This is a genomic window from Streptococcus sp. 517s, assembly GCF_054445985.1.
In genome coordinates, this window is the sequence record NZ_CM136847.1 from 383,605 (window position 1) to 438,381 (window position 54,777).

Sequence of the window (54,777 nt, forward strand, 5' to 3'; positions counted from 1 at the left end):
CAAAGGTTCCCTCAGAATGGTTGGAAATCATTCGCAGAGTGTAAAGGTATAAGGGAGCTTGACTGCGAGAGCAACAACTCGAGCAGGGACGAAAGTCGGGCTTAGTGATCCGGTGGTTCCGTATGGAAGGGCCATCGCTCAACGGATAAAAGCTACCCTGGGGATAACAGGCTTATCTCCCCCAAGAGTTCACATCGACGGGGAGGTTTGGCACCTCGATGTCGGCTCGTCGCATCCTGGGGCTGTAGTCGGTCCCAAGGGTTGGGCTGTTCGCCCATTAAAGCGGCACGCGAGCTGGGTTCAGAACGTCGTGAGACAGTTCGGTCCCTATCCGTCGCGGGCGTAGGAAATTTGAGAGGATCTGCTCCTAGTACGAGAGGACCAGAGTGGACTTACCGCTGGTGTACCAGTTGTCTTGCCAAAGGCATCGCTGGGTAGCTATGTAGGGAAGGGATAAACGCTGAAAGCATCTAAGTGTGAAACCCACCTCAAGATGAGATTTCCCATGATTATATATCAGTAAGAGCCCTGAGAGATGATCAGGTAGATAGGTTAGAAGTGGAAGTGTGGCGACACATGTAGCGGACTAATACTAATAGCTCGAGGACTTATCCAAAGTAACTGAGGATACGAAGTGTGAGGTTTACTTGATATTTGATAGATATTCAATTTTGAGTAGGTATTACTCAGAGTTAAGTGACGATAGCCTAGGAGATACACCTGTACCCATGCCGAACACAGTAGTTAAGCCCTAGAACGCCGGAAGTAGTTGGGGGTTGCCCCCTGTGAGATATGGAAGTCGCTTAGCTCGAGGGAGTTTAGCTCAGCTGGGAGAGCATCTGCCTTACAAGCAGAGGGTCAGCGGTTCGATCCCGTTAACTCCCATATAGGTCCCGTAGTGTAGCGGTTATCACGTCGCCCTGTCACGGCGAAGATCGCGGGTTCGATTCCCGTCGGGACCGTTTAAGATAACGGAAGTTATTTTAGACTCGTTAGCTCAGTTGGTAGAGCAATTGACTTTTAATCAATGGGTCACTGGTTCGAGCCCAGTACGGGTCATACTTGCGGGTTTGGCGGAATTGGCAGACGCACCAGATTTAGGATCTGGCGCTTAACGGCGTGGGGGTTCAAGTCCCTTAACCCGCATAATAGAAAGTAGCCGGCTTAGCTCAGTTGGTAGAGCATCTGATTTGTAATCAGAGGGTCGCGTGTTCAAGTCATGTAGCCGGCATTTTTTTATATAGAATAAGAGGTCGATGCGAACGTAGTTCAGTGGTAGAACACCACCTTGCCAAGGTGGGGGTCGCGGGTTCGAATCCCGTCGTTCGCTTAGAGAGGCCGGGGTGGCGGAACTGGCAGACGCACAGGACTTAAAATCCTGCGATTGGTAACGATCGTACCGGTTCGATTCCGGTCCTCGGCATATAATGATGAGCACCCTTAGCTCAACTGGATAGAGTACCTGACTACGAATCAGGCGGTTAGAGGTTCGACTCCTCTAGGGTGCATTTTTTCTATTTAACGCGGGAAGTAGCTCAGCTTGGTAGAGTACTTGGTTTGGGACCAAGGTGTCGCAGGTTCGAATCCTGTCTTCCCGATTCATGGCGGTGTAGCTCAGCTGGCTAGAGCGTCCGGTTCATACCCGGGAGGTCGGGGGTTCGATCCCCTTCGCCGCTATAATGATCTTGTTGGACCTTTAGCTCAGCTGGTTAGAGCTCTCGGCTCATAACCGAGTGGTCGTAGGTTCAAGTCCTACAAGGTCCATTGTAAATAATGGAGGATTACCCAAGTCCGGCTGAAGGGAACGGTCTTGAAAACCGTCAGGCGTGTAAAAGCGTGCGTGGGTTCGAATCCCACATCCTCCTTTTATATTAACGCGGGATGGAGCAGCTCGGTAGCTCGTCGGGCTCATAACCCGAAGGTCGTAGGTTCAAATCCTGCTCCCGCAATATTGGCTCGGTAGCTCAGTTGGTAGAGCAATGGATTGAAGCTCCATGTGTCGGCGGTTCGATTCCGTCTCGCGCCATATCTTATTTTATTAAGCGGGTGTAGTTTAGTGGTAAAACTACAGCCTTCCAAGCTGTTGTCGCGAGTTCGATTCTCGTCACCCGCTTTGAACGAAAGTTCATACCAAGTTTTTAAACTTGGGCGCGTAGCTCAGGTGGTTAGAGCGCACGCCTGATAAGCGTGAGGTCGGTGGTTCGAGTCCACTCGTGCCCATTAATAGGAGAATTACTCAAGAGGCTGAAGAGGACGGTTTGCTAAATCGTTAGGTCGGGTAACCGGCGCGGGGGTTCGAATCCCCCATTCTCCGTACTTAGAGAGCTAGTAAGCTCTTTTTTTTTGTGTGTGTATTTCTTTTAAAATAATAGTGAGTAAAAATTTTTAATATAGCAACAGCTTTGCTAGGTTTAGTGCTATAATAGGAATAAAGATTTTGAGATATTAGGTGATTCTATATGGAAAATGGAGTAAAATTTCATAGTATTTTTTATAGATTTATACTATTTATATTTGTAGTGATTCTAACTGGGATTTCGATGATCTTAGATACAACAGAAGCTCAAATTCGCTTTTTAAATCTATCCTTGATTGTTGGGCAAGAGGAGTTGAGGATTGTTACAGTTGTAGTTTTGCTCCTCACTTTTCTTCTATCTTTCTTGTTTAAATGGAAATGTTCAATTCATAAAAAAGGGATTTATCTAAGAAAAATTGATTTATTTGTAGCTTGGGATGAGATTAGAGGTCTTAGCCATGTCTGGATCAATGAATATCATCGTGGACCTCATGGTTTCCTGTTCTATAATCGTAAGACGCTGGTTATTTATAGAGAAAATTATCAACCGATTTGCCTTTATAATATTTCATTATTGGCCTTATATGTGGCTAAATATTATCATCCAAAATTGAAAACCAATATAGTCTTAGCAACGTTGGCAAGTCTCTTCAATATGGCTTTAAATGCATGCTTCTTGTACGAGATGTTTAGTAAAAATTTGGTGAATATAAAAGCTGAAGTCTTTATGTTTTGGCTGCTTTTATATGCTGTTAAAGTTTTTGCGCTGCCATTGATTATGCTTGAATATGAGAATCACTGCTATGGAGCTTCTTTGGTACATAGCACGGCATATAAAAAGAATGCCTCAAAAGCTATCCACCTGTAAATTGTTGATAGGAAGCTAGCTATTTATATATCTGTTACTTTCTACATTCAAACAGCACTATATGCTTGCTAGATGAGATTCTAGACATCATATAGTGCTGTTTGTTAAGTCCAGCTAGTGAGTGAGATTTCACCACTATTGAGCCAGATTTCTGTCTGGTCATCAAGCTGGATAAGGAGTTGTCCTTTGTCGGAGATGTCCTTGGCGACTCCTTTTTTTTCAGTCTGATCTTGGATAAAACTGACCTCTCTTCCTAGAACAAGAGAGTGTTCTTTATAAAGATAGAGTAGTTCTTCGGGTGCTGTTTGGTAGAAACAACGCCAAATTTCTGAGATTAGTTCGTTTCGTGTGATAGGAGCTGGTGGTGTAAAGAGACTTCCAGCTTTTTCTTTTATCTCTTTGGGAAAATCGCTGATGGCAAAGTTGATTCCAACGCCGATAATGACGTCTGTTACTAGGCCTGTTTCCACGGACGTCATGGCTTCGGTGAGGATACCTGCTATTTTTTTATTTTTAAAGTAGATGTCATTTACCCATTTGATACCCACGTCAATCAAGGTGAGGTTTTTAATAGCTTTGTAAATGGCACCTGCTGTAAGTAATGTGTAGGCAGGAAGCTGGTCATAGGTGAGATTTGGCTGAATATGTAATGACATATAAATACCTCCCTGAGCAGGAGAGTAGTAAGGACGTTGAAAGCGACCACGACCTGCTGTTTGACAGGTTGAAAGATAGAGACTATTTCCCTGGCTTCCACCTTCAATACCTTCTTTTGCATCTGTTTGAGTAGATTTTGTTTCAGGTTTGTAGCGAATGGTTAAGTTGGTGTTCTCTTGAATCAATTCAGGCAATATCAAATCGCCTTGAATAAGCTTGTAGCCTCTATTTTTAATACTGTCAATCACGAGTCCTTCTTGTTGGAGGCGTTGAATAGCCTTCCAAACAGAGGTGCGGGAGAGTTCGAGTTTTTCGGCTATTTTTTCTCCGCTAACATAGTCGTTTTCTCTAGCTAATATTTGGTAGACTAGTTGGTGTGATTTCATTGATTTTCCTTTCTAGCTAAGAGGGAGTGAGAGAGTTCTTTTCGAGCTTGACTCGGTGTTTTATGAAAGAACTGCTTGTAAGCTTTCGAGAAATGGAGAGGATCTGAGAAACCCACGGAGTATGCAATGACTTTAATAGATTCTTCAGTATGTTCCAGAAGTTGTTGTGCACGATGCATTCGAACGTAGAGTAGATATTCTTTTGGAGAGAGTTGGTGAAATTCTTTAAATACACTAGTTAAGTAACTTCTATGAACCGATAGCTCTTTTGCTAAATCTTGAATGGTGAGCGATTGTGGATAGTGACTATCTATCAATCGTTTGCAGTCAAGATAGAGTTGGTGGGTTGATGAAATATTCTCTTTTTTTTGATTGGGGGCAATCGTTCCTAGATGAAACATTAGTTCATGGAGTTGTCCCATGATATGGAGTTGAGCCAATTCATTTGATTTTGTAATCTGAGCGAAACGGACAATATTTTCAATGAGTTTTGCAGTTGTCTGGGTATGACATTTTTCTGATTGGATTAGGTAGGATTGGTCAGAAATTTGAGATAGAGCAAAGTAGTCGGGTGCTCTCCCACCAGAGATTCCCAACCAGTAGTAAGCCCAAGGATCCTGGCTATCTGCTTGATAGAATGTTAATTCATCTGGTTTTAGTAAAAAGAAATCTCCTGCCTTTAAATCAACAATTTTACCCTTATAATGGAATTGCCCTTTTCCTTTAGTAATGTAATGGAGTACATAGGTATCTCGAATAGCTGGGCCAAAAGAGTAGTTGGGCGTGCATTCTTCATAGCCGTAAAAGCTAAGAGAAAGATCAATTGTTCCAGTCTGGTATTCTGAAAAAACGAGCATGTGCCACCTCCTACCTAACATTTTACCATACTTTGTAGACATTTCTCTATTTTGGAAAGCGCTTTTATGTGATAAAATTTTATCAAGAAATCGAAGAGGTACAATTTATGGGAATTCGGATAGAGAATAATCTATTTTACGTTGAGAGTAAAGGTTTAAGTTTAATTATTGAAAATAGGGATGGGTTCTTATTATTAAAACATTTAGGAAAGACTATTAAGGACTATAGAGGTTCTAATAGTGTTTATGAACGCGATCATGCTTTTTCTGGTAATCCAACAGCTACCAATCGAACCTTTAGTTTGGATACGCAACGTCAAATTTTTGGACAACATGGTTTGGGTGACTTTAGAAAACCAACTTTACTGGTTCAACATGATGCAACTGAAGTAACAGACTTTCGATTTGTAGAAGCAAAGATTTTAAAAGGTCAGAATGGTCCACAGGGCTTACCTTCTCCTCACAGCATGGATGCTACAGAGACGCTTGCCTTGATTTTAAAAGATTCTAAGGCTCAACTTAGTCTGACTTTGTATTATACAGCTTTTGATAATGATGCGACAATTGCTAGCTACAGCAAATTGGAGAATAATAGTAATCAGGAAGTTGTCATCCACAAAGACTTTTCTTTTATGGCTGATTTTCCTGCTGCAGCTTACGAAATAGTGACTTTACAGGGAGCTTATGCTCGTGAAAAGACTGTTCGACGTCAACAGGTAGAACAAGGGATCTTTTCGATTAGTTCGAACCGTGGAGCTTCTGGGCATGCTCAAACACCAGCTCTTCTATTATGTGATCAAGGAGTTACAGAGGATGCTGGGAATGTGTTTGCTCTGCAACTACTGTATAGTGGAAACTTCGAAGCTTTTGTCCAAAAGAATCAGTTGAATGAAGTTCGGGTGGCTATTGGGATTAATCCAGAAAATTTTTCTTGGAAGTTAGATCCTGAGGAAAACTTTGAAACACCGGTAGCTTTAGTGACCTATTCAGACAAGGGATTAACTGGTATTAGTCATGAAAGTCAGAATTTTGTACTTAAGCACATTATGCCAAGTAAATTTTCTAAAAAAGAGCGTCCAATTCTAATCAATAACTGGGAAGCTACCTACTTTGACTTTCAGAGAGAAAAACTGTTAGAGTTGGCAGATGAGGCTAAGAAAGTTGGAATTGAACTTTTTGTATTAGATGATGGGTGGTTTGGCGATCGCTTTGATGATAATCGTGCTTTAGGTGATTGGGTTGTGAATGAGAAAAAACTGGGTGGAAGTCTAGAAAGTCTGATTTCAGCTATCCATGAAAGAGGTTTGCAGTTTGGGCTTTGGTTAGAACCGGAGATGATTTCTGTTGATAGCGACTTGTATCGTAAACATCCTGACTGGGCTATTCAGGTTTCAGGATATGATCATACTTACTCTCGAAATCAATTAGTACTTAATCTTGCAAATTCTCAGGTAATAGAATATTTGAAAAATGTTTTAGATGAACTCCTCTCTCATCATGATATTGACTACATCAAATGGGATATGAACCGCAATATCACTAATCTGGGGAATGGCTCAGCATACTTGGATACTCAGATGCAGTCTCATCAGTATATGTTGGGGCTTTACGAACTCGTTTCTTATCTGACAGAGAAACACAGTCATATTCTCTTTGAGTCCTGCTCTGGTGGCGGTGGCAGAAATGATCTTGGTATGATGCGTTATTTCCCACAAGTCTGGGCTAGTGATAATACTGATGCTATTGCACGCTTACCAATCCAATACGGTTCATCCTATCTCTATCCAACCATTTCTATGGGGGCTCATGTGTCAGCAGTACCAAATCATCAGATGGGACGAATGACACCATTGGAAACTCGCGGTCATGTAGCAATGATGGGGAATCTGGGTTATGAGCTTGATTTGACAAGTTTATCAGATGAAGAGAAGGCTGAGATCGCTAATCAGGTGAACTTGTATAAAGAATTGCGGCCAGTAGTCCAGTTGGGAAACCAGTATAGGTTAATCAATCCCGATGCTGAATCCAATGAAGCAGCTGTACAATTTAACTATGGAAATCAAACAATTGTAACCTACGCCCGAATCTTATCAGTTGTAGAGACCATGGAAACAACTTTAAAGTTAAAAGATTTGGATGAAGAGGGACGGTATGAATTACAGGAAAATGGTGTAGTTTACTCAGGTGCAGAACTCATGTATGCGGGTATTACTATGGAGCTTCCGCAGGGAGATTATCTCAGCAGGCAGTTACATTTCATTAGAAGATAAGGAGATAAAATCATGAGATGGTATAAAAAGATGAGCTTAATTGCTACTACAGGACTCTGCCTTTTGGGACTGTCAGCTTGTAGTAGTCAAGAGGGGTCAACTGATGGCAAGGTAACGATTGAGTTTTTTAACCAGAAGACCGAGATGGCAGATACCTTGCAAAGGATAGTGGATGATTTTGAGAAGGAACATCCTAATATTGATGTGAAGTTGACTACAGTACCTTCAGCTGGAATTGTTCTAAAGACTCGGATTTTATCAGGAGATGTTCCAGATATTATTAATATCTATCCTCAAAATATGGATTTTCAGGAGTGGGCAAAGGCAGGCTATTTTGCAGATATGACAGGAAAACCCTATCTTGAGAACATCAAGAATGACTATGCCGAAAAGTATGCAATCAATAACAAGATTTATAGTGTGCCTTTAACGGCCAACCTTTATGGAATCTATTACAATAAAACGAAGTTTAAAGAATTAGGACTTGAGGAACCGACGACTTTTAAAGAGTTTCAAGAGATTGTTAAAAAGATAAAAGATAGTGGGAATTCTCCGTTTGCGGTTGCAGGCAATGAAGGCTGGACATTAAATGGTTACCACCAACTTTCTCTCATTACTCTTACGGGTAGTGGAGACGCGGCTAATAATTACCTTCGCTTTTCAAAACCAAACGCCATCTCTGCAGATGATGCTATTTTAAAAGCAGATGCAGAACGACTCGATTTATTAGCAGATAATGCTCAAGATGGTTGGCGTGGTGCCTCTTATAATGATGCGGTGGTAGCATTTTCGAGTGGAAAAGCCTTGATGATGCCACAAGGATCATGGGCATTAGCCGCAATTAATCAACAGGATCCAAAATTTGAGGTGGGGATGTTTGCTTTTCCTGGAGAAGAAGTAGGAAAAGAAGTCACTGTTGGTGCAGGGGATATGGCATTATCAACTTCAGCTACTACCAAACACCCTAAGGAAACCGAAGAATTTATCAGCTATATGACTAGTCCAAAAGCTATGCAGTCATACTATGATGTAGATGGATCACCTGTTGCGGTAAAAGGCATACAGGAAAAAGAAGATTCAGCGCTTGCAGCTATTTCTAAACTGGCATTTACGGACAAACATTATGTTTGGTTGGGCCAACGCTGGAACTCTGAAGAAGACTTTTTTAATCTAAGTACAGGTTACCTGATGGATAAAAATCTGAAAAATATGGCAAACAATCTCAATGCTTTCTTTAATCCAATGAAGGCAGATTTGGACTAGAATAGGAGTTAAGATGATATGGCTATTCGAAAATTTTTAAATAAATACTGGGGTTGGACATTTTTGCTTATCCCGCTTGCTTTACAAGCGATCTTCTTTTACTTTCCAATGGTACAAGGTGCTTTCTATAGTTTGACTAACTGGACTGGATTGACCTATAATTACAAATTTGTTGGTTTGAATAACTACAAATTGCTTATGATTGATGGGAAATTCTTCACAGCGATTGCTTTTACTTTGATTTTAACTCTGGCATTGATTGTTGGGGAAATTGTGATTGGGATGATTGTGGCGCGTGCCTTGAATGCTAAAATGAAGGGGCAAACCTTCTTCCGTGCCTGGTTCTTCTTTCCAGCTGTTTTGTCAGGTTTGACAGTTTCCTTGATTTTCAAACAATTCTTCAACTATGGTCTTCCAACGATTGGAAAAATTTTAGGAATTAGCTTTTTACAAGAGAGTCTATTAGGAACACCTGTCGGAGCGGTAGTAGCAACTATTTTTGTTCTTCTATGGCAAGGAGTAGCAATGCCAATTATTCTCTTTCTTGCGGGTCTTCAGAGTATTCCAAATGATATTTTAGAGGCAGCGTCAATTGATGGTGCAACCAGTAAACAAACCTTTTGGAAGATTGAATTACCCTATTTGCTGCCAACGATTTCTATGGTTTTTATTCTGGCTCTTAAGTCCGGTTTGACAGCCTTTGACCAGATTTTTGCATTGACGAGTGGTGGCCCAAATAATGCTACAACGTCTCTTGGACTTTTAGTCTACAATTATGCCTTCAAGAGTAACCAATATGGATATGCGAATGCAATTGCCTTGATTTTATTCTTAATTATTGGAATTGTTTCTATTATCCAAATCAAACTATCAAAGAAATTTGAAATCTAATAGAGGAGTCCTACACATGAAAAAAGAAGAAAAATTGAATCAGTTTTGGAAATATATCCTCTTGATAGTCGGTGGTATTCTTATACTTGTTCCTTTGTTGGTAACGGTATTTAGTTCTTTCAAGACAACCAAGGATATCATGAATCATTTCTTTAGTTTGCCTAATCCTTTTACCTTAAGTAATTATGAACGCTTGATTTCGGATGGGATTGGAGGCTATTTCTGGAATTCAGCAGTTATTACGGTGTTATCATTGATTGTAGTAGCTTTCTTTATACCAGCTGCAGCTTATTCCATTGCCCGAAATATGTCCAAGAAAAAAGCCTTTGCAATTATGTATTCGCTCTTGATTTTAGGGATATTTGTTCCATTTCAGGTGATTATGATTCCCATCACAGTTATGATGAGTAAACTCGGTCTAGCAAATATGTGGGGGCTAGTAATACTCTACCTAACTTATGCTATTCCACAGACTCTTTTCTTGTATGTTGGTTATATAAAAATCAGTGTACCAGATAGTTTGGATGAAGCTGCGGAAATTGATGGGGCTGATCGTTTTACAACTTATCGTCGAATCATTTTTCCAATGCTGAAGCCCATGCATGCGACAACTTTGATTATCAATGCTCTCTGGTTCTGGAATGACTTTATGTTGCCACTGTTGATTCTGAATAAGGATTCCAAGATGTGGACTTTACCTCTCTTCCAATACAACTACCAAGGTCAGTACTTCAATGACTATGGCCCAAGTTTTGCATCTTATATTGTGGGAATTGTAACGATAACCATTGTCTACCTCATCTTCCAAAAACATATCATTTCAGGAATGAGTAACGGGGCAGTGAAGTAAGAAAGTGCTTAGGAAATCTATAATTTCAGATACAGAGGAACAGTTCAGTTTGTTGCCAATTCTATGTAGAAAAAAGTAGTACTTTGTAGCTTGCAGTCTATATTAGTACGAGTTCGATGTGAACAAAAATCTAAAAATATCTTTCATTTACGAAGCCAGGTCATATGAGACTTGGCTTTCATTAGAAAAAGGAGACCATCTATGTCCATTCAAAATAAAACTATGTTGATTACTTACTCAGATAGTCTTGGAAATAACCTTAAAGACTTATATGCGAATTTGGAAGAACATTTTGGCGATGCTATTGGGGGAGTTCACCTTCTACCATTTTTCCCATCAACAGGTGATCGTGGATTTGCACCGGTTGACTATGATGAAGTGGATTCAGCGTTTGGTGATTGGGAGGATGTTAAGCGTTTAGGTGAGAAATATTATCTTATGTTTGACTTTATGATTAACCATATTTCTCGTCAATCGAAATATTATAAGGACTATCAAGAAAAACATGAAGCTAGTGAATTCAAAGATCTCTTTCTAAACTGGGATAAGTTTTGGCCGGAAAATCGTCCGACACAGGCTGATGTGGATTTAATTTACAAGCGTAAGGATCGTGCACCAAAGCAAGAGATTCTTTTTGCAGATGGTTCAGTAGAACATTTGTGGAATACCTTTGGTGAGGAGCAGATTGATCTTGATGTGACCAAAGAAGTAACGATGGCATTTATCCGTAAGACGATTCAACATCTAGCAAGTAACGGGTGTGACTTGATTCGTCTAGATGCCTTTGCTTATGCAGTGAAGAAATTGGATACCAATGATTTCTTTGTGGAACCAGATATTTGGAATTTATTGGACAAAGTTCGAGATATCGCTGCTGAGTATGGGACAGAGCTCTTACCTGAGATTCATGAACACTATTCGATTCAGTTTAAAATAGCGGACCATGATTACTATGTTTACGATTTTGCCCTTCCAATGGTGACTCTTTATACTCTTTACAGTTCCAGAACAGAGCGCTTGGCTAAGTGGTTAAAGATGAGCCCGATGAAGCAATTTACGACACTAGATACCCATGATGGGATTGGAGTGGTGGATGTCAAGGATATCCTGACCGATGAGGAAATTGACTATGCTTCAAATGAGCTCTATAAGGTTGGAGCGAATGTCAAACGTAAGTACTCTAGTGCAGAGTATAACAATCTAGATATCTACCAAATCAATTCAACCTACTATTCTGCGCTTGGAGATGATGATGTCAAGTACTTCCTCGCTCGTCTGATTCAAGCTTTTGCTCCAGGCATTCCTCAGGTTTACTATGTGGGTCTATTAGCAGGAAAAAATGACTTGAAATTATTAGAAGAAACCAAAGAAGGTCGAAATATTAATCGTCATTACTATAGCAATGAGGAAATAGCAGAAGAAGTTCAACGTCCTGTGGTGAAGTCTCTTCTCAATCTATTTTCTTTCCGTAATCAATCAGAGGCCTTTGACCTAGAAGGGACTATTGACGTTGAAACACCAACAGCTCACAGCATTGTAATCAAACGTCAAAATAAAGACAAGTCCGTAACAGCAGTAGCAGAAATTGATTTGCAAAGTCAGACTTATCAAGTATTAGAAAACGGCAGAAAAATTCAGTTCTAGTGCTATATTAATGAAACAGTTTTTTTGTGGCGAAAACGTGTTCATTGTTCCCAAATGACGGAAAAAATGGTAGAATATAAAGATAGTTTAGCATTTATCTTCTGGAGAAATCCAGAACAGAAAGGATCCGTTTTGAAATCAATTGGATTACTGGATAAGATAAGAGGGCTTTCGAAAAAAGATTTCTTTTTGTATTTGATGATCATAAGTATCTTTTTACCTTTTTATTTGTTCTTAGCGCTCTTTGCTTTATATTTGATAGGTTTACTTGTTACTGGGGAGATGAAGGGAATTATCAAAGGATTAATCAAACATCCTGTACTTCTCTTTTTTATTGCCTACAGTAGTATCATCTCTATCGTTGCCAAGAACTGGCTTGGATTGGTTGCATCTTTACTGATGTTTCTCTTCCTCATTTTCTTTAGTTATTACCAGAAACGTCTGACACATGCTTTCTTTCGACTGATACTGCAGACAATCTTGTTTGGTAGTGTGTTCTCTGCGGCTTTTGCCACTTTGGAGCATTTCCAAATTGTAAAGAAATTTAACTACGCCTTTCTTTCGCCCAATATGCAAGTATGGCACCAGAACCGTGCAGAGGTGACCTTCTTTAATCCTAACTACTATGGGATTATCTGTTGCTTCTGTATCATGATTGCCTTTTACCTCTTTACAACGACGAAGTTAAGATGGTTGAAAGTCTTTTGTGTGCTAGCAGGTTTTGTGAATCTATTTGGTTTGAATTTTACGCAAAATAGAACGGCCTTCCCTGCCATCATTGCTGGTGCCATCATTTATCTCTTTACAACCATTAAAAACTGGCGTGCCTTCTGGCTCAGTATTGGTGTTTTCGGGATTGGCCTTTGTTTCCTCTTCTCAAGCGATTTGGGTGTCCGTATGGGAACCCTAGATTCTTCAATGGAAGAGCGTGTTTCAATCTGGAATGCGGGTATGACTTTGTTCAAGCAAAATCCGATCTGGGGTGAGGGTCCACTGACCTATATGAATTCCTATCCGAGAATTCATGCACCTTACCACGAACACGCGCATAGTCTTTACATCGATACTATTTTAAGTTATGGTTTGATTGGAACCATTCTCCTATCCATTTCTTCGGTTATCCCGGTTCACATGATGATGGATATGAGTCAGGAGTCTGGTAAACGACCAATTATCGGTCTTTATCTCTCCTTCCTTACAGTAGTCGCTGTACATGGAATTTTTGACTTGGCTCTCTTCTGGATACAGTCAGGATTCATCTTCTTGCTAGTTATGTGCAGTCTACCACTGGAACATCGAACACTGGTGTCTGAAATGACAGATTAAGTTACTCAAGAACGAAGATCTCCTACTTTAGGTAGGAGGTCTTTTTTGTTGGTGAAAATTATTTCTAAATCGAAATAGTTGACAGATGGAACGAGAGGTGTTACAATAAAAACAATTCGATATAGAAACAAATTGGAGAGGTCATGAAAGATAGTCATTTGGTAGCCCATCATATTCGTTTGTTAAATGGGCGGATTTTTCAAAAGTTACTGAGTCAGGATCCTGAGGCTCTTTATCGGAGTGAGCAGGGAAAGATTTTAGCGGTTTTATGGAATAGTGAGACAGGTTGTGCAACTGCGACAGATATTGCGCTGGCGACGGGACTTGCCAATAATACGCTGACAACCATGATTAAGAAGCTTGAGGAGCAAAACCTGGTCATCATTAGCCCATGTGGAATAGATAAGAGAAAGAAATATGTCAAGTTGACGGATCAAGGTTGGTCTCAGAAAGAAGTTGGCCGTCGTGTTAGTCAAAAATTGGATGCAATTTTTTATAAAGGATTCACTGAGGAAGAAGTTCGTCAATTTGAAGTTTTTCAAGAAAGAATTTTGGCTAATCTGAAAGAGAAAGTAAATGAGGCATAAATCATGTCAAAACAAGTTGAAAATGCACAAAATCTATACATTCATGCCATTCAAGATGGGCGCGTTGCCGAGGCTCAAGCTCAGTCTGTAGGGGATACTTATATCCAACACTCGACAGGTGTGCCAGATGGGAAAGAAGGGTTTGCGGCTTTCTTTGCAAATTTCTTTGAACGCCATCCCGAGCGTGAGATGAAGATTGTCCGTACCATTGAGGATGGCAATCTGGTCTTCGTCCATGTCCATCAATATCTTAATGGTGGGGAAGCTCAATGGGTGACGACGGATACTTTCCGTGCGGATGAGAATGGTCGTATCGTAGAGCATTGGGATGTCATTGACTACTATCGTGCTCCAGAAAATGGACAGTTAGACCAGATCTTTGGAGATTTTGAAATCACGGATTTGGACAAGACGGTAGCAAATAAAAAAAACGTTCGTCGTTTCTTGACAGAAATCTTTCAAAACGGCGAACTAGAGCAGTGGAGTGATTATGTAGCAGAAGATTTGATTCAGCATAATCATGAGATTGGTCAAGGAAGTCAAGCTTATAAAGACTATGTGGCTGAGCATGGGCTTACTTTTGACTTTGTTTTCCAGCTTTTGGGACAAGGAAATTATGTGGTCAGCTATGGACAGACTCAGATAGATGGAGTGACTTATGCCCAGTATGACATTTTCCGTTTGGAGAATGGCTTGATTGTTGAGCATTGGGACAATAAAGAAGTCATGCCTAAGGTAGAAGACCTGACCAACCGAGGAAAATTTTAAATTGAGGACAAAGAATGATTGAATATAAAAATGTAGCGCTACGCTACACAGAAAAAGATGTTTTGAGAGATGTCAATTTACGGATTGAGAATGGGGAATTCATGGTTTTAGTGGGTCCTTCTGGATCTGGTAAGACGACCATGATCAAGATGATTAACCGTCTTTTGGAACCGACTGATGGAAATATTTATATGGATGGCAAGCGCATCAAAGACTATGATGAGCGTGAACTTCGTCTTTCTACTGGTTATGTTTTACAGGCCATTGCTCTGTTTCCCAATCTAACGGTTGCGGAAAATATTGCTCTCATTCCGGAGATGAAGGGCTGGACTAAGGAAGAAATTGCTCAGAAAACAGAAGAGCTTTTAGCTAAGGTTGGTTTACCGGTAGCTGAGTATGGGCATCGTTTACCTAATGAATTATCTGGTGGAGAACAGCAACGGGTCGGCATTGTCCGTGCCATGATTGGTCAGCCTAAGATTCTCCTCATGGATGAGCCCTTTTCAGCCTTGGATGCTATTTCGAGAAAACAGTTGCAGGTTCTGACGAAAGAATTGCATAAAGAGTTTGGTATGACAACGATTTTTGTGACCCATGATACGGATGAAGCTTTGAAATTGGCGGACCGTATTGCTGTCTTGCAGGACGGAGAGATTCGTCAAGTGGCGAATCCCGAGACCATTTTAAAAGCGCCTGAAACAGACTTTGTAGCAGACTTGTTTGGAGGTAGTGTTCATGACTAATTTGATATCAACTTTTCAGGAGCGTTTTGGTGATTGGGTAACAGCTCTATCTCAACATTTGCAGTTGTCGCTTTTGACCTTGTTACTAGCTATTTTTATCGCGATTCCCTTGGCTGTTTATCTTCGTTATCATGAAAAGATAGCGGACTGGGTCTTGCAGATTGCAGGGATTTTCCAGACCATCCCGTCTCTGGCCTTGTTAGGACTCTTTATTCCCTTGATGGGAATTGGGACCTTGCCTGCTTTGACTGCTCTGGTGATTTATGCGATTTTCCCGATTTTGCAAAATACCATTACTGGGCTGAAGGGAATTGATCCAAGTCTGCAAGAGGCTGGGATTGCCTTTGGGATGACTAGATGGGAGCGTCTCAAGAAGTTTGAAATTCCACTTGCCATGCCTGTCATTATGTCTGGGATTCGGACGGCAGCGGTCTTGATCATCGGTACGGCGACCTTGGCTGCCTTGATTGGTGCAGGGGGACTGGGTTCCTTTATCCTTTTGGGAATTGACCGCAATAATACTAGTCTGATTTTGATTGGGGCCCTTTCTTCTGCAGTGCTGGCCATTGCCTTTAACTTCCTACTAAAAGTGATGGAAAAAGCAAAATTGCGGACGATTTTCTCTGGTTTTGCCTTGGTGACAATATTACTCGGTCTGTCTTATAGTCCAGCCCTCTTAGCTCAAAAAGAGAAAGAAAACTTGGTTATTGCTGGGAAATTGGGACCGGAACCAGAAATTTTGGCCAATATGTATAAGTTGCTGATTGAAGAAAGTACTAGTATGACTGCGACTGTTAAGCCGAATTTTGGGAAAACAAGCTTCCTCTATGAAGCTCTGAAAAAAGGGGATATTGATATCTATCCTGAATTTACCGGTACGGTGACTGAAAGTTTGCTTCAGCCATCACCTAAAGTGAGTCATGAGCCAGATCAGGTTTATCAGGTGGCGCGTGATGGCATTGCTAAACAGGATCATCTAGCCTATCTCAAACCTATGTCTTATCAAAATACCTACGCTGTAGCTGTTCCGAAAAAGATTGCTCAAGAATATGGCTTGAAGACCATTTCGGACTTGAAAAAAGTGGAAGGACAGTTGAAGGCAGGTTTTACACTCGAGTTTAATGATCGTGAGGATGGAAATAAGGGCTTGCAATCAATGTATGGTCTCAATCTCAACGTAGCGACCATGGAGCCAGCTCTTCGCTATCAAGCAATTCAGTCAGGCGATATTCAAATCACAGATGCCTATTCGACAGATGCAGAGTTGGCACGTTATGATTTACAGGTCTTGGAAGATGACAAGCAACTCTTCCCACCTTATCAAGGAGCGCCACTCATGAAAGAAGCTCTTCTCAAGAAACATCATGAGTTGGAGACAGTTCTCAATAAACTAGCTGGTAAAATTACTGAAAGCCAGATGAGCCAGCTCAACTACCAAGTCGGTGTTGAAGGCAAATCCGCAGAACAAGTAGCCAAAGAATTTCTACAAGAACAAGGATTGTTGAAGAAATAGCTTGAAAATGCTAAACTCAACTTCTTTAAACGACCATATAAAAAAATGCTCAGACAATCTTGTCTGGGCATTTTTGGTGTCAGAAATAAAGATTTTCATTTTTAAATGGAAAATAAGAGGAAATTTTCAGGATTTTCTAAATTTTTACTGTAAATACACTTGACTATTCAGATAATAGGTGTATAATGTGTTGTGAACTACTTAACAAATAAGGATTTCCAACTCATGTCGACTAAGGATGGAATTCTTGTGTATAGACAGTTCAGTAGATATATAATAGAGCGTTGCGTCCGAAAGTCTATCCAGACACGGCTCTTTAAAAACAAAAGGAGAAGATTATGAAAACAGAACCGATTCATCGTACCAGTATGTGGAAATTTAAGTTAAGTGCTGCCACCATGACTTTGATTCCCGCTGCCGTGGGGATTAACTATGTTGCCAAAGCCTTGGCGGAGGGGTTAAAGTTGCCCGTTTGGCTGGGGTCTTTGGGAACCTTTCTTACCAGCATGTTGGCTGGGCCGGTTGCCGGTGCCATTAGTGGTTTCATCAACAACGTGATCTATGGGCTGACCTTATCGCCAATTTCAACCGTGTATGCGATTACCAGCATCGGAATTGGGATTGCTGTCGGAGTTTTGCACGCCAATGGGTGGTTCTCGTCAGCGCGACGAGTATTTGTTTCTGCTATTATTATTGCCATCGTTTCAGCTGTCATTTCAACGCCACTCAATGTCATCTTTTGGGGTGGTCAGACCGGTATCGCTTGGGGTGACTCATTGTTTGCGGTAATGGTCGCCAATCATGCACCAGTGTGGCTGGCCTCATTTACCGATGAGTTTGTCTTGGATATTTTGGATAAAGTCTGCGTGGCCTACCTGGCATTCTTCATCTATCGTCAGCTGCCGAAGCGGATGGTGCACTTCTTTAGCGATGATAAATGATGACTGATAAAACATTGATTTCTGGAGCGCCACGGGTCAAGCTCAAGTGGTACCAGGTGATCGATCCGATTACTAAGCTCTTGTTCATCTTGGACATGACGTTGTTGAGCTTTGCCAGTATGAATTTATTGCTTCAGGCCGGATTAATTCTTGTCGCAACACTGCTATTGTTATTTTCCAAATTGAGTTCTACCACCTTTAAGGCGCTGGGATTCAGCCTGTTTCTGATTTGCACCATGCTGATCATCCAAGGGTTATTTTACAGTCGGAATCAAACTGTGCTGTTTTCTGTGCTTGGGGTGTCGTTCTACAAAGAAGGCCTGATTTACGCCACCACTCTGGGTTGTCGAGTATTGGTGATTATTTTGACCAGTGGCTTTTTTATGGTGACCACGAGTATTTCAGAAAACGCGGCCTATTTGGAACTGTCCGGATTGTCTTATAAAACCGTCTACGTTCTGATGTCGGTGTGTTATATTTTGCCGGAAATGATGCGCAATATGCGGAAAATCCAGCAGGCACAAAAAGTTCGCGGAACCAATCCGCAAAAAACGTTGATTCAGAAATTAAAGTCAGTCCTGCCGGTTCTAATTCCATTGGTGATTAAGACCTTGGATCAATCGATGACGCGGTCGATTTCTCTCCAACTGAGAGGTTTTGATAATCTCAACCGGACTGTCAGAACCTCCCAGCGCGTGTATCGCCTGTCGCGGACGCTGCACATTGGTCTGACTGGATTGGCAATTTTATTGATTGGGTGGAAGATATGGACGAAGATAAACGGATTGTAATTGAAAATTTGACCACCCGTTATCCGGGTACTGAGCAACCACAACTGCGTCAGATTAACGCGGAGGTTCATACCGGCCAGGTAGTTGGGATTATCGGGAATAGCCACTCCGGCAAATCGACTTTGTGCCGTGTGCTGGCAGGGGTCATTCCCAAAATTGTGTCTGCTGAGATTGAGGGCGATTGGCACATGTTTGGCCAGCGAGTGTCTGACAATTGGCCCGTTTATAATGCCATGAATGGAGTTGTACTGCAAAATCCAGCTGGCCAACTAAGCGGGTTGGCAGACACGGTTGCCGATGAAATCGCCTTTGACTTGATTAATCAGGGAATGGCTGAAGGACTGATTCAAAAACGGGTTGAAGAAGTTGCCACGCAAATGGGGCTGATTGAACAGCTGAATTTGCGTCCCGAGAGCCTTTCCGGTGGTCAGATCCAGCGGTTGGCAATTGCCACGGCGATTGTGGCTAATCCGGCTGTTTTGATTATGGATGATCCGACCAGTGAGATGGATCCCCTTGGCCGCCGGCAATTTTTCCAATGGCTGGCCCAAGTCAAAGAGACGACTGTCTTCATTGTCACCAGTGAAATTGACGATTTGTGCGAAGTCGCCGACGTTGTGTGGGTGCTGCACGAGGGTCAAATGGTAGCCCAGGGCAGGCCGGGTGAGGTGTTTAATCATTTGGCAGCTGACTGGCAGATTCCAGCCCCGACAATCCAGCAACTTGCTCAAAAAATGGATTGGCACTTGGCTGATGGCCGGTATCCGGTGAATTACGCTGATCTGAAGGAGGTTCGTTATGTCCACAATTGAACTGAGCCACCTGACGTTCACTTATCCGGAACGGTCCTTTAGCTTGGATGTTGAAGACAAACACTTCGCCGATCCGATGGTGGCGATTGTCGGCCAAAATGGTGCCGGCAAATCAACGCTCTTCAAATTGTTGACGGGTTTGCTGACACCACAAACCGGTGTGATTAAGATTGATGGAGAAAATTTTAATGATCTTAAACCAGTCGAAAAGTTACTGAAGGTTGGGATTACTTTTCAGAATCCTGACGATCAGCTTTTCAACCCGACCGTTCAACGAGAGGTGGAGTGGAATGTCGCGCAGGTCATGGATGACCACGACACGATTACGAGGCGGGCTTTAGCGGCTCTAAAAAGAGTTGGCTTGGATGATAAAACAGCTGAAAGTCCATATGACCTGTCATTGTCGGAACGCAAGCTGTTGAGCGTTGCCACAGTTTTGGCAGTGGATCCGGCGATTTATTTATTTGATGAGCCGATGATGTCGCTTGATTGGGAAAGCCGGCGCAAGTTGACCGCAATTTTCCATCAGTTGGCTGATTCGGGCCACCAAGTTGTGACCATCACCCATGACATGGATTGGGTCGCCGCCGAGTTTGAGTCGGTGTATGTTATGGAACACGGGAAGTTTGGCTTCGCCGGCAGTCCACGGGAATTGTTCAGCAATCACGAACTTGTCCAGCGAGTAGGATTACTACCACCGCGGATTATGGACATAGCGGAGTCGCTGGGTGATTCACAGACATATTTATCGGTTAATGATTATTGCCAGAAAAATCGAGATGTATAGAAAAAGTCACCTCTGCGGGTTTTCCAGGTTGAAGGATTAACTTCAGCTTCTGGCAAGAACTCACATGGGTGACTTTTGTGTTTAATAACGTTTCATGATCATCGGGTGCTTCCTCAGATCACTCGGTTTGATTTTACTTTGTTTCATGGTCATAATCATATACCATTTCTTTTGGATTTTTTGTTTGACTAATACAAAATAGGTCTTCATAGGTCTTCGCATTTTTAGCGCCCATTAGGATCATCAGTATAATTTTCTGAATTAGGAGACTGTCCCATCACTATTCGAACTTCGTCTCCCAACTTACGCTGTTCCCATTCATCCGTGAATCCTTTAAATCGCAATTCTGGAACTTTCTTTTTAACTGAATCATCTATTTTCGCCATAGTCCCCACCATTTTATTGGTTTTTCTTGTTCTTCTATCCTTGTTTGATCTTTGATTTGTTCCTGTAAATTTTCCAACTTCTCTTTAAGAGCGTTCACTTCATCTTTATATTGATTGTCTAAGTGTTTGAATTCTGTTTCCTGTGAGGGCATTTTGAGGGCTTTTAAGTTATCATTTTCCGCCTTGTATTCTTCTAGCAACTTTTTATCTTGCAAGGCTAATCGTTGTTACTGGTCTAACAAATTAGTTAGTTTTTCTATTTGTTGGTCTTTGCTACTTATTTGTTGGTCTTTGGTATTTGATTTGCTACTACTTTCTACTTTACCTAAAATTATTTTTTCTGCTTTAGAATTTATTAGATTAGACCCATTGGAACTTTTAAGCTGTAATTCTTTTGGTAACCTTTGGTAGTGATATTGAATATTTTGTTTTGTAACACTCAACTCATCCGCCAGCTCTTTGATCGTTTTTAAGTCTTCACTCATGGTTTAAGTCCTGCCTTTTAACCGTTGGTAGATATTGTTCAATGGCTTTTTTGAGGTAGCGTGCGATATTATGCTTAGAATATTCTTCACGTCTGCTGGCAACATAAGACAAGTGGTCTTTAACACTATTTAGCCCTCTTAATTCTTTCAGTTCATCATAGAGGGGGTAAGCATGGACTTGCAATCCTGCCATGATTTTTGTATCTTGCATTTCAAACGGACTTAGCAACATATTTTCTAGCAATAGCGTGGTGTACTTACTTTTCATTGCTTCAATAGCTAGCTTATCTTCGGTTTCTGCTTTGCGTACTTTATCTTCTTGATAGGCGGTATCTTCTAACTTATAGCTGTTATCGTCTGCTCGACGTTTCTTTCGTAACCAGATATCCAATGTTAAACCGTCCGCATCAATCGCTCGATAGAGATAATGCCAACGCCCCTTAATTTTGATATAGGTTTCATCCATTTTCCACGAATAGAAGGACTGTTTATTTTTCTTTTTCCAGAGATGATAGAGGATTTTACTGTATTCTTGAACCCACCGATAAATCGTAGTGTGACAAACATTTATTCCACGGTCATAAAGCAATTCCTGAACTTCACGATAGCTCAGATTGTAACGTAGGTAATAACCAACAGCGACAATGATGACGTCTTGTTGGAATTGTTTGCCTTTAAAATGATTCATCTCTCAAGCCTTACTAACCTTTTTTCTGCTCTTTGAGAAGCTGAAGGTCGAGCAAGTAATTACCTTTTTGGTTTGATTAACTCTGTCATTTACCTTATCTTGGCTTTGCAGAAAGGCTTTTATGGTGAGGTGCTGACGACACTTTACTTCACGGCCATGCAGCCAATTGGACTTCTAGTGTGGATCTACCAGGCACAGTTTAAAAAGGAAAAGCAGGAGTTTGTCGCGCGTAAACTGGACGGTAAAGGTTGGGCCAAGTATCTTTCCATTAGTGTTCTTTGGTGGTTGGTCTTTGGGTTCATTTATCAGTCTATCAGAGCTAATCGTCCTTATCGCGATTCCATTACTGATGCGACCAATGGGGTAGGGCAAATCCTCATGACAGCTGTTTACCGTGAACAATGGATATTCTGGGCTGCTACTAATGTCTTTTCAATCTATCTCTGGTGGGGAGAAAGCCTGCAAATCCAAGGGAAATACCTAATTTATCTCATCAATAGTCTAGTTGGGTGGTATCAGTGGAGCAAGGCAGCAAAAAGCGCTTAAAAAAGTAAAAAAAGGATCAGATGATCCTTTTTTGTGTTAGAGCAAAATGAATAATACCGTAATGATAATAGCGGTCGTTATACGAACGATGTGGTGCGATATATGTTGGTTTTCTTGCTGTTGGCCGTTCCAGTAGGCACCATAGCAGATGATACTCGAGCCCACAATCCATAGAAGAATGGTTGCAAGTGGGACAAAGTAAAAGATGGCTAGAGCCAGAGAGGTGAGGCAACTGCCGACCAAGATGCACGTGTTTCCCAGACTGTAGTTCTTTTGTTTCATGGCTGAAAAAGCAGCAGCAAGGTGAAGAAGCGAGAAGGCGAGAGCTAGTACGATTGTTAGTATTCCTAGAATCATCGAAGTTAACATAGTTGGTTCCTTTCTGAGTTACAGGATTAGTTATCAAGTGGAGTTGTAGAGGTCATCTCCATTACATCAAGGTAAAATTTCACCACTTGGTCTTCAGTATAAGATTTTCCTTTTTTTAGCCACCAAGTTAGAGTCTCGATAAAGTTCGTCACAACAAAATGCTGGAGGTAGGAGGCCGGAATGTTTGGATAGGCCTCTTGCAAGTCATCCGCCACCATGGGATAGACGTGGTGTTCGAGTTCCTTGTGTAGTTGGCGGAGGAAGTAGTCGTTTTTGGAAAAAAGGAGACTGGTGACACGGTCCTGGTTTTTCTGAAAATGTAAAAAGATATGTGCGAGGTAGTCTTCTGTAGTCAAGTGTTCTTCCCTTTCAAAGAGATGATGAAAGAGGTAGCGACAGAGCTCATCTAAAAGGAGTTCCTTACTTTCGTAATGACAGTAAAAAGTAGAACGTCCAACATCTGCTAGGTTAATGATATCCTGAACAGTAGTGGCATCATAGCCCTTGTCGTTCAAAAGTTGTAAAAAAGCTTGATAGATGGCTTTTTTCGTCTTACTGACTCGACGGTCTCTTTTTGGCATGTAGACACTTGAGACAAACTGTTCAGAACTGAACATGGCTGACAGTTTGCTTCTATCCTTTCTTTGGATTTTATTAGATAATACAAATGAAAGAAGTATGTATATACCCATTATACCAAAGGAGGGAGAGAAATGAGTTCTAAAACATCTATCTGGTTAGCTTTTTTCTTAAATTTAAGCTATGCGATTGTTGAGTTTATCGCAGGAGGAATCTTTGGTTCAAGTGCAGTTCTTGCTGATTCTGTTCATGACTTGGGAGATGCTATAGCCATTGGTATCTCAGCCCTTTTAGAAACAATTTCAAACCGTGAAGAAGATAGACAGTATACCTTGGGTTACAAACGTTTTAGTCTTTTAGGGGCCATGCTAACGGCTGTGATTCTTATGATAGGGTCTGTCCTAGTGATCTTGGAAAATATCACAAAGATCGTTCACCCGCAACCCGTTAATGAGGAAGGCATCCTCTGGCTGGGAATCATTGCAGTAGGTATCAATGTACTAGCAAGTCTGGTAGTTCGTAAAGGAAAGACAAAGAACGAGTCAATTCTTAGCTTGCATTTTTTGGAAGACACTCTTGGTTGGTTGGCTGTCATTCTAATGGCGATTATCCTCCGATTTACGGACTGGTATATCCTTGATCCGCTTTTATCTCTGGTCATTTCCATCTTTATTCTAACAAAAGCTGTTCCTCGCTTTTGGGACGCGCTCAAGATTTTCCTAGATGCTGTGCCAGAAGGGGTCGAGACAAGTGATTTGGAGAAGGATATAGAGGCTTTACCCAATGTCAAAAGTGTCAATCAACTTAGCATTTGGTCCATGGACGGTCTAGAGAACAATGCTATTGTTCACATTTGTATCAAGGACTGGGAGCAGATGATGGAAACCAAAGAAGTGGTGCGTCAATTTTTAGAAGAAAGAGGCGTGCAGAATATCACTATTGAAGTAGATAGCAGTCAAAGCAATCATGCGCAACATAGGCGGAGGGTGAGAGAGTTAGAGCAGAAGCATGGGCATCATTAGTACAAAGTAAAGAATGATTAAGCCCCTATGTTATTTGAAATAGAGTATTTTCTTTCCAGTTTAAATATTTTAAAAGTTTAATCCTATAAGGCACGGTATAAACTTTACTTAGATGTTTGGTAATTTAAAGAATTTTTCTATTAGATGCAAAATGTTTGACTTGGAGTCAACTCAAAGTTGTATAATAAGATGAATGAGTTATAGTTGCTTAAATTCAGTGAAGGAAATGAAAGGAGGCTAGTATATGAATATCAAATCTGTAAGCGACTTATTGGGAATCTCAGCGGATACGATTCGGTATTACGAGCGAGTTGGTCTTGTGCCACCGATTACTCGAACCGCAACTGGAATTCGTGACTTTCAAGATCAGGATATAGAAGCACTGGAATTTATTAAGTGTTTCCGTTCGGCGGGTGTCTCTGTAGACAGTTTAGTTGACTATATGTCGCTCTACCAAAAGGGGGATGAAACGAGAGAGGAAAGGCTTGGTATTTTAGAAGACGAAAAGAAAAAATTAGAGGAGCGCTTGTCTCAGTTACAGGTGGCTTTAAATCGCTTAAATCTCAAAATTAAACTTTACAAGGAAGGAAAATTTTAAATGAAATCAGCAGTATATACAAAGGCAGGCCAGGTTGGGCTTGCTACAATTGAACGTCCGCAAATTGAGGCAGCAGATGATGCTATTATCCGCATTGTCCGTACTTGCGTTTGCGGATCGGACCTCTGGAGTTACCGTAATCCCGAAATCGAAGAAGGGCATGGAAATAGTGGGCACGAAGCCATTGGAATTGTCGAAGAAATCGGAGAGGCTATTACAACGGTCAAACCGGGAGATTTTGTCATTGCACCTTTCACCCATGGCTGTGGGGAGTGTGATGCCTGTCGCGCTGGCTATGATGGGACTTGTGACCGCCATATTGGCACCAATTGGTCAGGTGGTGTCCAGGCTGAGTATATCCGTTTCCACTTTGCTAAGATGTCATGCCGACCGGCTATCATGCTGCGCGTGTTGCTAATGTGCAAAAAGGGGACAAGGTTGTCGTTATCGGGGATGGGGCTGTTGGGCAATGCGCTGTTATCGCCGCTAAAATACGTGGTGCATCACAAATTATCCTTATGAGCCGTCATGAAGACCGCCAAAAGATGGCCTTGGAATCAGGTGCGACAGCTGTTGTGGCTGAACGTGGCGAAGAGGGAATTGCCAAAGTCCGTGAAATCCTTGGTGGTGGAGCAGATGCAGCCCTTGAATGTGTTGGGACTGAAGCAGCCGTAGATCAAGCCCTTGGGGTTCTTCACAATGGTGGACGTTTAGGCTTCGTTGGTGTTCCTCATTACAATAACCGTGCGCTCGGTTCTACCTTTGCTCAAAACATTTCTGTGGCTGGCGGATCAGCTTCTGTCACCACTTATGACAAGAAATTCTTGCTCAAGGCTGTCCTTGATGGCGATATCAATCCAGGCCGCGTCTTTACTTCAAGTTATAAACTGGAAGATATCGACCAGGCTTATAAAGATATGGATGATCGCAAAACCATTAAGTCTATGATTGTGATGGATTAACAAAGAAAATCCTAATGGTGATTTGAGAATTTCTATTAGGATTTTTTGCGTTGGTATATTTGTTGAGTTATGGCAGAGTACTTTCTCTCAAAGTCAGTCTGGTTCCCAGCATAGTCAAGCTAGGGATTTTCCGACCGTGGAGAACTTCCTTGTTAAGAATATCCATACATGCTCGGCCCATTTCTTCGGTATAGACGGTAATGCTAGAAAGAGGAGGATAGACCTGCTTGGTCAGGCTGGTGTCGTTAAAAGAAATGAGGCTGACGCGGTCTGGTAGGCTGATTCCAGCTTCTTGGAGAGCACGGAGGGCACCGATGGCTAAACTATCGCTGGCGGCGAAAAAGGCTGGTGGGAGTTGTTCTCCCAGCTTGTGAATGGCCTCCTTCATCAAGTCATAGCCAGACTGGGCAGTAAAGCTCCCTTGAAAGACCAGTTCTTCATGGTAGATTCCATTTGCTTGGGTAATGTCTTTGAAATTTTCTAGCCGCTTATCCTGGATTATTTCTTCTTGGTCGGTTGTTTCCTCAAGACCTGTGAGAATTCCGATACGGTTCATCCCTTGGCTGAGGAAATGGTCTACAACTTGTTTCACAGCAGTGTAAAAGTCAGTGATAATACAGGTATGACCTAGTGAGAGGGTGTCACTGTCTATAAAGACTAAAGGTTTTTGGTATTCTTCAAAGGCAGCAATCTGAGCTCGGCTAAATTTTCCGATGCAGAGAATGCCAATCACTTCCTCGCTCAGTGTAAAAGGATGATCGTTAAAATAGCGCAAGATATCATAGTCCAACTCTTGGGCTCTTTTTTCAATACCGAGACGAATCTGGTAGTAGTAGAGGTCGTCCAACTCCCCTTGTTCGCTAACCCATTGGATAATGGCAATCTTTTGCTTGGGTTTGTGGGATTCGCCTGTCTTGAGGTGCTTAGTATAGCCCAGCTCTTCAGCAACGGTTAATATACGGTGTCTGGTTTCTTCTGTAACAGATAGACTCTGGTCGCGATTGAGGACACGAGATACGGTCGCGATAGAGACAGAGGCTAGCTGTGCGATGTCTTTTAAGGTAGCCATAAATCCTCCTCCTTTTAGGTTAGTATATCATATTTTTCTGCTTTTTACTGATAGTTTAGTAAAAGTTTAGTAAAAAGGATTGACCTTGGCAAATCCCTTGGATACAATAGAAGAAAACGATTACACGTTAAGGTGACTTAACGACAGTCAAAGGAGAATTCATATGACACAACATCTTACTGCTCAAGCCCTTCGCAAAGATTTTCTTGCCGTTTTTGGTCAAGAAGCAGACCAAACTTTCTTTTCACCAGGTCGTATCAATTTGATTGGTGAACACACAGACTACAACGGTGGGCACGTTTTTCCGGCGGCTATTTCTTTGGGGACATACGGTGCAGCGCGCAAGCGTGACGACCAAGTCTTGCGTTTTTACTCAGCCAACTTTGAGGACAAGGGCATTATAGAAGTTCCTCTAGCTGACCTCAAATTTGAAAAAGAGCACAGCTGGACCAACTATCCAAAAGGGGTTCTTCATTTCTTGCAAGAAGCTGGACATGTGATTGACAAAGGATTTGATTTTTATGTTTATGGGAATATCCCAAATGGTGCTGGCTTGTCATCATCGGCATCTTTGGAACTCTTGACAGGGGTCGTGGCAGAGCATCTCTTTGATTTAAAACTAGACCGTTTGGATTTGGTAAAAATTGGAAAACAAACGGAAAATAACTTTATCGGAGTCAACTCTGGTATCATGGACCAGTTTGCTATCGGTATGGGTGCTGACCAACGTGCCATTTACCTGGATACCAATACGTTAGAATACGATTTGGTGCCACTTGATTTGAAAGATAATGTTGTTGTCATCATGAACACCAACAAACGCCGTGAACTAGCGGACTCTAAGTACAATGAACGCCGTGCTGAGTGTGAAAAAGCAGTAGAAGAATTGCAAGTTGCCTTGGATATTCAGACCTTGGGTGAGTTGGACGAGTGGGCCTTTGACCAATACAGTTACTTAATCAAAGACGAAAATCGTTTGAAACGTGCTCGCCATGCTGTGCTTGAAAACCAACGTACTCTTAAAGCTCAAACAGCTCTTCAAGCAGGTGATTTGGAAACATTTGGTCGCTTGATGAATGCATCTCACGTTTCTCTAGAACATGACTATGAAGTAACTGGCTTGGAATTGGATACCCTCGTTCACACAGCTTGGGCTCAAGAAGGTGTTCTCGGTGCTCGTATGACAGGGGCAGGTTTTGGTGGCTGTGCCATTGCCTTGGTGCAAAAAGATGCCGTTGAGGGCTTTAAAGAAGCTGTAGGCAAACGCTACGAGGAAGTCGTTGGATATGCTCCAAGTTTCTATATCGCTCAAGTTGCAGGTGGCAGTCGAGTTTTAGATTAGGAGAGAAGTAAATGGAAGCTGTAATATTTGATTTAGATGGCTTATTAGCTGATACTGAGATCATTTCTCTAAAAGTTTATCAAGAATTGCTTGAGGATTTTGAAATTTCTTTCACAGAAGAAATATATTCTAGAGAATACAGTGGACATAGGGAAGAGGAGAATGTTCAACGATTTTTAGATACCTATGATTTACCTTGGAACTTTGACCAAACCTTGGAAAAAGTTTATGAACTGGAAGCTCGAATATTGGTCAAAGGTGTAAATTTAAAAAAAGGTGCTAAAAATTTGCTTGCTTTTTTGCAAAGAGAAGGTATTCTAATCGCTCTAGCAACTTCAAGTGTTGAATCTAGAGCTAGAATGATTTTGGATAGTAATGGTATACTGTCCCTATTTGACCATCTAGTTTTTGCAAAAGATGTAAAGCGAAGCAAACCTTACCCTGATATATTTTTAAAGGCCTGTAGTGATTTGAATGTTTTACCAGAGAATTGCTTAGTATTAGAGGATAGTGAAGCAGGGATTGAAGCAGCGTATAGAGCTGGGATACCAGTTATTTGTATTCCAGACTTGAAAATGCCAGCACAGTCTTTCTTAAATAAAACAGAACAAGTTTTTCAGGATTTAGATGCTGTCAGAGACTATTTAGAAAGTAAGAAGGAGAATCAATGAGTCAAGGAGTTCTAGATGCATTTATCACGGAAGTCATTGCTGAAAGTTCATTTGAGGAAATGGATCGAATCTACCTAACCAATCGTGTTTTGGCGCGAGTGGGTGAAGGTGTTTTGGAAGTTGAGACTGATCTAGATGAGTTGATTGACCTCAAGGACCAGTTGGTCGAGAAAGCGGTTCGATTAGAGACGATTGAGGATAGTCAGACTGCGCGTGAAATCCTCGGTGCTGAACTAATGGACTTGGTAACTCCTTGTCCAAGTCAGGTTAATCGTGACTTTTGGACAACCTATGCCCACTCTCCCGAACAGGCAATTGCGGACTTCTACCAACTTAGCCAGAAAAACGACTACATCAAACTCAAGGCCATTTCTAAGAATATCGCTTATCGCGTTCCGTCTGACTATGGAGAACTTGAGATTACCATTAACCTCTCTAAGCCTGAAAAGGATCCAAAGGAGATTGCGGCGGCTAAGTTGGTTCAAGCTAGCCATTATCCCCAGTGTCAACTCTGTCTAGAGAACGAAGGATATTATGGTCGGGTTAACCATCCAGCTCGTAGCAATCACCGCATTATCCGTTTTGAAATGGCGGGTCAGGAGTGGGGCTTCCAGTATTCGCCCTATGCTTATTTTAATGAGCACTGTATCTTCTTAGATGGTCTGCATCGACCCATGGCTATCAGCCGTCAGAATTTTGAGCGTCTGCTGGCTATCGTAGAACAGTTTCCAGGCTATTTTGCGGGTTCTAATGCTGACCTTCCGATCGTGGGAGGGTCTATCTTGACTCATGATCACTATCAGGGAGGGCGACATGTTTTTCCTATGGAATTGGCTCCTTTACAAAAGACTTTCCGATTTGCTGGTTTTGAGCAGGTCAAGGCTGGGATTGTCAAGTGGCCTATGTCAGTGCTACGTTTGACTTCGGATTCCAAAGAAGATTTGATCAACTTGGCTGATAAGATTTTACAGGAATGGCGACAATATTCAGACCCTGCAGTGCAGATTTTGGCAGAAAGTAATGGAACACCACACCATACTATTACACCGATTGCTCGTAAACGCGACGGACAGTTTGAGTTGGACTTGGTCTTGCGGGACAATCAAACCTCTCTAGAGCATCCTGATGGCATCTATCATCCCCACAAGGATGTCCAACATATCAAGAAGGAAAATATCGGCTTGATTGAGGTCATGGGCTTGGCTATCTTACCACCTCGTTTGAAAGCAGAAGTGGAGCAAGTTGCAAGCTATCTTGTAGGAGATGATGAGGCAGTTGCAGACTATCATCAGGAATGGGCAGACCAACTCAAAGCCCAACATCCAGACCTAACAGATAAAGAAAAAGCCCTTGAAATCGTCAAGGACTCTGTGGGTGCTATCTTTGCGCGCGTTCTAGAGGACGCGGGGGTTTACAAGCAGACGGAACAAGGACAGGCAGCCTTTATGCGCTTTGTAGAACAGGTTGGAATTTTACCAGACTAGGAGCTTTCTCCTTGCACAGTTCTATAAAAAGTAGTATCATAGTGTCGTTTGAACTATCAGGAGGAAACGATGAAAGATTTTCATTTTGACGCTATATCGGCCTTTGAAAATTACGAAATAGAAAAAATGAGAGACGGTCATGTTGTGGTGACGACGAAAGTAGTGGATTCGTCGCTCAACTACTATGGCAATGCCCATGGAGGCTATCTCTTTACTCTTTGTGACCAAATCAGTGGTTTGGTGGTCATCTCGCTGGGGCTTGATGGAGTGACGCTTCAGTCCTCTATCAACTACCTCAAAGCAGGAAAACTCGACGATGTGCTGACCATTAAAGGAGAATCTGTCCATCAAGGTCGCACAACCTGTGTCGTGGATGTGGATATTACCAATCAAGAGGGTAGAAATGTCTGCAAAGCCACCTTTACCATGTTTGTCACAGGCCAAAGGTCTGAAGACAGACAGGTAAGGATATAGATAAACAAAAAAGAGGCTCGCACCTCTTTTTCTTATTTCTTTTTCCTGTTTAATACTGCATTGAGTACAATGGCCAGTAAGCTGGCTACGACGATTCCGTTTGAGAAGAACATTTGGAAGGCTGTCGGCATGCTGACAAAGAGATTACTGTTATTGAGTCCGACACCTGCAGCGATTGAGACAGCTGCGATAAGGAAGTTGTGTTCATTGTTAGCAAAGTCAACGCGGGCAAGGATTTGCATCCCTTGAAGGGAAACAAAGCCAAACATCACCAGCATGGCACCTCCAAGAACAGGGCTCGGAATGATTTGGGCAAGGGCGCCAAACTTAGGAAGGAGTCCAAGGAGAACCAGGAAACCAGCTGCATAGTAAATTGGCAGACGGGTTTTGATACCAGACAATTTGACCAAGCCAACGTTTTGTGAAAATCCTGTGTAAGGGAAGGTGTTAAATATTCCTCCGAGAAGGACAGCTAAACCTTCTGCGCGGTAACCGTTACGCAGGCGCGTGCTGTCGATTGGATCTTTCGTGATATCAGACAAGGCTAGGTAAACACCTGTTGACTCAACCATAGACACCGTTGCGATGATACACATCATGACAATAGATGAGATTTCAAAGGTTGGCATCCCAAAGTAGAGGGGAGTTGGGACATGGATAAGCGGTGCTGCAGTAACGGGAGAGAAATCAACCAAGCCCATGGAAGCAGCAATGGCAGTTCCAACAACCAGTCCAATCAAAATGGAGATAGACTTGATAAATCCTTTGGTAAAGATGTTGATTAAGAGGATAATCAGAACAGTGATGGCTGCAAGCAAGAGACTTTGACCAGTTGGCTCTGGGACATTATTTCCCATATTTCCAATAGCGACAGGAATCAAGGTTAAACCAATCGTAGTAATAACAGATCCAGTTACGATAGATGGGAAGAGATTGGCTACTTTTGAGAAGATGCCTGAAACAAGAACCACGTAAATCCCTGATGCGATAAGGGCACCAAACATAGCGCCACTACCATGGCTTTGACCAATCATAATCAAGGGAGCGACTGATTGGAAGGCAACTCCGAGAACGACTGGTAGTCCAATTCCAAAGTATTTGTTGAGTTGGAGTTGAAGGAAGGTGGCCACCCCACACATGAAGATATCTGTGGAGATCAGGTAGGTCAACTGCTCAGCTGAATAGCCAAGAGCTGTCGCAATCATGATAGGAACTAGGATAGAACCTGAGTACATGGCTAATAAGTGTTGCAAGCCAAGAACGGCTGCTTGTGAATGTTTTTCTTGTTTTTGCATTAGAGATCTGCCTCCTTAAATACGACCTGACCATTTTCGAAACGATCCAAGCGAGCCAGTGATAGGACTGGATATCCTGCTTTTTCAAGCAAATCACGACCATCTTGGAAAGACTTTTCAATCACGATACCTATCGCTTCAACTTTTGCTCCGGCTTGTTCGATGATTTGGATCAAGCCTTTGGCAGCTTGTCCATTTGCTAGGAAATCATCGATAATCAAGACCTTGTCCTCAGGTGAGAGGAATTTTCCAGCGATGGAAACGGTGCTGGTCACCTGCTTAGTAAAGGAGTAGACTTGGGCGGTTAAGATACCTTCGTTCATGGTGATGTTTTTAGCTTTCTTGGCGAAAATCATGGGAACGTTTAAGGCTTCAGCTGTAAAAATAGCTGGTGCAATGCCTGACGCTTCAATCGTTACAACCTTGGTAATGCCAGCAGAAGCGAATTTGTCCGCAAATACCTTACCAATCTCCCGCATCAAACGATAGTCAACTTGGTGGGTTAAAAAGGAATCCACCTTGAGGATGTTGTCACCCAAGATATGCCCATCCTCAAGGATGCGCTCTTCTAATAATTTCATAAGACCTCCTAAAGTCTAAAAGCCAATAAATTTCCTTGTTTCAGATTTCTATCCAGTAAAACTGATAGAAAAAAGACCTACTTAATCTCTAAGCAAGTCCCCCAAAATAGGCATGGCAAAAAAGACCATCCCCTCAAGCTAACTTACTTATTGTTAGGTGTTCCGGCACCTTGTAGAAACGTCGTGCCAATTCACGACATAAACAAGTAAAACGATATTCAATTTTAAATAGGCTTGCGCCAATGTTTTTATTTTACACTAAATAACTTTAGAAATCAAATGTTTTGTCAGTGTTTTGGAATAAAAAACGAACAAATTGAAGAAAAATAGACAAAATCTCAATTATAGGCTAACATTTAGAAGTATTTTCCATCATAAAAGACATATTATCAAGATTCTTCAAGGCCTGACAATATGCCTTTTTCTGATTTGAAAGATTTTTTCTATTCGCTAAATCTTAAAAAATAGCCATCTGGATCCAAAACTGCAAATTCGTGAGGGTAAATAAAGCTATCTCCCACTCGAAATTCTCTTTTGGTCAGCGGACGATGGATAGGATAGTCAGCTTCCAGCAGTTTTTGGTGGAGCTGAGGGACATCTTCAATGCCAAAGGAAATATTGACACCGCGCCCGAAAGGATAGGTTAGTTGGGCTAATTCTTCTGTGCTGCCTTCTTCTAGCATAAGTTGGCAGTCTTCAAGCGAGAGGAAGAGAAATTTCTCCTCTGGACGCTCGTATTCGATCGTAAAACCGAGTAAATTGCAGTAGAAGGAACGGGACTGCTCCAAATTCCTTACAATAAACTCGGGAATAACTGCATTGTAGTTCATAGTGAAATCCTTATAGTTCAATTTCCAATACAATCGGCGTATGGTCTTGACGCGCACCTGAGTCAATCATGTCAGACTTGGCCACTTTGTCAGCCACGCGGTTGCTGGTGAGCCAGTAGTCGATTCTCCAGCCTGTATTGTTGATTTTAGAAGTCTTACTGCGTTGTGCCCACCAAGTGTAACGTTCTGGGACATCGCCGTGAATGTGGCGGAAGGTGTCAGTAAACCCAGTTGCCAAGAGGTTGGTAAATCCAGCACGCTCCTCGTCTGTAAAACCAGGTGAACGGCGGTTGCTGGCAGGATTTGCAAGGTCGATTTCCTTGTGGGCCACGTTGTAGTCTCCAGTTGCAAGGACTGGTTTTTCTTTGTCTAGTTGAGCCAAATACTCAGCGTATTTGACATCCCATACTTGGCGTTCTTCCAAGCGTTTGAGACCATCACCAGCGTTTGGTGTGTAGACCTGAGTCACAAAAAATTCTTCAAATTCCAAGGTGATGATGCGGCCTTCCAAGTCCATGGTAGAAGGAGCACCGATTTCTGGGAAGCTAATCGCTGGTGTGAGTTCTTTCTTATAAAGGAACATGGTTCCAGCGTAGCCTTTGCGAGCAGGTTCTTGGGAAGAACGCCAAGTATTTTCATACCCTGGAAAGAGTTCTTTGAGAACTTCCAGATGTTTTTTTGTAGGACCCTTGGCAGAAAGTTTGGTTTCTTGGATAGCGATAATATCGGCATTTTCAGCTACCAAGGTTTGTAGGACTTCTTGGGACAATTTTGCACGAGCAGAGTCGCTCGTTAGGGCTGCATTGAGGGAATCAATATTCCATGAGATGAGTTTCATAAATTTACCTTTTTCATTGAGATTATAGACTTTATTATACCAAAAAAAGGCGCATTTCCCCAACGTATGGTTTGAAAAATCACCCTCTTTCGTTTATAATTAAGAATGATTTTATGAAAGGGAGTAAAAATACATGAAATTCTATTCTTATGACTATGTCCTCAGCCAAATCGGTCAGCAAAATGGCATCATGATTGGTTTAGGGATTGTCCTATTAACTGTGACAGGATTTCTAGCTTTCAAGGCTTACCATGATAAAAAGGGGACCAAATTTCGTGAGTTGGTCATGATTTCAGCTTTGACCTTATTAGCTCTCCTTTTGGTCAGCATCACGACTTATCAAAACAATCAAGTTTCTAATAATAAATTTCAAGCTTCACTTCATTTCATCGAGCTTGTTTCCAAAGAATTGGGAGTTGACAAGTCAGAGATCTATGTCAATACTTCCACAAACACTGATGGTGCACTTATCAAGGTAGGTGATCGCTATTATCGTGCCTTGAACGGAAGTGAGCCAGACAAGTACCTGCTAGAGAAAGTGGAATTGTATAAAACAGATGCAATTGAACTGGTGGAGGTGAACAAATGACACTCAATTATATCGAAATTTTAATCAAACTAGCCTTGGGTCTCTTTTCGCTGGTTTTCGTGATCAATGTGACTGGAAAGGGTAACCTAGCGCCTAACTCAGCGATAGATCAAATCCAGAACTATGTACTCGGGGGGATCATCGGTGGGGTGATTTACAATAGCTCCATCAGTATCCTTCAGTATGCAGTTATCTTAATCATGTGGACTATTCTGGTCTTGACTCTCAAGTGGCTTAACAACAATGTTCACTTTGTGAAACGTTTGATTGATGGAAAGCCAACCCTGCTCATCAAAAATGGGAAGATTGATCCAGAAGCCTGCCGTTCGGTTGGTTTATCAGCAGCGGACGTAGCTCTTAAGCTCCGTAGTCAGGGAATTTTCCAAATGAAACAAGTCAAACGCGCTATGCAGGAGCAGAACGGTCAACTTATCGTAGTCCAAATGGGAGACGAAAATCCCAAGTATCCTGTTGTCACAGACGGTGTTATCCAAGTCGAAATTTTGGAGACCATTGGTCGGAGCGAAGAATGGCTGCTTGATAACCTCAGCAAACAAGGGTATGACAATGTGGCCAATATCTTTATCGCTGAGTATGACAAGGGTGTCGTCTCAGTCGTAACTTATGAATAAGAAAAACCTGGGGTCTTGTACTCTTCAAAAATCAAATTCAAACTGCGTCAACGTCGCCTTGCCGTACTCAAGTACAGCCTGCGGCTAGTTTCCTAGTTTGCTCTTTGATTTTCATTGAGTCTTGGCCTCAGGTTTCCATTTGCAATCAGAAAGGGATTTTATGTCCATTATTCAAAAACTCTGGTGGTTTTTCAAGTTAGAAAAGCGCCGTTATCTAGTCGGGATTGTGGCCTTGGTCTTGGTTTCCGTCCTCAACCTTATTCCCCCCATGGTCATGGGACGGGTGATTGACGCCATTACTGGGGGGCAATTAACCCATCAGGACCTCCTTCTTAATCTATTTTATCTGCTGCTGGCAGCCTTTGGGATGTACTATCTGCGCTATGTTTGGCGCATGTATATCCTTGGAACTTCCTACCGTTTGGGGCAGATTATGCGCTCTCGCTTGTTTGAGCATTTCACCAAAATGTCGCCAGCCTTTTATCAGACCTATCGGACGGGGGACCTGATGGCACACGCCACCAATGATATCAATGCTTTAACTCGTCTCGCAGGTGGAGGAGTCATGTCAGCAGTGGATGCTTCCATCACGGCTCTGGTGACTTTGCTGACCATGCTTTTTAGCATTTCATGGCATATGACCTTGGTTGCCATTCTGCCCCTGCCTTTCATGGCTTATGCGACCAGTCGTCTAGGGAGAAAGACCCACAAGGCTTTTGGCGAATCACAGGCTGCCTTTTCTGAGCTCAATAACAAGGTGCAGGAGTCTGTATCAGGTATCAAGGTGACCAAGTCTTTCGGTTATCAGTCTGATGAATTGGCATCTTTTCAGGAAGTAAATGAATTGACCTTCCAAAAGAATCTCCAAACCATGAAATACGATAGTCTCTTTGATCCTATGGTTCTCTTGTTTGTGGGTTCATCCTATGTTTTAACCCTTTTGGTCGGTTCTTTGATGGTTCAGGAGGGGCAAATTACGGTTGGAAATCTGGTTACCTTTATCAGCTACTTGGATATGCTGGTTTGGCCACTTATGGCCATTGGTTTCCTCTTTAATATCACTCAAAGGGGGAAGGTGTCCTATCAGCGGATTGAGGATCTTTTGTCTCAGGAATCGCCAGTAAAAGACCCGGAATTTCCTCTAGACGGTATTGAAAATGGGCGCCTGGAGTACGCCATTGACAGCTTTGCCTTTGAAAATGAGGAGACACTGACGGATATTCACTTTAGTTTGGAAAAGGGGCAAACTCTGGGATTGGTTGGGCAGACAGGCTCTGGAAAAACGTCCTTGATTAAACTTCTCTTGCGTGAATACGATGTGGATAAGGGTGCCATTTACCTAAACGGTCACGATATTCGAGACTATCGTCTGACAGATCTTCGCAGTCTCATGGGCTATGTTCCTCAGGACCAGTTCCTCTTTGCGACCTCTATCTTAGACAATATCCGCTTTGGCAATCCTAACTTGCCCCTTTCAGCAGTTGAGGAAGCGACTAAGCTAGCTCAAGTTTACCAAGATATTGTAGCCATGCCACAGGGATTTGATACGTTGATCGGTGAAAAGGGAGTCAGTCTTTCAGGTGGTCAAAAGCAGCGTCTGGCCATGAGTCGAGCTATGATTCTAGACCCTGATATCTTAATTTTAGATGATTCCTTGTCCGCCGTGGATGCCAAGACAGAGTATGCGATTATCGACAACCTCAAGGAAACACGGAAGGATAAGACAACTATCATAACGGCCCATCGTCTCAGTGCGGTTGTCCATGCAGATCTAATCTTGGTTCTGCAAAATGGTCAAATCATCGAACGGGGCACGCACGAAGAACTGCTAGCCTTGGATGGCTGGTATGCCCAAACCTACCAGTCTCAGCAGTTGGAAATGAAAGGAGAAGAAGATGCAGAATAAACAAGAACAATGGACTGTATTGAAGCGCTTGATGTCTTATCTCAAGCCCTATGGACTCCTGACCTTTTTAGCACTCAGTTTTCTCCTAGCGACGACGGTCATTAAAAGTGTCATTCCCCTCGTGGCTTCCCGCTTTATCGACCAGTATCTCAGTAATTTTAACCAAATTGCTGTTACCGTTTTGCTGGCTTACTATGGCCTCTATATCCTACAAACTCTGGTCCAGTATGTCGGCAATCTTCTCTTTGCGCGGGTGTCCTACAGTATTGTTAGGGATATTCGTCGGGATGCCTTTGCCAATATGGAGAAACTGGGCATGTCTTATTTTGATAAGACGCCAGCAGGTTCCATCGTCTCTCGTTTGACAAATGATACCGAGACCATCAGTGATATGTTTTCAGGGATTTTATCCAGCTTTATTTCAGCAGTTTTCATCTTTCTGACAACTCTGTATACCATGTTGGTGCTGGATTTTCGTTTGACAGCTTTAGTCTTGCTCTTTCTTCCCTTGATTTTCCTTTTGGTCAATCTCTATCGGAAAAAGTCAGTGAAAATCATCGAAAAAACCAGAAGTCTCTTGTCGGATATCAATAGTAAGCTGGCAGAGAATATCGAGGGAATCAGGATTATCCAGACCTTTAATCAAGAGAAGCGTCTGCAGGCAGAATTTGATGAGATTAACCAAGAGCACTTGGTCTATGCCAACCGTTCTGTAGCCTTGGATGCCCTCTTCTTGCGTCCTGCCATGAGTTTGCTGAAACTCCTAGGCTACGCAGTTTTGATGGCCTATTTTGGTTACCGTGGTCTTTCTATCGGGATAACGGCCGGAACCATGTATGCCTTTATCCAGTATATCAATCGTCTCTTTGATCCCTTGATTGAGGTGACGCAAAACTTTTCAACCCTTCAAACGTCCATGGTGTCTGCAGGCCGTGTCTTTGCCTTGATTGATGAAACGACCTATGAGCCTCTTCAAAAAGATGGACCAGCCAAAGTCAAAGAAGGCAATATCCGTTTTGAACATGTCTGTTTCTCATATGATGGCAAACACCAGATCCTAGATGATATTTCCTTTTCAGTTAAGAAGGGTGAAACCATTGCCTTTGTAGGGCATACAGGTTCAGGGAAATCCTCTATCATCAATGTCCTCATGCGTTTTTATGAATTTCAGTCAGGGCGAGTTCTTTTAGATGGTGTAGATATTAGGGAATACAGTCAGGAAGAACTGAGAAAAAACATCGGTTTGGTCCTGCAGGATCCCTTTCTCTATCATGGAACGATCAAATCCAATATCGCTATGTACCAAGATATTAGTGACGATGAAGTCAGAGAAGCAGCAGTTTTTGTGGACGCAGATCCTTTCATTCAAAAGTTGCCAGAGGCCTACGATGCACCTGTGTCTGAGCGTGGTTCGAGCTTCTCTACTGGCCAGCGCCAGCTTCTTGCCTTTGCTAGAACAGTCGCCAGTCAGCCTAAAATCCTGATTTTGGATGAAGCGACAGCCAATATTGACTCTGAAACAGAAAGTTTGGTTCAAGATTCCCTAGCCAAGATGAGACAGGGGAGGACGACCATTGCTATCGCCCACCGCCTTTCGACCATCCAAGATGCCAACTGCATTTATGTCTTGGACAAGGGGCGCATTATCGAGAGTGGAACCCATGAGGAACTCTTGGCCCTGGGAGGAACCTATCACAAGATGTATAGCTTGCAGGCTGGAGCCATGTCCTAATAAGAATTCCTCCAAATTACAGCTTTCTTGCACCGCCTTTTCCATTTTGTGGTATAATGAAAAATGTTGACAAATAGTATAATAAAAACAAAGGAGAAACAGCATGCTGAAATGGGAAGACTTGCCCGTGGAAATGCAATCAAGCGAGGTTGAGTCTTATTACCAGCTTGTCTCTAAAAGGAAGGGGTCGCTGATTTTCAAGCGTTGCCTGGACTGGGTTCTGGCCCTGTTTTTGCTAGTTTTGACTTCTCCCGTCTTTCTTATCTTGAGCATTTGGATCAAGTTGGATAGCAAGGGCCCTGTCATTTACAAGCAAGAGCGCGTGACCCAGTACAACCGTTCGTTCAAGATTTGGAAGTTCCGTACTATGGTAACGGATGCGGATAAAAAAGGAAGCCTAGTGACTTCTGCTAACGATAGCCGTATTACCAAAGTGGGGAATTTCATCCGCCGTGTGCGTTTGGACGAACTACCTCAGCTAGTCAATGTCCTTAAAGGCGAGATGTCCTTTGTAGGCACAAGACCTGAGGTGCCACGTTACACCGAGCAGTATAGCCCTGAAATGATGGCGACCTTGCTCTTGCCAGCAGGGATTACCTCTCCAGCCAGTATCAACTACAAGGATGAGGACACCATCATCAGTCAAATGACGGAGAAAGGCCTAACGGTTGATCAGGCCTATGTCGACCATGTCCTTCCTGAAAAGATGCGCTATAACCTCGCCTATCTCCGAGAGTTTAGTTTCCTTGGAGACATCAAAATCATGTTTCAAACCGTGTTTGAGGTACTAAAATAAAGTAGTCATGAGAAAATGAGTACAGATAAAAGGAGCAAATCAATGCCAAATTACAATATTCCATTTTCACCACCCGATATTACCGAAGCTGAAATTGCTGAAGTAGCGGATACCCTACGTTCTGGTTGGATCACAACAGGTCCTAAGACAAAAGAACTGGAGCGTCGCTTGTCCCAATACACACAGACACCTAAGACTGTCTGCCTCAACTCTGCGACAGCCGCTCTTGAGTTGATTTTACGTGTTTTGGAAGTGGGACCTGGTGATGAAGTCATTGTTCCAGCCATGACCTATACAGCTTCATGTAGTGTCATCACTCACGTAGGAGCGACACCTGTCATGGTGGATATTCAAGCAGATACGTTTGAGATGGACTATGACCTTCTTGAGCAAGCCATCACTGAAAAGACTAAGGTGATCATCCCAGTAGACCTTGCAGGGATTGTTTGCAACTATGATCGTTTGTTCCAAATTGTGGAGAAGAAACGCGATCTCTTTACAGCTTCAAGTAAGTGGCAAAAAGCCTTTAACCGTATTGTGCTTGTCTCTGATAGTGCCCATGCTTTGGGATCGACTTATAAAGGACACCCTGCTGGCTCTATCGCTGACTTTACTTCCTTCTCATTCCATGCTGTTAAGAACTTTACAACGGCAGAGGGAGGAAGTGCGACTTGGAAGGCCAATCCAGCGATTGACGACGAAGAAATGTACAAGGAATTCCAAATCCTTTCCCTTCATGGTCAAACTAAAGACGCTCTTGCCAAGATGCAATTGGGTTCATGGGAGTACGATATCGTAACACCTGCTTACAAGTGCAACATGACGGATATCATGGCTTCGATAGGTTTGGTACAATTGGATCGTTACCCTGGTTTGTTGCAACGTCGTAAGGACATCGTGGACCGCTATGATCGTGGTTTTGCGGGTACTCGTATTCACCCATTGGCACACAAGACTGATACTGTCGAATCTTGTCGTCACCTCTACATCACCCATGTAGAAGGTGCTAGTCTAGAAGAGCGTAATCGTATTATCCAAGAATTGGCCAAAGCAGGAATTGCAAGTAACGTACATTACAAACCACTTCCTCTCTTGACAGCCTATAAGAATCTTGGCTTTGATATGGCAGATTATCCAAGAGCCTATGCCTTCTTTGAAAATGAAATTACCCTTCCTCTTCATACAAAATTAAGCGATGAAGAAGTTGATTACATCGTTCAGACTTTGGTGAGAATTTCCGAAGAAATCCTTGGTTCTGGAAAAAAATCATAAAAAAATCTTGACAAAGATAGAACAATAACATATAATATTCTCAATAAATCAGAAAAGTAACTATGTTTGATCTTCAGGGAGCCTGTGGTGATTGTGAATAGGTGGTTGGAAGTAGTGAAAGTGGGCTGATTTTAAAAATGAATTTGAAACAATGAAAATTCGGTGCGCACACCTTACAGTGCAACTTGTTGTTAGACAAGGTAGAGATGTAAAGGGGATAGTCCCTTTATAATTGAGGTGGCACCGCGTTACCAACGCCCTCACACGGAAGTAGATTCTGTGTGTGGGCTTTTTTCTTTCGGTCATTTTGTTTATCTTTTATTAGGACGTTAAGTCGCTTTGATGAACTTGAGTTCTATCTGCAGCTCCTTGCCTACTACTAAAAGCAAACAAAAAGCCGAATTCATACAGAAAGAGGGAAATTTTATGACAACTAAAGGTTATTTTGGACAATTTGGTGGTAGTTTTGTACCAGAGCCGATTCAGGCTTTGTTGGATGAGCTAGAAGTGATATTTGACAAGTACAAGGATGATCCAGAATTTTTGGCAGAATTTCGTCATTACTTGAAGGATTACTCAGGTCGCGAAACACCACTCTATTTTGCGGAAAGTTTGACAGACCACCTAGGTGGCGCTAAGATTTATCTCAAGCGCGAAGATCTTAATCACCTTGGTTCTCACAAGCTCAACAACGTTTTAGGACAAATCCTTCTTGCCAAACGTATGGGCAAAAAACGAGTGATCGCAGAAACAGGAGCTGGTCAGCACGGTGTTGCGACAGCAGCAGCTGCAGCTAAGTTTGGTATGGCCTGTGATGTCTACATGGGGGCAGAAGATGTGGAGCGTCAACGACTCAATGTCTTCCGTATGGAGATGATGGGAGCGACTGTTCACGCAGTTGAAACGGGGACACGAACTCTTAAGGATGCGGTTGATGCAGCCTTTGGAGCATGGATGAATGACCTGGAAGCCTTCTACGTTTTGGGATCTGCTGTAGGACCTCATCCTTATCCTACAATTGTTCATGAATTCCAAAAGGTCATCAGTGAAGAATCTCGCCGTCAAATCTTAGAAAAAGAAGGTCGTTTACCAGACTACGTCATTGCCTGTGTAGGTGGTGGTTCGAATGCTATCGGTGCTTTTTCGCAGTATGTGGCTGATGAAGAAGTCAAATTGGTTGGGGTCGAAGCTGCCGGTCACGGACTTGACACAGACAAGCATGCAGCCACTATGACAAAAGGTAGTGTCGGGATTGTCGATGGTATGAAGACCTATGCAGTCTTTAAGGAAGATGGAGAGCTGGCTCCAGTTTACTCTATCTCAGCTGGTTTGGACTATCCAGGGGTTGGCCCAGAACACGCCTACTTTAAAGATTCTGGTCGCGTGGAATATGTAGCAGCGACAGATGAAGAAGCTGTTCAAGCCTTGCTCCTTCTCAGCAAGACAGAAGGGATTATCCCAGCGATTGAAAGTTCGCATGCCATCGCAGAAGCAGTTAAACGTGCACCGAAACTAAGTAAAGATGAGATTATCATCATCAATGTCTCTGGTCGTGGAGACAAGGACGTAGCTGCGATTGCAGACTACCTAGAAGCTAAAAACAACTAATCATTCCAAGACTAAAGGGAGAAAACTGTGATTTTATTGATTGATAATTACGATTCTTTTACCTATAATCTAGCTCAGTATATCGGAAATTTTTCTCCTATTGAGGTCTTAAGAAACGATGACCTTCGTCTCTATCAAGTCGCGGAAAAGGCTCAAGCGCTTGTCTTTTCACCTGGACCTGGTTGGCCGGCTGATGCTGGAAAGATGGAGGAAATGATTCGAGATTTTGCAGGCCGAAAACCAATTTTAGGGATTTGTCTTGGACATCAGGCTATTGCTGAGGCATTCGGTGGAAAACTCGGTTTAGCTCCTAAGGTCATGCATGGTAAACAAAGTCAGCTACAATTTGAAGCTCCATCCATTCTCTACGATGGAATAGAGAACAAATGTTCAGTCATGCGTTACCATAGTCTTATGGTAGAGGAATTACCCGAAGATTTTGAAGTTACAGCTCGTTCGACGGATGACCAAGCTATTATGGGGATTCAGCACAGGAACCTGCCTATTTACGGTTTCCAGTACCATCCAGAAAGTATCGGTACGCCAGATGGCTTAACCACCATACGAAACTTTATTGAGAAAGTAATTTAACTGGGAAATTTCACTCAATTGAAAATCCCACCATAAAAGAGAGCAGGATTATCAGAGAATTACTAGCTTACCAAAAATAATCACACAAGTAGCAAGTAAGAGGAAAGGCACGAAAGGAAGTCTTTCCTTTTTCTTTTGCAGTAGAAAGGCCAGAATGCCTGTCGCAGAAGCGAACTGGATCAAGATGAGTAATTCGGTCGCGCTAAAGATGAGAGCACAAGAAGCCAGAAAGAGAAAATCCCCTGCGCCCATGCGGATATCAATAAAATGAGCCATGATTCCAAGGGCAAGGAAGAAGAACATAACAAAATTCCAACCACAGAAAGCCATGAGGATTAGGTGGAAAGTCAGCCAGACTAGCAAGGGATATTCCTGATGGCGAAAATCGTAGATGCCCAAGGTTAAGCCAGCAGTGATGAGGATGATTTGACCCAAGGAAATCCATCCCCAAGACCAAGCCAGAAAGACAAGCCCTAAGCCTAGTTCAAAAAGGGCATACCAGAATGGATAGCGAATCTTGCAGTAGCGACAGCGAAAGCGATTAACCACCTGCGAAAGGATAGGAATCAAATCTAAGGGACGCAAGCGAGTCTGGCAGGAATCGCAGTGACTAGCTGGTCGAATAATGGATTGCTCAGGGAAACGGTCAATAACCAAACCCAAGAAAGAAGCGAGAATGCTCCCGACAAGAAAAAAATAAAGATCAATCATACTTATCTATTCGTAAAAAATAAGAGAAGTAGTATAATAAAGAAACATTGATAAGATGGTGAGGTCAAGATGATGATTCGTTTTGAAGAAAATATGAGCACAGAAAACGCTCAATTCGTATGCCAATGGTCCAACTCCCTTGGCAAATCCTTCCAAGAACAATGGATGGGACCAAAGGTTCCTTTTCCACTGACCCTTCAAGCCTTGCAAGATTTGGAAGGAATCTTTTCTATCTTTGATGGACAAGAGTTTGTTGGGCTTACCCAGAAAATCAGGCTAGAAGGCAGAAATCTTCATATCGGGAGATTTTTTATCAACCCCCAGAAACAGGGGCAGGGCTTAGGTAGCCAGGCTTTAAGGAAATTTGTTAGTTTGGCCTTTGAAAACGAAGACATAGATACTATTTCTCTAAATGTCTACGAGGCAAATCAAACAGCTTACAATCTTTACCAAAAAGCAGGATTTGAAATCGTTCAAACCATTGATACACCAGAACGGAAATACATCATGAAAAAAGGGAGATAGCAGATTAACTTTGTAGTAAAAACTCCTTTTTCGCTGTGAAGAAGGCTATACTATTTTAAAGGTAGAAGGAACGGCTCGTATGAAAAAAACGGATATTTTTAAAGACATTGTTTGGATTATGACACATGATTCATCTACAGTAAAAGATCGCAAAGGGTGCAACCCTCAGCCTTTTCTAGAAAAGATCACAGATGATATGACTGAGCAAGAATTTCTCTATCAAGTCAGGACTTATCTTGCTAGTTTTGGGATTATTGGGCATGTTTCTTTTCATGATAAAAAATCAGGTCCGAAAGGTTTTCTTTTGAGGATAAGTGATCAGGAAATGTTTGTCGAGGAAGCAAACCAAGATACAGGTCTCCAAGTGGGGGATCGAATCCTCGGTCTGGACGGAATGAGTTTGGAGCAAGTAGCTCTGCAACACCCAAATTACTTTATTAGTCTGACTCCAGAAAGACGATACCGAGAATGGGCAGATTTGCTACTGATGGCAGAGCAAGTGACCGTCTTGCGAGATGGGCAGGAGATGTCTATTACAGTTCGTGCTAGCCAGCAAGCTCAAAAAGCTCAGCTCTTTTGGAAAGAGTTGGAGTCAGATATCCTCTATCTACGCTTAGATAATTTTATGGATGAAGAAGCGATTAACCGTTTATACCAAGAGTGCTTGCAGAAGATTGCTGAGATAGAAACTCTTATTATAGATGTCCGTTACAACAATGGGGGCACGGATTCTTTGTATTTTCCGCTCTTACATCTTGGCTTGGAGGAAGGGAAAGGCTATGACACTCTTGATTTACAGGATGATGGAATGGAAATTCTCTATACAGAAGGAAATGTCGATCGACGCTTAAAAGACTTTGAAATATGGCTTCAACAAGAAAATATCAGTCCTGATACGGTGAAACTGCTTGAAGATTTTCGTAATAACTTACTCCAAAATCGAGTGAAAGGCTATGTTCGGTATCAGGATGATCAGGACGAGCTTTTTCCAGGTGTTAAGGGTGGTCACTATCCAGAGCAAATTTTTGTTTTGTCGGATATTTATTGTGCATCATCAGGAGATAATTTTGTCAAGATGATGAAGAATTTTAAGAAAGTAACAGTTATCGGCCGTCCAACGCTTGGTATTTTAGACTACTCAAATTGTTGCAAGGTAGATTATGATGATTACTTTTTGATGTTCCCAACTTCTCGCTGGTTGGCTATAGATAAAGGCAAAGGGATGACGGACAAAGGTGTTCTTCCTGATATAGAAATCCCTTGGACTCCTGCACATTTTGAACGAGATGTAGATCTAGATAAATGTCTGAAGTTGATTGAGATGAAGAGGAAACATTAGATTGTTTAAATAAAAGACTTAGTTCTGTATGAAATAGAGCTAAGTCTTTTGCTTTCGATCTGCTTGTAATTGAGTAAAATGATTGTATCACTGAGGGGTAAAAGAACTTTTTTACACACAAAATATATCTTGAGCATCCGTTGATGGAATAAAAGTAGGGAGGACACAAAAAAAGCCTTGCAATCAAGGCTTTTCCTGTTGTTTTTAGATGCCCCCTGCAGGGCTCGAACCTGCGACCCATAGATTAAGAGTCTACTGCTCTACCAACTGAGCTAAGGAGGCAAAGAAAAAGCTGTATTGGTGCCGAAACTTCACGGTTTGTATTGAACCCGCGCAATTAAGCAGGTGGGCAACTCGCTCTAACTGAAGCTGTTTCCGTGTGAGACGGCCTACATGCTGTTAGAAGACTTTTGTTTCCCTAATAATACAAAAAATAGTCGGTCAACACTTAAGTGTGAAGTCGTACACCACAGCGTTTCTATGTTTATATGATACCACTTTTTCAAAAAAAATCAAGAGGAAAATGCAATTATTTGAAAAGGATTTCACAAGTTTCGTAATTTATCAATGGTTTCCTTACGTTGCGCCAAGGCTCGTTCGTATTTGCCGGTATCTTCTGGAGTAAAATAGTGGTGATTTTGGATTTTTTCTGGCAGATAATCTTGATTGACCCAATTTCCAGGATAGTTGTGTGGATAGAGGTAATCTTGGGCGTTGCCCAGTTCCTTGCTCCCACTGTAGTGACCATCACGCAGGTGTCGAGGGATAGGTAAATGCCCTGATGTTTTGAGATCAGCGAGGGCCTTATCCATAGCTACATAGGCTGAGTTGGATTTGGGAGAAAGGGCCAAATCAATCACCACATTGGAAATGAGGATGCGAGCTTCTGGGAAACCAATCTTTTGAGCAGCATCTAGAGCAGTTACGGTATGGATCTGGGCCTCAGGATTGGCCAAACCGATATCTTCATAGGCGATAACAGTCAAGCGACGAGCGAGACTAGGAAGATCTCCAGCCTCAATCAAGCGGGCAGCATAGTGGAGACTGGCATCGACATCCGAGCCACGGATGGACTTTTGCAGGGCTGAGAGGACATCGTAGTGACCGTCCCCATCCTTATCCATGGTAATGTAACTTCTCTGCAGGCTGTTTTCCATGATATCCAGTGTGATATGGCGGATGCCCTTGTCATTTTCGGGAGTAGAGAGAACAGCCAGATCCAGTGAATTAAAGGCAGAACGCAGGTCTCCATTTGTAGAGGTCGCGATGAAATCCAGTGCATCCTCGTCTAGCTCAACTGGGAAATCAAAGCCACGTTCAGGGTCAGTTAGAGCGATTTGAATCGCCTCTTTGACGTCTTGGTTGGACAAGGGTTCTAATTCAAAAATCTGAACACGGCTACGAATGGCTGGAGTGACAGAAAAGAAAGGATTTTCAGTCGTCGCCCCAATCATGATGACCAGACCACTTTCCAAGAGTGGAAGGAGAAAGTCTTGCTTGGTTTTATCTAGTCGGTGAATCTCGTCCAGTAGGAGCACAAGACCACCTGAAAATTTAGCTTCTTCCGCGATTTCTTGCAGTCGCTTCTTACTATCAACTGTCGCGTTAAAGGTCCGAAAGGCATACTTGGTCGTTCCAGCGATGGCTGAGGCGATACTGGTCTTGCCGATTCCTGGAGGTCCGTAGAGAATCATGGAGGACAGACGATTGGCTTCCACCATGCGACGGATAATTTTTCCAGGTCCGACCAGATGCTTCTGACCGATGACCTGGTCGATGGTTTTGGGGCGCATGCGAAGCGCGAGATTGTCTGGCATAGCAGTCCTTTCTAACATGGATTTTCTGATGTATATGTGGTAAGATGGTAGTATCTATTTTAGCATATTTCCGAGTATTCGGGGCGATTAAAGAGTCGCATAGAAAGAGGACAAAATGGCAACATACGGATTTTTAGATGTTTTACAGGAAGAGTTGGACAAGAACTTTCCCTTTGACTATGAGATTAGCTGGGACAAGCGCAACCATGCGGTAGAAGTGAGTTTTCTATTGGAAGCGAAAAACGCTACAGGTGTGGAAATGGTGGATGAAGACGGAGAAGTTTCGTCAGACGACATCCTCTTTGAGGAAGCAGTGCTTTTTTACAATCCTGCCAAGTCAACAGTCAATGAGGAAGACTATTTGACAGTTATCCCTTACTTGCCTAAAAAAGGTTTTTCACGTGAATTCTTAGCTTATTTTGCGCTATTTCTCAAAGATACTGCTGAGGTTGGGTTAGATGCCCTCATGGACTTTTTGGAAGACCCAGAAGCAGAAGAATTCGTCATGGAATGGAACCAAGAAGTCTTTGAAGAAGGGAAAGTCGGCTTGGAAGAGGGAGAGTTTTATCCTTATCCGAGATACTAGGAGTCTAATATGGAAATAGAAATTTCTGATTTTACAGGTTGCAAAATTGCCCTCTTTTGTGGTGATAAGCTCTTAACTATCTTACGTGATAACAAATCAAACATTCCATACCCTAATACCTGGGAATTGCCAGGTGGCGGGCGAGAAGACGATGAAAGTCCTTTTGAGTGCGCGGCGCGTGAAGTTGATGAAGAACTGGGAATTCATCTGACTGAGGATTGTCTGCTTTGGGCGAAGGTTTACCCAAGTATGCTTTTTGCGGATAAGCAATCCGTATTTCTAGTTGGCAAGTTGGCTCAGGAACAGTTTGACCAGATTGTCTTTGGAGATGAAGGGCAGGGCTACAAACTGATGGGCATCGAGGAATTTCTTGGCTCAGATAAGGTCGTGCCCCAGTTGCAGGATAGAGTGAGGGATTATTTGGAGGAAGTTTGAGAAATGGAAAAGCGTAGCAAAAATATCAATATGTTTCTCATGGATGGTGAAGTGACTGGAAAAATCAAATGTACTTTGTCAAATTGGACGGGAGTGATCTACAAAATTCCTCGTATTCAATTGGCAGACTTAAAGTCACGTGATGAGATGAAGCAAAGTGGTATTTATTTCTTATTTGGGCGCGATGATGATAGGCAAAAAGACGTGACGTATATTGGGCAAGCAACTACCCGAAAAAATGGTGAGGGAGTATTATTACGAGTTCAAGAACATACTCGTGATAGTCATGCAGATTATTTTAATGATGTCATTATTTTAACTACACAAAATAACTCTTTTGGGCCTACAGAAATTAGTTACTTGGAAAATAAATTTACCCAACTAGCTAAAGAATCTGGGCGCTTTATTGTAAAAAATAGTAATGAACCAAATTCTGGAAATGTAACTGAAGAAAAACAATCTGAGTTGGATGAGGTTGTAGAGAATACCTTGATGATAGTTGGTACTTTGGGATATCGAGTTTTTGTTCCTATGATTAAAAACTCAGAACAGCATTTTCTGATGATCATTCAACTTATCTGTATTTAAAACGAAAAACTAAGAAATCAAATAGAACTGTTGAAGCAATCTGTGAACGCACTTCGGAAGGTTTTGTAGTTTTGGAAGGAAGTCAAGTGGATGTGGTTGATTCATCTGTCATACCAGCAAGTCTAAAAGAACTACGTAGGGAGCTAATAAATTCAAACAGGATTAAAGATGGTGTTTTACAAGAAAAACAACTTTTCTCTAGCCCATCCTATGCAGCTGCTTTTGTTCTAGGAATGAATACGAATGGCCGAACTGACTGGAAAGATAAAGATGGCAAAACATTAAAAGAGTTAGAGGAATTAATAGACGGATAAGGAGATTATATGGAAACATGGCAAGAGTTAAAAGTTACAGTTAAGCGTGAGGGGGAGGAGCTGGTCTCTAATCTCTTGATTGAGCTAGGAGCGCAGGGTGTTGCGATTGAAGACAGCATGGACTATGTGGGAAATGTGGATCGTTTTGGTGAAATTTTCCCAGAGGTTGAACAGCAGGAAGAAATCGTGGTGACAGCCTACTACCCTGATACGGTTGATGTGGCAGTGGTTGAGGCAGATTTGCAGGCTCGTCTAGCAGAATTGATCGATTTTATGGATTTGGGAGATGTCAAGATGGGGACGACTGACTTGGCTGAGGAAGACTGGGCAGACAACTGGAAGAAATATTATGAACCCGCCCGTATTACTCATGATTTAACCATCGTGCCTTCGTGGACAGACTACGAGGCGACTGCTGGAGAAAAGATTATCAAGCTGGATCCTGGTATGGCCTTTGGGACTGGAACACATCCAACCACCAAGATGAGCCTTTTTGCCTTGGAGCAGGTTCTTCGTGGCGGAGAGACAGTGCTAGATGTGGGTACTGGTTCAGGGGTCCTTTCTATTGCCAGCTCACTTCTTGGCGCTAAGGAAATTTTCGCCTATGACCTGGATGATGTAGCGGTTCGCGTCGCTCAGGAAAATATTGAACTCAACCCTGGCATGGAAAACATCCACGTTGCTGCTGGAGATTTGCTTAAGGGTGTGGAGATTGAGGCAGATGTGATTGTGGCTAATATCTTGGCGGATATTCTCAGTCACCTGACAGAGGATGCTTATCGTTTGGTCAAGGATGAAGGCTACCTCATCATGAGTGGGATTATCAAGGACAAGTGGGACATGGTGCGCGAGTCGGCTGAGTCAGCTGGTTTTTTCCTTGAAATCCACATGATTCAAGGGGAATGGAATGCCTGTGTCTTTAAGAAAACCAAGGATATTTCAGGTGTGATTGGAGGCTAGCATGCAGCAGTATTTTGTCAAGGGCAATGCAGTCTCTCCTGTCACTATTGAGGACAAGGAAACCAGCAAGCATATGTTTCAGGTCATGCGCTTGAAAGAAGATGATGAGGTGACCTTGGTCTTTGATGATGGTATCAAGCGCTTGGCGCGCGTGCTGGATGTGGAAGCCCGTCAGTTTGAATTGGTCCAAGAATTGGCTGACAATGTCGAACTGCCAATCCAAGTGACTATCGCATCTGGCTTTCCCAAGGGAGACAAGCTCGAGTTTATCACTCAAAAAGTGACGGAACTGGGTGCCAGTCAAATCTGGGCCTTTCCTGCCGATTGGTCGGTCGCCAAGTGGGATGGCAAGAAATTGGGCAAGAAAGTCGAAAAACTAGAAAAAATCGCCCTTGGAGCAGCAGAACAAAGTAAACGTAATATCGTTCCACGTATCAAACTTTTTGAGAAAAAAGCAGATTTTCTAGCCCAGTTGGATCAGTTTGACTCTATCGTAGTGGCCTATGAAGAGTCGGCTAAAGAGGGAGAAACTGCTGCGTTTATCCAAGCAGTCTCTGGTCTTGAAAAAGGAGCCAAATTACTCTTTATTTTTGGTCCGGAAGGTGGTCTCTCACCTGCAGAAATTGAAAGTTTTGAAGCTAAAGGAGCCGTCTTAGCAGGCCTTGGACCTCGCATCTTGCGAGCAGAGACAGCGCCACTTTACGCCTTATCAGCTCTTAGTGTTTTAGTAGAATTAGAGAAATAAGAGGAAGAAAATGGAACAAAAACACCGTTCAGAATTTCCAGAAAAGGAACTTTGGGATTTAACTGCCCTATACCAAGACCGTGAGGATTTCTTGCGTGCAATCGAGAAAACGCGCGAAGATATCAACCAATTTAGCCGTGATTACAAAGGTAATCTTCACACTTTTGAGGATTTCGAGAAGGCCTTTGCGGAATTGGAGCAAATCTATATCCAGATGAGTCATATTGGCAATTATGGTTTTATGCCTCAGACGACAGACTATAGCAATGAAGATTTTGCTAATATCGCCCAAGCTGGGATGGAATTTGAAACAGATGCCAGTGTAGCTTTGACCTTCTTTGACGACGCCTTGGTGGCTGCAGACGAGGAAGTCTTGGACCGTTTGGGAGAATTGCCTCACTTGACGGCAGCCATTCGTCAAGCCAAAATCAAAAAAGCCCACTATCTAGGGGCTGATGTGGAGAAGGCTTTGACAAATCTGGGTGAAGTTTTCTACAGTCCACAGGACATTTATACTAAGATGCGAGCTGGGGACTTTGAAATGGCTGACTTTGAAGCCCATGGCAAGACCTACAAAAACAGCTTTGTGACCTATGAAAACTTCTACCAAAACCACGAAGACGCTGAGGTTCGTGAGAAATCGTTCCGTTCCTTTTCTGAAGGACTTCGTAAGCACCAAAATACAGCTGCGGCAGCCTACTTAGCTCAGGTTAAGTCTGAGAAATTGTTGGCAGATATGAAGGGCTACGATTCAGTCTTTGATTATCTTTTAGCTGAGCAAGAAGTGGACCGTGCCATGTTTGACCGTCAGATTGACCTCATTATGCAGGAATTTGCGCCAGTCGCTCAGAGATATCTCAAGCATGTTGCCAAGGTTAATGGTCTTGAAAAGATGACTTTTGCAGACTGGAAGCTAGACTTGGACAGTGCCCTCAATCCTGAAGTGACTATTGACGATGCCTATGATTTGGTCATGAAGTCAGTAGAACCTTTGGGGCAAGAATATTGTCAGGAAGTTGCGCGCTATCAAGAAGAACGCTGGGTGGACTTCGCTGCCAATAGTGGCAAGGATTCTGGCGGTTATGCGGCGGATCCATATCGCGTGCACCCTTATGTCCTCATGAGCTGGACAGGCCGTTTGAGCGATGTCTATACCTTGATTCATGAAATCGGGCATTCTGGTCAATTTATCTTTTCAGATAATCACCAAAGTTACTTCAATGCTCATATGTCGACCTACTATGTTGAAGCGCCATCAACCTTCAATGAATTGCTTCTTAGTGACTACTTGGAGCACCAGTCTGACGATCCGCGTCAAAAACGCTTTGCTCTTGCCCACCGCTTGACAGACACCTACTTCCATAATTTCATCACCCACCTCTTGGAAGCAGCCTTCCAGCGTAAGGTTTATACATTGATTGAAGAAGGGGAGACCTTTGGAGCAAGCAAGCTCAACAGCATTATGAAGGAAGTTTTGACAGATTTCTGGGGAGATGCTATTGAAATTGACGACGATGCGGCCTTGACTTGGATGCGCCAAGCTCACTATTACATGGGCTTGTATAGTTACACTTACTCTGCTGGTCTTGTCATCTCGACAGCTGGCTATCTCCATCTGAAACATTCAGAAACTGGAGCTAGAGACTGGCTCAATCTCCTTAAATCAGGTGGTAGCAAGACACCGCTTGAGTCAGCCATGATTATCGGTGCTGATATTTCAACAGACAAACCACTCCGTGATACCATTCAATTCTTGTCAGACACAGTTGACCAGATTATCGCCTACAGTGCTGAGTTGGGAGAGTAAAGATTGGACAGATTTTTAGGAGAATAATATGAATAGAATCAAAGAATGGCTAGAGCAAGATCCCAAAAGAATGCATTTTATCAAAATTGGTCTAGTTTTGTTGGGAATCATTTTATTGATTGCTTTGCCTACTCTCTATCTTGTTTTGAGCGGAGTTGGTATTTGGTATTTTGTAAAGAAATCGCCAGATATTCGAAAAAGAAATCTAATGATAGGGCTTTTCATTGTCAGTTTTGTTGCAGTTGCTCTTCAAACTCCGACAGTCACAAAGAAAATTTCATCTTCTCAGTCAGAAACTAAGCAGACTGCGACATCTACTACTTCGACAGCTTCAACCACAGATACTTCATCTAGTATAGAGGAAGCAAAACGAATCGAAGAAGAGAAAAAAGCTAAAGAAAAAGTAGAAGAAGAGAGAATTGCCAAAGAAAAAGCTGCAAAGGAGTTGCAAGAAAAAGGTGAAACCTTAGTCAAACAATTGGAAGACAGTCAAGATGCGAGTCAAGTGAAGTCTGCTAAAGAGACAGTTAATCAGATTGAAAATAATGATAAAAAGACAGAGTTGCTTGATAGAATAGGTGCAGTTGAGTCATTAATTTCTCAAAAGGAGGAAGAAAAAAGAGCTGCGCGTGAAGCTGAAACCAAAGCTCAACAGCAAGATAGAATTGTCTATGTTGCAGACCATGGGAAATCAAAAGTTTATTGGTATAGTAAGGATAGAATGCCTTCAAAAACGAATAAAGCCAACGTTGTTGAGATGACAGAAGCAGATGCGATTGCAGCAGGAAAACGTCCATCTAAAAAAGAATAAGACAGAAAGTTATCTTGGGCTGGTTTTTTGAACAGTTGCTAGAAATGTAGAGGTACTTGAGATGCGTAAAGAATTACAAAGAAAAGTGACAGAAGAAAAACCAAGCTATAGTCGAGAAGAAATTCAGTGGTTGCTCGAGCATTTGGGAGATCCCTCTCCAGAAATTCGAGACGAACTTGTTTTTACGAGTTTGGCTAGAGGGATTCAAGAAGAGTTGTTTTCCCTTGAGCAGTTTCAGTTTATCTCAGAAGAGGTCTCCTCTGATGAAGGTCTATACAAAGAGATTGATAGTAGAGGAGTTTCGGCTCTTAAACGTTCTTTTAGGGCACTTATTTATGCCAATCTTTTGTCTGCAGATGGAAACGAGCACTCTCTTTTCTATAAAGGTTTAAAAGCTGATATAAGAAATGCTATGCTGTCTCAAGGTTTGTATTACCTAAAAAAAGAAAAGGATACGACAGGTTTTTCAAGTCAGTATGGTTGGGTTCACGCATTTGCGCATGGGGCTGATCTCTTGACGGAAGTTATATGCCATCCTAGCTTT

Annotated in this window: 53 protein-coding genes, 18 tRNA genes, 2 rRNA genes, 4 pseudogenes and 1 riboswitch (2 of these 78 cut by a window edge); of the genes and pseudogenes, 60 read left to right on the top strand and 17 right to left on the bottom strand. The window is 42.4% G+C overall.

The window, feature by feature from the left end; genetic code table 11:
• The 20 genes from ACVX3R_RS02060 to ACVX3R_RS02155 all read left to right on the top strand — a co-directional run.
• Window positions 1-616, top strand: a 23S ribosomal RNA gene (locus ACVX3R_RS02060) (it extends 2,286 nt beyond the left edge of the window).
• 76 nt (window positions 617-692) lie between these two features.
• Window positions 693-808 (top strand): 5S ribosomal RNA (gene rrf, locus ACVX3R_RS02065).
• 4 nt (window positions 809-812) lie between these two features.
• Window positions 813-885 (top strand) — tRNA-Val (locus tag ACVX3R_RS02070).
• Window positions 886-889: 4 nt separating this feature from the next.
• Window positions 890-962, top strand: a tRNA-Asp gene (locus ACVX3R_RS02075).
• A gap of 24 nt (window positions 963-986) precedes the next feature.
• A tRNA-Lys gene (locus tag ACVX3R_RS02080) sits at window positions 987-1,059 on the top strand.
• Between the two features lie 5 nt (window positions 1,060-1,064).
• Window positions 1,065-1,146 (top strand) — tRNA-Leu (locus ACVX3R_RS02085).
• Window positions 1,147-1,158: 12 nt separating this feature from the next.
• Window positions 1,159-1,231, top strand: a tRNA-Thr gene (locus ACVX3R_RS02090).
• A 27-nt stretch (window positions 1,232-1,258) separates the two neighbouring features.
• Window positions 1,259-1,330 (top strand) — tRNA-Gly (locus ACVX3R_RS02095).
• Between the two features lie 7 nt (window positions 1,331-1,337).
• A tRNA-Leu gene (locus ACVX3R_RS02100) sits at window positions 1,338-1,423 on the top strand.
• An 11-nt stretch (window positions 1,424-1,434) separates the two neighbouring features.
• Window positions 1,435-1,508 (top strand) — tRNA-Arg (locus ACVX3R_RS02105).
• 16 nt (window positions 1,509-1,524) lie between these two features.
• Window positions 1,525-1,598: transfer RNA gene (locus tag ACVX3R_RS02110), tRNA-Pro, on the top strand.
• A 5-nt stretch (window positions 1,599-1,603) separates the two neighbouring features.
• Window positions 1,604-1,677, top strand: a tRNA-Met gene (locus ACVX3R_RS02115).
• A gap of 13 nt (window positions 1,678-1,690) precedes the next feature.
• Window positions 1,691-1,764 (top strand) — tRNA-Ile (locus ACVX3R_RS02120).
• 11 nt (window positions 1,765-1,775) lie between these two features.
• Window positions 1,776-1,865 (top strand) — tRNA-Ser (locus ACVX3R_RS02125).
• 10 nt (window positions 1,866-1,875) lie between these two features.
• Window positions 1,876-1,949: transfer RNA gene (locus ACVX3R_RS02130), tRNA-Met, on the top strand.
• 4 nt (window positions 1,950-1,953) lie between these two features.
• Window positions 1,954-2,026 (top strand) — tRNA-Phe (locus tag ACVX3R_RS02135).
• Window positions 2,027-2,042: 16 nt separating this feature from the next.
• A tRNA-Gly gene (locus ACVX3R_RS02140) sits at window positions 2,043-2,113 on the top strand.
• A 33-nt stretch (window positions 2,114-2,146) separates the two neighbouring features.
• A tRNA-Ile gene (locus ACVX3R_RS02145) sits at window positions 2,147-2,220 on the top strand.
• Between the two features lie 6 nt (window positions 2,221-2,226).
• Window positions 2,227-2,314: transfer RNA gene (locus tag ACVX3R_RS02150), tRNA-Ser, on the top strand.
• Window positions 2,315-2,459: 145 nt separating this feature from the next.
• Entirely contained in the window at window positions 2,460-3,164 is a 705-nt protein-coding gene (locus ACVX3R_RS02155) for a hypothetical protein (RefSeq protein WP_000427379.1), read from the top strand.
• Between the two features lie 104 nt (window positions 3,165-3,268).
• On the opposite strand, the gene birA is transcribed toward ACVX3R_RS02155, so the two are convergent.
• On the bottom strand, window positions 3,269-4,207 hold the full coding sequence (gene birA / locus ACVX3R_RS02160; protein WP_458795284.1) for a bifunctional biotin--[acetyl-CoA-carboxylase] ligase/biotin operon repressor BirA: 939 nt from the start codon (window positions 4,205-4,207) through the stop codon (window positions 3,269-3,271).
• Entirely contained in the window at window positions 4,204-5,064 is an 861-nt protein-coding gene (locus ACVX3R_RS02165; protein ID WP_458795285.1) for an AraC family transcriptional regulator, read from the bottom strand. Before ACVX3R_RS02165 ends, birA begins: the two co-directional genes overlap by 4 nt.
• A gap of 107 nt (window positions 5,065-5,171) precedes the next feature.
• On the opposite strand from ACVX3R_RS02165, the gene ACVX3R_RS02170 reads away from it, so the two are divergent.
• From ACVX3R_RS02170 to ACVX3R_RS02235, 14 genes are all read left to right on the top strand, one after another.
• Window positions 5,172-7,334 (top strand): alpha-galactosidase, encoded by a 2,163-nt coding sequence (locus ACVX3R_RS02170; RefSeq protein WP_458795666.1) that lies wholly within the window; start codon window positions 5,172-5,174, stop codon window positions 7,332-7,334.
• 12 nt (window positions 7,335-7,346) lie between these two features.
• Window positions 7,347-8,597 carry an extracellular solute-binding protein gene (locus tag ACVX3R_RS02175; protein ID WP_458795286.1) on the top strand — a complete coding sequence of 417 codons (1,251 nt, stop codon included), beginning with the start codon at window positions 7,347-7,349 and terminating at the stop codon, window positions 8,595-8,597.
• Between the two features lie 18 nt (window positions 8,598-8,615).
• Window positions 8,616-9,488: a carbohydrate ABC transporter permease gene (locus ACVX3R_RS02180; protein ID WP_458795287.1), complete on the top strand. Its 873-nt coding sequence runs from the start codon at window positions 8,616-8,618 to the stop codon at window positions 9,486-9,488.
• 16 nt (window positions 9,489-9,504) lie between these two features.
• A complete protein-coding gene (locus ACVX3R_RS02185) occupies window positions 9,505-10,338 on the top strand; it encodes a carbohydrate ABC transporter permease (RefSeq protein ID WP_458795288.1) in 834 nt (277 codons plus the stop codon).
• 201 nt (window positions 10,339-10,539) lie between these two features.
• Window positions 10,540-11,982, top strand: coding sequence for a sucrose phosphorylase (gene gtfA / locus ACVX3R_RS02190; protein WP_458795289.1), 1,443 nt, complete (start codon window positions 10,540-10,542; stop codon window positions 11,980-11,982).
• A gap of 132 nt (window positions 11,983-12,114) precedes the next feature.
• Window positions 12,115-13,308, top strand: a complete 1,194-nt coding sequence (locus tag ACVX3R_RS02195) for an O-antigen ligase family protein (protein ID WP_458795667.1) — start codon at window positions 12,115-12,117, stop codon at window positions 13,306-13,308.
• A 143-nt stretch (window positions 13,309-13,451) separates the two neighbouring features.
• Window positions 13,452-13,895, top strand: a complete 444-nt coding sequence (locus tag ACVX3R_RS02200; protein WP_458795290.1) for a MarR family winged helix-turn-helix transcriptional regulator — start codon at window positions 13,452-13,454, stop codon at window positions 13,893-13,895.
• A 3-nt stretch (window positions 13,896-13,898) separates the two neighbouring features.
• A complete protein-coding gene (locus ACVX3R_RS02205; RefSeq protein ID WP_458795291.1) occupies window positions 13,899-14,663 on the top strand; it encodes a nuclear transport factor 2 family protein in 765 nt (254 codons plus the stop codon).
• A 14-nt stretch (window positions 14,664-14,677) separates the two neighbouring features.
• Window positions 14,678-15,406 carry an ATP-binding cassette domain-containing protein gene (locus tag ACVX3R_RS02210; RefSeq protein WP_458795292.1) on the top strand — a complete coding sequence of 243 codons (729 nt, stop codon included), beginning with the start codon at window positions 14,678-14,680 and terminating at the stop codon, window positions 15,404-15,406.
• Complete coding sequence (locus ACVX3R_RS02215; protein WP_458795293.1) at window positions 15,399-16,919, top strand: ABC transporter permease/substrate-binding protein; 1,521 nt, start codon at window positions 15,399-15,401, stop codon at window positions 16,917-16,919. The genes ACVX3R_RS02210 and ACVX3R_RS02215 overlap by 8 nt, the downstream gene beginning before the upstream one ends.
• A gap of 338 nt (window positions 16,920-17,257) precedes the next feature.
• A complete protein-coding gene (locus tag ACVX3R_RS02220; protein ID WP_000846130.1) occupies window positions 17,258-17,860 on the top strand; it encodes a hypothetical protein in 603 nt (200 codons plus the stop codon).
• Entirely contained in the window at window positions 17,860-18,651 is a 792-nt protein-coding gene (locus ACVX3R_RS02225; RefSeq protein ID WP_000130448.1) for an energy-coupling factor transporter transmembrane component T, read from the top strand. The genes ACVX3R_RS02220 and ACVX3R_RS02225 overlap by 1 nt, the downstream gene beginning before the upstream one ends.
• Window positions 18,627-19,463: an ABC transporter ATP-binding protein gene (locus tag ACVX3R_RS02230; protein WP_000343048.1), complete on the top strand. Its 837-nt coding sequence runs from the start codon at window positions 18,627-18,629 to the stop codon at window positions 19,461-19,463. The genes ACVX3R_RS02225 and ACVX3R_RS02230 overlap by 25 nt, the downstream gene beginning before the upstream one ends.
• Window positions 19,450-20,250 carry an energy-coupling factor ABC transporter ATP-binding protein gene (locus tag ACVX3R_RS02235; RefSeq protein WP_000103848.1) on the top strand — a complete coding sequence of 267 codons (801 nt, stop codon included), beginning with the start codon at window positions 19,450-19,452 and terminating at the stop codon, window positions 20,248-20,250. Before ACVX3R_RS02230 ends, ACVX3R_RS02235 begins: the two co-directional genes overlap by 14 nt.
• A 224-nt stretch (window positions 20,251-20,474) precedes the next feature.
• On the opposite strand, the gene ACVX3R_RS02240 is transcribed toward ACVX3R_RS02235, so the two are convergent.
• The 5 genes and pseudogenes from ACVX3R_RS02240 to ACVX3R_RS02260 all read right to left on the bottom strand — a co-directional run.
• Complete coding sequence (locus ACVX3R_RS02240; protein ID WP_001062367.1) at window positions 20,475-20,636, bottom strand: hypothetical protein; 162 nt, start codon at window positions 20,634-20,636, stop codon at window positions 20,475-20,477.
• Window positions 20,624-20,851 carry a DNA-binding protein gene (locus tag ACVX3R_RS02245; RefSeq protein WP_458795294.1) on the bottom strand — a complete coding sequence of 76 codons (228 nt, stop codon included), beginning with the start codon at window positions 20,849-20,851 and terminating at the stop codon, window positions 20,624-20,626. The genes ACVX3R_RS02240 and ACVX3R_RS02245 overlap by 13 nt, the downstream gene beginning before the upstream one ends.
• Window positions 20,852-20,863: 12 nt before the next feature.
• Window positions 20,864-21,121, bottom strand: coding sequence for a plasmid replication protein (locus ACVX3R_RS02250; protein ID WP_001287840.1), 258 nt, complete (start codon window positions 21,119-21,121; stop codon window positions 20,864-20,866).
• A complete protein-coding gene (locus ACVX3R_RS02255; RefSeq protein ID WP_458795668.1) occupies window positions 21,114-21,512 on the bottom strand; it encodes a DNA replication protein in 399 nt (132 codons plus the stop codon). Before ACVX3R_RS02255 ends, ACVX3R_RS02250 begins: the two co-directional genes overlap by 8 nt.
• A pseudogene (locus ACVX3R_RS02260) lies at window positions 21,486-21,809 on the bottom strand (IS6 family transposase); the annotation flags it as partial. The pseudogene ACVX3R_RS02260 and the gene ACVX3R_RS02255, both read right to left, overlap by 27 nt.
• Window positions 21,810-21,848: 39 nt before the next feature.
• On the opposite strand from ACVX3R_RS02260, the pseudogene pnuC reads away from it, so the two are divergent.
• Window positions 21,849-22,355, top strand: a pseudogene (gene pnuC / locus ACVX3R_RS02265) (nicotinamide riboside transporter PnuC); the annotation flags it as partial.
• 36 nt (window positions 22,356-22,391) lie between these two features.
• Here pnuC and ACVX3R_RS02270 read toward each other — a convergent pair.
• Both ACVX3R_RS02270 and ACVX3R_RS02275 read right to left on the bottom strand, forming a co-directional pair.
• The gene (locus ACVX3R_RS02270; protein ID WP_458795295.1) at window positions 22,392-22,724 is read right to left on the bottom strand and encodes a glucuronide permease; all 333 of its coding nucleotides are present in this window, start codon (window positions 22,722-22,724) and stop codon (window positions 22,392-22,394) included.
• Window positions 22,725-22,750: 26 nt separating this feature from the next.
• Window positions 22,751-23,305 carry a TetR/AcrR family transcriptional regulator gene (locus ACVX3R_RS02275; protein WP_458795296.1) on the bottom strand — a complete coding sequence of 185 codons (555 nt, stop codon included), beginning with the start codon at window positions 23,303-23,305 and terminating at the stop codon, window positions 22,751-22,753.
• 132 nt (window positions 23,306-23,437) lie between these two features.
• Here ACVX3R_RS02275 and ACVX3R_RS02280 point away from each other — a divergent pair, with 132 nt between their 5' ends.
• The 3 genes and pseudogenes from ACVX3R_RS02280 to ACVX3R_RS02290 all read left to right on the top strand — a co-directional run bounded on the left by ACVX3R_RS02280 (window position 23,438) and on the right by ACVX3R_RS02290 (window position 25,885).
• Window positions 23,438-24,325, top strand: coding sequence for a cation diffusion facilitator family transporter (locus tag ACVX3R_RS02280; protein ID WP_458795297.1), 888 nt, complete (start codon window positions 23,438-23,440; stop codon window positions 24,323-24,325).
• 244 nt (window positions 24,326-24,569) lie between these two features.
• Complete coding sequence (gene nmlR / locus ACVX3R_RS02285) at window positions 24,570-24,923, top strand: stress response transcriptional regulator NmlR (RefSeq protein ID WP_458795298.1); 354 nt, start codon at window positions 24,570-24,572, stop codon at window positions 24,921-24,923.
• Window positions 24,924-25,885 (top strand): annotated as a pseudogene (locus tag ACVX3R_RS02290) (zinc-binding dehydrogenase).
• 67 nt (window positions 25,886-25,952) lie between these two features.
• Here the strand turns inward: ACVX3R_RS02290 and galR are convergent.
• Window positions 25,953-26,954: a DNA-binding transcriptional regulator GalR gene (galR, locus tag ACVX3R_RS02295; protein ID WP_458795299.1), complete on the bottom strand. Its 1,002-nt coding sequence runs from the start codon at window positions 26,952-26,954 to the stop codon at window positions 25,953-25,955.
• Between the two features lie 163 nt (window positions 26,955-27,117).
• Here galR and ACVX3R_RS02300 point away from each other — a divergent pair, with 163 nt between their 5' ends.
• The 4 genes from ACVX3R_RS02300 to ACVX3R_RS02315 all read left to right on the top strand — a co-directional run bounded on the left by ACVX3R_RS02300 (window position 27,118) and on the right by ACVX3R_RS02315 (window position 30,925).
• A complete protein-coding gene (locus tag ACVX3R_RS02300; RefSeq protein WP_458795300.1) occupies window positions 27,118-28,296 on the top strand; it encodes a galactokinase in 1,179 nt (392 codons plus the stop codon).
• Window positions 28,297-28,307: 11 nt separating this feature from the next.
• Window positions 28,308-28,967, top strand: coding sequence for an HAD family hydrolase (locus ACVX3R_RS02305; RefSeq protein ID WP_458795301.1), 660 nt, complete (start codon window positions 28,308-28,310; stop codon window positions 28,965-28,967).
• Window positions 28,964-30,451, top strand: coding sequence for a UDP-glucose--hexose-1-phosphate uridylyltransferase (locus ACVX3R_RS02310; protein ID WP_458795302.1), 1,488 nt, complete (start codon window positions 28,964-28,966; stop codon window positions 30,449-30,451). The genes ACVX3R_RS02305 and ACVX3R_RS02310 overlap by 4 nt, the downstream gene beginning before the upstream one ends.
• 69 nt (window positions 30,452-30,520) lie before the next feature.
• Window positions 30,521-30,925, top strand: coding sequence for a PaaI family thioesterase (locus ACVX3R_RS02315; RefSeq protein ID WP_458795303.1), 405 nt, complete (start codon window positions 30,521-30,523; stop codon window positions 30,923-30,925).
• A gap of 32 nt (window positions 30,926-30,957) precedes the next feature.
• Here ACVX3R_RS02315 and ACVX3R_RS02320 read toward each other — a convergent pair whose 3' ends face one another.
• The 4 genes from ACVX3R_RS02320 to ACVX3R_RS02335 form a co-directional block, all read right to left on the bottom strand.
• A complete protein-coding gene (locus ACVX3R_RS02320; RefSeq protein ID WP_458795304.1) occupies window positions 30,958-32,220 on the bottom strand; it encodes a nucleobase:cation symporter-2 family protein in 1,263 nt (420 codons plus the stop codon).
• Window positions 32,220-32,801, bottom strand: a complete 582-nt coding sequence (locus ACVX3R_RS02325) for a xanthine phosphoribosyltransferase (RefSeq protein WP_458795305.1) — start codon at window positions 32,799-32,801, stop codon at window positions 32,220-32,222. Before ACVX3R_RS02325 ends, ACVX3R_RS02320 begins: the two co-directional genes overlap by 1 nt.
• Window positions 32,802-32,931: 130 nt before the next feature.
• Window positions 32,932-33,027: riboswitch (purine riboswitch) on the bottom strand.
• A gap of 217 nt (window positions 33,028-33,244) precedes the next feature.
• Entirely contained in the window at window positions 33,245-33,631 is a 387-nt protein-coding gene (locus ACVX3R_RS02330) for a bleomycin resistance protein (protein ID WP_458795306.1), read from the bottom strand.
• 10 nt (window positions 33,632-33,641) lie between these two features.
• Window positions 33,642-34,469 (bottom strand): exodeoxyribonuclease III, encoded by an 828-nt coding sequence (locus tag ACVX3R_RS02335; protein ID WP_458795307.1) that lies wholly within the window; start codon window positions 34,467-34,469, stop codon window positions 33,642-33,644.
• Window positions 34,470-34,602: 133 nt separating this feature from the next.
• On the opposite strand from ACVX3R_RS02335, the gene ACVX3R_RS02340 reads away from it, so the two are divergent.
• From ACVX3R_RS02340 to ACVX3R_RS02375, 8 genes are all read left to right on the top strand, one after another.
• Entirely contained in the window at window positions 34,603-35,058 is a 456-nt protein-coding gene (locus tag ACVX3R_RS02340) for a DUF3290 family protein (protein WP_458795308.1), read from the top strand.
• Window positions 35,055-35,690 (top strand): DUF421 domain-containing protein, encoded by a 636-nt coding sequence (locus ACVX3R_RS02345; RefSeq protein WP_458795309.1) that lies wholly within the window; start codon window positions 35,055-35,057, stop codon window positions 35,688-35,690. Before ACVX3R_RS02340 ends, ACVX3R_RS02345 begins: the two co-directional genes overlap by 4 nt.
• A gap of 160 nt (window positions 35,691-35,850) precedes the next feature.
• A complete protein-coding gene (locus ACVX3R_RS02350) occupies window positions 35,851-37,596 on the top strand; it encodes an ABC transporter ATP-binding protein (protein ID WP_458795310.1) in 1,746 nt (581 codons plus the stop codon).
• Window positions 37,586-39,328, top strand: coding sequence for an ABC transporter ATP-binding protein (locus tag ACVX3R_RS02355; RefSeq protein WP_458795311.1), 1,743 nt, complete (start codon window positions 37,586-37,588; stop codon window positions 39,326-39,328). Before ACVX3R_RS02350 ends, ACVX3R_RS02355 begins: the two co-directional genes overlap by 11 nt.
• Window positions 39,329-39,431: 103 nt before the next feature.
• Window positions 39,432-40,124: a sugar transferase gene (locus ACVX3R_RS02360; protein WP_458795312.1), complete on the top strand. Its 693-nt coding sequence runs from the start codon at window positions 39,432-39,434 to the stop codon at window positions 40,122-40,124.
• Between the two features lie 42 nt (window positions 40,125-40,166).
• Window positions 40,167-41,396: a DegT/DnrJ/EryC1/StrS family aminotransferase gene (locus ACVX3R_RS02365; RefSeq protein ID WP_458795313.1), complete on the top strand. Its 1,230-nt coding sequence runs from the start codon at window positions 40,167-40,169 to the stop codon at window positions 41,394-41,396.
• Window positions 41,397-41,822: 426 nt separating this feature from the next.
• Complete coding sequence (gene trpB / locus ACVX3R_RS02370; RefSeq protein WP_458795314.1) at window positions 41,823-43,004, top strand: tryptophan synthase subunit beta; 1,182 nt, start codon at window positions 41,823-41,825, stop codon at window positions 43,002-43,004.
• A gap of 27 nt (window positions 43,005-43,031) precedes the next feature.
• Window positions 43,032-43,595 (top strand): aminodeoxychorismate/anthranilate synthase component II, encoded by a 564-nt coding sequence (locus ACVX3R_RS02375; RefSeq protein WP_458795315.1) that lies wholly within the window; start codon window positions 43,032-43,034, stop codon window positions 43,593-43,595.
• A gap of 51 nt (window positions 43,596-43,646) precedes the next feature.
• On the opposite strand, the gene ACVX3R_RS02380 is transcribed toward ACVX3R_RS02375, so the two are convergent.
• On the bottom strand, window positions 43,647-44,306 hold the full coding sequence (locus ACVX3R_RS02380; protein ID WP_458795316.1) for a prepilin peptidase: 660 nt from the start codon (window positions 44,304-44,306) through the stop codon (window positions 43,647-43,649).
• Window positions 44,307-44,375: 69 nt separating this feature from the next.
• On the opposite strand from ACVX3R_RS02380, the gene ACVX3R_RS02385 reads away from it, so the two are divergent.
• Both ACVX3R_RS02385 and ACVX3R_RS02390 read left to right on the top strand, forming a co-directional pair.
• Entirely contained in the window at window positions 44,376-44,831 is a 456-nt protein-coding gene (locus ACVX3R_RS02385) for a GNAT family N-acetyltransferase (RefSeq protein ID WP_458795317.1), read from the top strand.
• A gap of 79 nt (window positions 44,832-44,910) precedes the next feature.
• Window positions 44,911-46,170 carry a S41 family peptidase gene (locus ACVX3R_RS02390; protein ID WP_458795318.1) on the top strand — a complete coding sequence of 420 codons (1,260 nt, stop codon included), beginning with the start codon at window positions 44,911-44,913 and terminating at the stop codon, window positions 46,168-46,170.
• Window positions 46,171-46,379: 209 nt separating this feature from the next.
• Here the strand turns inward: ACVX3R_RS02390 and ACVX3R_RS02395 are convergent.
• A tRNA-Lys gene (locus ACVX3R_RS02395) sits at window positions 46,380-46,452 on the bottom strand.
• 263 nt (window positions 46,453-46,715) lie between these two features.
• Window positions 46,716-47,987: a replication-associated recombination protein A gene (locus ACVX3R_RS02400; RefSeq protein ID WP_458795669.1), complete on the bottom strand. Its 1,272-nt coding sequence runs from the start codon at window positions 47,985-47,987 to the stop codon at window positions 46,716-46,718.
• A 115-nt stretch (window positions 47,988-48,102) separates the two neighbouring features.
• Between ACVX3R_RS02400 and ACVX3R_RS02405 the strand changes: the two genes are divergently transcribed.
• From ACVX3R_RS02405 to ACVX3R_RS02440, 8 genes and pseudogenes are all read left to right on the top strand, one after another.
• A complete protein-coding gene (locus ACVX3R_RS02405; RefSeq protein WP_458795319.1) occupies window positions 48,103-48,573 on the top strand; it encodes a DUF3013 family protein in 471 nt (156 codons plus the stop codon).
• 9 nt (window positions 48,574-48,582) lie between these two features.
• Complete coding sequence (locus ACVX3R_RS02410) at window positions 48,583-49,008, top strand: NUDIX hydrolase (RefSeq protein WP_458795320.1); 426 nt, start codon at window positions 48,583-48,585, stop codon at window positions 49,006-49,008.
• A 3-nt stretch (window positions 49,009-49,011) separates the two neighbouring features.
• Window positions 49,012-49,910: pseudogene (locus ACVX3R_RS02415) on the top strand (GIY-YIG nuclease family protein).
• A gap of 9 nt (window positions 49,911-49,919) precedes the next feature.
• A complete protein-coding gene (gene prmA, locus ACVX3R_RS02420) occupies window positions 49,920-50,870 on the top strand; it encodes a 50S ribosomal protein L11 methyltransferase (protein WP_458795321.1) in 951 nt (316 codons plus the stop codon).
• A gap of 1 nt (window position 50,871) precedes the next feature.
• Window positions 50,872-51,615 (top strand): 16S rRNA (uracil(1498)-N(3))-methyltransferase, encoded by a 744-nt coding sequence (locus tag ACVX3R_RS02425; RefSeq protein WP_458795322.1) that lies wholly within the window; start codon window positions 50,872-50,874, stop codon window positions 51,613-51,615.
• 10 nt (window positions 51,616-51,625) lie between these two features.
• Entirely contained in the window at window positions 51,626-53,422 is a 1,797-nt protein-coding gene (gene pepF / locus ACVX3R_RS02430) for an oligoendopeptidase F (protein ID WP_458795323.1), read from the top strand.
• Window positions 53,423-53,450: 28 nt separating this feature from the next.
• Window positions 53,451-54,233 carry a deoxyribonuclease gene (locus ACVX3R_RS02435; protein ID WP_458795324.1) on the top strand — a complete coding sequence of 261 codons (783 nt, stop codon included), beginning with the start codon at window positions 53,451-53,453 and terminating at the stop codon, window positions 54,231-54,233.
• A gap of 61 nt (window positions 54,234-54,294) precedes the next feature.
• On the top strand, window positions 54,295-54,777 hold the 5' portion of the coding sequence (locus tag ACVX3R_RS02440) for a DUF2785 domain-containing protein (RefSeq protein WP_458795325.1). The gene runs 309 nt beyond the window's last position; only the first 483 of its 792 coding nucleotides appear in the window; its start codon is at window positions 54,295-54,297; its stop codon lies beyond the right edge, outside the window.

Excerpts from the sequence above, each read along its gene's own strand:
- ACVX3R_RS02325 (WP_458795305.1), bottom strand. The coding sequence starts at position 32,801 with ATGAAATTATTAGAAGAGCGCATCCTTGAGGATGGGCATATCTTGGGT.
- ACVX3R_RS02400 (WP_458795669.1), bottom strand. The coding sequence starts at position 47,987 with ATGCCAGACAATCTCGCGCTTCGCATGCGCCCCAAAACCATCGACCAG.
- ACVX3R_RS02175 (WP_458795286.1), top strand. The coding sequence starts at position 7,347 with ATGAGATGGTATAAAAAGATGAGCTTAATTGCTACTACAGGACTCTGC.
- ACVX3R_RS02280 (WP_458795297.1), top strand. The coding sequence starts at position 23,438 with ATGAGTTCTAAAACATCTATCTGGTTAGCTTTTTTCTTAAATTTAAGC.
- ACVX3R_RS02405 (WP_458795319.1), top strand. The coding sequence starts at position 48,103 with ATGGCAACATACGGATTTTTAGATGTTTTACAGGAAGAGTTGGACAAG.
- ACVX3R_RS02205 (WP_458795291.1), top strand. The coding sequence starts at position 13,899 with ATGTCAAAACAAGTTGAAAATGCACAAAATCTATACATTCATGCCATT.
- ACVX3R_RS02180 (WP_458795287.1), top strand. The coding sequence starts at position 8,616 with ATGGCTATTCGAAAATTTTTAAATAAATACTGGGGTTGGACATTTTTG.
- ACVX3R_RS02330 (WP_458795306.1), bottom strand. The coding sequence starts at position 33,631 with ATGAACTACAATGCAGTTATTCCCGAGTTTATTGTAAGGAATTTGGAG.
- ACVX3R_RS02340 (WP_458795308.1), top strand. The coding sequence starts at position 34,603 with ATGAAATTCTATTCTTATGACTATGTCCTCAGCCAAATCGGTCAGCAA.
- ACVX3R_RS02270 (WP_458795295.1), bottom strand. The coding sequence starts at position 22,724 with ATGTTAACTTCGATGATTCTAGGAATACTAACAATCGTACTAGCTCTC.
- pepF (WP_458795323.1), top strand. The coding sequence starts at position 51,626 with ATGGAACAAAAACACCGTTCAGAATTTCCAGAAAAGGAACTTTGGGAT.
- ACVX3R_RS02235 (WP_000103848.1), top strand. The coding sequence starts at position 19,450 with ATGTCCACAATTGAACTGAGCCACCTGACGTTCACTTATCCGGAACGG.
- birA (WP_458795284.1), bottom strand. The coding sequence starts at position 4,207 with ATGAAATCACACCAACTAGTCTACCAAATATTAGCTAGAGAAAACGAC.
- ACVX3R_RS02250 (WP_001287840.1), bottom strand. The coding sequence starts at position 21,121 with ATGAGTGAAGACTTAAAAACGATCAAAGAGCTGGCGGATGAGTTGAGT.
- nmlR (WP_458795298.1), top strand. The coding sequence starts at position 24,570 with ATGAATATCAAATCTGTAAGCGACTTATTGGGAATCTCAGCGGATACG.
- ACVX3R_RS02350 (WP_458795310.1), top strand. The coding sequence starts at position 35,851 with ATGTCCATTATTCAAAAACTCTGGTGGTTTTTCAAGTTAGAAAAGCGC.
- ACVX3R_RS02435 (WP_458795324.1), top strand. The coding sequence starts at position 53,451 with ATGAATAGAATCAAAGAATGGCTAGAGCAAGATCCCAAAAGAATGCAT.
- galR (WP_458795299.1), bottom strand. The coding sequence starts at position 26,954 with ATGGCTACCTTAAAAGACATCGCACAGCTAGCCTCTGTCTCTATCGCG.
- ACVX3R_RS02225 (WP_000130448.1), top strand. The coding sequence starts at position 17,860 with ATGACTGATAAAACATTGATTTCTGGAGCGCCACGGGTCAAGCTCAAG.
- ACVX3R_RS02305 (WP_458795301.1), top strand. The coding sequence starts at position 28,308 with ATGGAAGCTGTAATATTTGATTTAGATGGCTTATTAGCTGATACTGAG.
- gtfA (WP_458795289.1), top strand. The coding sequence starts at position 10,540 with ATGTCCATTCAAAATAAAACTATGTTGATTACTTACTCAGATAGTCTT.
- ACVX3R_RS02360 (WP_458795312.1), top strand. The coding sequence starts at position 39,432 with ATGCTGAAATGGGAAGACTTGCCCGTGGAAATGCAATCAAGCGAGGTT.
- ACVX3R_RS02345 (WP_458795309.1), top strand. The coding sequence starts at position 35,055 with ATGACACTCAATTATATCGAAATTTTAATCAAACTAGCCTTGGGTCTC.
- ACVX3R_RS02275 (WP_458795296.1), bottom strand. The coding sequence starts at position 23,305 with ATGCCAAAAAGAGACCGTCGAGTCAGTAAGACGAAAAAAGCCATCTAT.
- ACVX3R_RS02165 (WP_458795285.1), bottom strand. The coding sequence starts at position 5,064 with ATGCTCGTTTTTTCAGAATACCAGACTGGAACAATTGATCTTTCTCTT.
- ACVX3R_RS02155 (WP_000427379.1), top strand. The coding sequence starts at position 2,460 with ATGGAAAATGGAGTAAAATTTCATAGTATTTTTTATAGATTTATACTA.
- ACVX3R_RS02215 (WP_458795293.1), top strand. The coding sequence starts at position 15,399 with ATGACTAATTTGATATCAACTTTTCAGGAGCGTTTTGGTGATTGGGTA.
- ACVX3R_RS02385 (WP_458795317.1), top strand. The coding sequence starts at position 44,376 with ATGATGATTCGTTTTGAAGAAAATATGAGCACAGAAAACGCTCAATTC.
- ACVX3R_RS02230 (WP_000343048.1), top strand. The coding sequence starts at position 18,627 with ATGGACGAAGATAAACGGATTGTAATTGAAAATTTGACCACCCGTTAT.
- trpB (WP_458795314.1), top strand. The coding sequence starts at position 41,823 with ATGACAACTAAAGGTTATTTTGGACAATTTGGTGGTAGTTTTGTACCA.
- ACVX3R_RS02300 (WP_458795300.1), top strand. The coding sequence starts at position 27,118 with ATGACACAACATCTTACTGCTCAAGCCCTTCGCAAAGATTTTCTTGCC.
- ACVX3R_RS02335 (WP_458795307.1), bottom strand. The coding sequence starts at position 34,469 with ATGAAACTCATCTCATGGAATATTGATTCCCTCAATGCAGCCCTAACG.
- ACVX3R_RS02210 (WP_458795292.1), top strand. The coding sequence starts at position 14,678 with ATGATTGAATATAAAAATGTAGCGCTACGCTACACAGAAAAAGATGTT.
- ACVX3R_RS02240 (WP_001062367.1), bottom strand. The coding sequence starts at position 20,636 with ATGGCGAAAATAGATGATTCAGTTAAAAAGAAAGTTCCAGAATTGCGA.
- ACVX3R_RS02410 (WP_458795320.1), top strand. The coding sequence starts at position 48,583 with ATGGAAATAGAAATTTCTGATTTTACAGGTTGCAAAATTGCCCTCTTT.
- ACVX3R_RS02220 (WP_000846130.1), top strand. The coding sequence starts at position 17,258 with ATGAAAACAGAACCGATTCATCGTACCAGTATGTGGAAATTTAAGTTA.
- ACVX3R_RS02310 (WP_458795302.1), top strand. The coding sequence starts at position 28,964 with ATGAGTCAAGGAGTTCTAGATGCATTTATCACGGAAGTCATTGCTGAA.
- ACVX3R_RS02170 (WP_458795666.1), top strand. The coding sequence starts at position 5,172 with ATGGGAATTCGGATAGAGAATAATCTATTTTACGTTGAGAGTAAAGGT.
- prmA (WP_458795321.1), top strand. The coding sequence starts at position 49,920 with ATGGAAACATGGCAAGAGTTAAAAGTTACAGTTAAGCGTGAGGGGGAG.
- ACVX3R_RS02365 (WP_458795313.1), top strand. The coding sequence starts at position 40,167 with ATGCCAAATTACAATATTCCATTTTCACCACCCGATATTACCGAAGCT.
- ACVX3R_RS02425 (WP_458795322.1), top strand. The coding sequence starts at position 50,872 with ATGCAGCAGTATTTTGTCAAGGGCAATGCAGTCTCTCCTGTCACTATT.
- ACVX3R_RS02320 (WP_458795304.1), bottom strand. The coding sequence starts at position 32,220 with ATGCAAAAACAAGAAAAACATTCACAAGCAGCCGTTCTTGGCTTGCAA.
- ACVX3R_RS02380 (WP_458795316.1), bottom strand. The coding sequence starts at position 44,306 with ATGATTGATCTTTATTTTTTTCTTGTCGGGAGCATTCTCGCTTCTTTC.
- ACVX3R_RS02185 (WP_458795288.1), top strand. The coding sequence starts at position 9,505 with ATGAAAAAAGAAGAAAAATTGAATCAGTTTTGGAAATATATCCTCTTG.
- ACVX3R_RS02315 (WP_458795303.1), top strand. The coding sequence starts at position 30,521 with ATGAAAGATTTTCATTTTGACGCTATATCGGCCTTTGAAAATTACGAA.
- ACVX3R_RS02200 (WP_458795290.1), top strand. The coding sequence starts at position 13,452 with ATGAAAGATAGTCATTTGGTAGCCCATCATATTCGTTTGTTAAATGGG.
- ACVX3R_RS02390 (WP_458795318.1), top strand. The coding sequence starts at position 44,911 with ATGAAAAAAACGGATATTTTTAAAGACATTGTTTGGATTATGACACAT.
- ACVX3R_RS02355 (WP_458795311.1), top strand. The coding sequence starts at position 37,586 with ATGCAGAATAAACAAGAACAATGGACTGTATTGAAGCGCTTGATGTCT.